Origin of the sequence: Chryseobacterium sp. NRRL B-14798, assembly GCF_050470705.1 — a bacterium.
Classification (GTDB): Bacteria; Bacteroidota; Bacteroidia; order Flavobacteriales; family Weeksellaceae; genus Chryseobacterium; species Chryseobacterium cupriresistens.
Window position 1 is genome coordinate 4,011,713 of record NZ_JBFLUL010000005.1, and the last position, 57,671, is coordinate 4,069,383.

The following is a 57,671-nucleotide window of genomic DNA, read 5'->3' on the forward strand; positions in this document are numbered from 1 at the left end:
CTAAACTGTCGACGCGAAAGTGTCGCAAGGGTTCGAATCCCTTACCCTCCGCTCTTCTATATATTCGGGGCGTAGCGTAGTCCGGTCATCGCGCCTGGTTTGGGACCAGGAGGTCGCAGGTTCGAATCCTGCCGCCCCGACTTTTTAATGTGCTTATTACTAAGCGGGAATCAACTTCTAAGGGTGCGTAGCTCAGCTGGATAGAGCATCTGCCTTCTAAGCAGACGGTCAAAGGTTCGAATCCTTTCGCGCTCACAAAAAACCTCACAATTTTTATTGTGAGGTTTTTTGTTTTTATTACCTTCATACAAATTGATATCCACGATTTATTTTCATCGAAAATCTTGAACTTTTTGTTTATATTAGTTCTATGAGCTATTGTTATATACTTCATTCTAAATCTTTGGATAAATTCTATATTGGACATTCCTCAGAGCCTTTACAGGAAAGGTGAAAAAGATTCAAAGGATTTACCACCACATAAATAACCATAGTATTTTTAGAAGATTGAAAAAATTCAATAAGAACAAGCTTAACCAAAAATTATAAAAGCCGGATAATCTCTGTTTAATCCCTGATAAGCTGTTTAATTTCATCCTGATATTTCCTATTCTGCTTTCTGATTTTCATAACAAAATAGGAAAAGATACTTAGTATAAAAAATCCAATAATCATCATCCCAGCCATAAAATAATCATATCGGGAGGCTAGCTTTTCACTTTTTTTCAGAGTCTCCATATTATGAACATCAATAGCGTGATTGATAGAGCTTAATTCACTCTGCTCTCTTTTGAATTTTGTTTCAAAATATTTCTTGCTGTACACCTGATAAAGGTCCGGGTTTCCCATTGCCAGATAATTATCCGCCATTTCCATATAAATTCCTTCATTAAGAGTCAGGTCTCCCGCTTCCCTACCCAGTTCTTCAGCTTTTATCAGCAGTGTAAGAGCTTCCTGATTCTGATGTTTTTGTTTATTCATCTCCGCAAGGCCCTTTAAAGCAAATGCCTCCAGGCTTTTTGCTTTGATTAACCTTGCCAGATTCATAGATTTCATAAAAGCTGTTCCGGCATTGTCGGGCTGGTTCAGATTGAGATAACAGTTCCCTATATTGTAATAAATGATACTTTGGTTAAAATATGTTTTCTCCTGCTCTTTTACTTTTTCGAAATTTCTGATGGCAATTAAAAATTCCTGAAGAGCTATTTCCGGATTCGACTGACTTTTATAAATCATTCCTCTTAATGCATAACTTCTCGCCGTTTCAAAATGTCTCAGATAAGAATCTTCCGGAAGTTTTGTGAGATATTCATCAGCTTCATCCAGTGTTTCAAGACTTTTGCTGAAGAGTTCCATCTGCTGATACTGCACAGCAGCCGCAATCAAAAAACTGGTGTGAATTTTAGGATCATTCGTTTTCTGAAGCAATTCTCTTGCTTTTAGAATATATTGCAGAGATTCATCAAAGTTTCTTTTGGCAATTCCCGCTGTGGACAAAATCAGATAAATTTTAATGGATTTCTCAAGCCCATTTTCCTTTTGAAGCAGCTTTTTCCCAATATTAATGGCATAATCAGGATTGTTATAAATCTCACGGTTGGCAAGCTTCATCAGGGAATCATCAGAAATTTTCTGTCCTGAAAGAGCTGTCTGGAAAAGCAAAACACTTAGCAAAATGATATGGATAAAGAATTTCATCAGCTTTTATTTTTTATAATTTCCTGAATGTAGGTATTGGGAGACATTCCCGTGATCGATTTAAACACATTTGTAAATGCTCCGTGCGATGAAAACCCTGCGTATTCCGCCAGATAGCTTACTTTATAATTCAGATAGGCAGGATCTGTTTTCAGAAGACGGGCAATGTGATCAATTCTAAGCTCATTAATATAACCGTTAAAATTTTTTCCTTTGTTATTATTGATCACTTCCGACAAATATTTGGTATTTATCCCTGTCTGAGCAGATAAGATCGCCAGCGACATGTTCTTGTTCAGGTAACTGTCAGATTTTTCCCAGTCTTTGAGCTTCTGCAGAATTTCTTCTTCTTTTTCTTTTGAAATTTTAGAGAGATCTTTTTCCTGGGCTTTATTTTCTTTTAAAATTTCGATTGGTCTTTCAGCTACTCCTCCTGTTATTTCTTCTTTGAATTTCAGTTTTTCAAAAAAAACAAGCTGCTTCTTAAGATCTTTGGCTCTTGCGGATTCAATCAGAAAATAAGCAGTCATTATCAGGATAAGAACTAAAATAATACTTCCTGCTATCCGAAGCTGGTTTATCTTATTTTGTTTCTGAAATTCAAGATTTTTATTATGGTACGTTTCAAGCAGCTTTACAACATACTGAATCCCTTCTTTTTTGTTGGAATCCAGCTTTGCTTTCAGATCTGTATATAATTTATTGTAGTAGTAATATTTTTCATCATTATTAAGAGCCAGATAGTTGCGGGCAAACAATTCGTAAAAAATAATTTTCAGATCGTTATAAGGAAGATTTTCGATTTCAGAGAATCCTTTTTCCAACTTTTGGATGGCTGTATTATAGTCTCCTTTCATAAAATAGTATCGGGAAAGACTTTCATAAGCAAACGCACAGATAAAGGCATTATTTCCATGCTTTTCAATATCCGCAATGACACTATCAAACAATTTTTTTGATTCTTCCAGTTTGTTCTGACGTAAGAGAAAAGTAGACCTGAAAATACTATTTTCCCATCTGATAATTCTGTTTTCTCCATTTGTACCAGTGAGATAAGAATCACTCTTATCCATATTCAGTACAGCAGACTCATAGTCTCTTACCATCCCTGCATTGATAGCCTGAAGCTGAAATAACTTGGCGAGAACCATACGTTCTTTTGGATTCTGGCTTTTTAACAGATCCGGATCTTTTAAAATACCTGCAATGATTTTTTTTGACTGCCCATACAATCCTAAATTCTGATACTGATCTGCCAGATTATAATCATCAAACAATTGGATGAATTGTGAAAGATTCCCTCTTTTATCATCTTCTTCCTTCTGATTGGAAATACTTACTGATTGCACATAGTTTCCCTGTAAGGCATAAGCCTGGGAAATAATATTCCGGAGAATGACTTTATGTTCTATATTTTTATCACTGATCAGAAGACTTTGTGAATAGCTGATACACTCTTCAGGATTCTGATATAATTTCTGAAATGCTTTATCGGTTAAAATACTGAAATCCGGAGCCAGCTGCCCATTTATAAAAACCGGGCACCACAAAATGAAAAACAATATTACCATATTACTTTTCAGCATTTTTCTTACCATGAGGATCATTTTCCCACTGTTCTTAACTGATATTTCTATCATTACTCCTTTTAAACCACAAAACCACATTTGCCTGATTTACAATATTTTAATTTTAAAATTCTTGTAAATTCAGTGAATTATGCAAGCACATTCCTTGATGAGGGGCAAATATAACGCTAATATTGTTCAAACCTTTAAGTCGATTCAAAATATTAGACTTATTCTCAAATTTCAATGTAACCATCACACCTATTAGCCATTATTATTAAAAGAAATTAAAGAGAATATCACTATCATCTAATATATGATTTTTAAGACATCAATCAATCATCTGTATTCATTGATATAGAAAAGAAATAAAACGCAGACAATAAAGGCGGTATCTAATCTTAAAAAAAATAAAAATAAAATGAGAAAACACTACTTATTATGGATGATTTTCTTCCTCTCAGTTTATCAACTGAATGCACAGACTTACTGTGTTCCTACTGCCGGAGCTTCAGGCCAGAACAATTACTTAAAAAATGCTGTTTTTTCTGATCAGGGAGGTTTATATTATACAGCCACCGCATATCAGGCTTATGCAGATAATTCTTCCAGTCAGATCGTAACTTCCTATCCTGGAGGAACAGTGAACGTTCATCTGGATTTTGCCGGATCAGGAGTAAAATCCTATATCTGGATCGACTGGAATAATGACGGGGATTTTGATGATTTTTATGAGAATCCACTAGGCCCATCAAGTTATTCGGTTGTTGATGATCAGTTTTTTATTCCGCCTTCTCAGGCATCGGGAATATATAGAATCAGGGTACAGAGCGGAACTTCATTTCCCAATCCGGTAAATCCGTGCGGACCTAACAATTATGGTAATTTTGTAGATTTCAGTTTGAAGATAGATGCTTCTCCGGCCTGTTTTGTTCCAACAACTCTTACTTCTTCCGGTATTACCAACAATTCTGCAATTATTTCCTGGACTGCCCCAACTACAGCACCAGGAAGCTATGAATATTATTATACTTCTTCCACTACTATTCCGGATGCCTCTACTCCGATATCGGGAACCAGTAATACAGTCTCAGCACCAATCAGCGGACTTTTGCCTTTTACGACTTACTATTTTTATGTGAGATCAGTTTGCGGTACATCTAAAAGTGCATGGTCTTTAAGGGGGATATTTAAAACCAAGTGCGATGCTAAAACTTCAATGTTTGAAGATTTCGAAAATGCTGCAAGCGGGCCTAATAACGCTGACTGCTGGGATAGAATTATTTTGGGAACAGGATATCAGACTATTGCTTCCGGTAGTGGTGTGAATAACAGTAAAGCGATGTATCAAAGCGCTAATGGTGCAGCCAACACAACCATCGCCGTACTTCCAATGTTCAGTAATGTAAACGCTGGAACCCATTGGTTGAGATTTAAAGCCAAAGTAAGCAGTACAGCCGGAGTATTAGATATTGGCTATGTTACCAGTGATACTGATGCTTCTTCTTTTGTGAATATTCAATCTGTGAATATCAGCAATACGGTTTATGACGGTTATGAATACAGTGTTGTAGTGCCCAATACCGTTCCTGCCAATGCAAGACTTGCCATAAGACACGGAGGAGTTCCTTCTGTGAGTATTTACTGGGATAATGTATACTGGGAGCCTAAACCAACGTGTTTCACTCCGACAAATATTGTATTATCCAATGCAACCAGTGCAACAGCGAATATTACATGGACAGCACCATCTCCTGCACCAGCAATGGGATATGATATCTACTACAGTACAAACAACATTGCTCCAACCTCATCTACTGCGCCTAGTATAACAGGGGTAACAGCAAATCCTTATACTATCCAGGGATTAAACTCTGCAACAACATATTATGTCTGGGTGAGATCAAGATGCAGCACCTCCGATCAGAGTGCATGGAGTAATATTGCTTCTATCCTGACTCTCTGCGCAACTGTGGCTGGTTTATCCGAGAATTTTGACTCCTATGCTACAGGACTGTTAACCAATGCTCCATGCTGGGGAAGAATTGTAACAGGAATTGCTGGCGTAAACATTAATGGAAACGGAGCTTTTTCCGGAACGAGACATATATTACAGCGCAGTATTTCTGCAGGAGATATATCAATTGCCATATTACCCGTGTTCACCAACATCAATGCCGGAACCCATTCTTTAAAATTCAATGCTTATTGCAGTGTTAATACGGGAAAATTAGAAGTCGGATATATGACCAATCCTGCGGATGCTGCCAGTTTCACTCTGATCCAGCAGCTGGATATCACAAATACATCCTATACTCCAGCTACAGGAAGCAGTGACTACACTGTTACGATTCCCAATACCGTTCCTGCAGGAGCAAGGCTGGCCATCCGCAATACATATGCTCTTTCAGGGAATGCACAATATTACTGGGATAATATTTCATGGGCTCCTACCCAGACTATGAATGTACATGAGAATACAACCCAAACAAAAACCGGCATCTATCCTAATCCTTTTACTGATGTGATTACGTTTACTGAAAGCAAAAATCTAAAATCAGTCAGAATCTACAGTACTTCCGGGCAATTTATCACTGAGATCAGAAATTTTGAAAATATCATTTCATTAAAGGATCTGGCATCAGGAGTATATGTAGCAAGAATGGAAATGAAAGACGGTACTTCTCATACCGTAAAAGTTATAAAGAAATAAATGTTGTCTCTGCCATTAAAAGCGGCTGAAATTGATCTGTCGCTTTTATGGCAGTTTTTTATCCCCCATAAACTTATTCAATGAAAGGCTTTTACTTTGTTTATACTCCGGATTTTACTATAATAAAGCAATGGTTCATACTGATCAGAAGGCTGTTGCTTACGGTATCTCTTTTTCTGTCTGCCACCAATACTCTTTTTTCCCAAAGAGATACTGAACATTGGTTTGCCCCTATGATGTCCAGACTTAATGATTCCAATAAGCAGGCTTTATTTTTATCTACAGATTCCATGACTCCTTTTCCTGTTACAATCTATAACAATAATACCGTCATAGGAACTGTAACTATCAGTAAAGGTAATCCTCAATCTTTTGACATTCCTGTGGATCATATGATTACAGGATTACAATCGGAGGCTTTTAAAGTAACCGGACGAGGTCTTTATCTCAAAGGAGACAAACCTTTTTTCTGTACTTTCAGGTTTTCCACAAAAAATCATGGAGAAATCCTTACGTCCAAAGGAAAAGCTGGTATTGGAAACAAATTTTATGTTGCTTATGGGCCTATTGCTACAGCTTCTTCCAATAACAATTTCACCTGTGGAGTACTTGCTACTGAAGACAATACAATGGTAACAGTATCTAATTATGGAGCTTCCGTTCAATTCTCCAATGGGACTACTGGTACCAACACGCCTTCAATGACTTTTACCTTACAAAAAGGGCAGTCGTATATTATAGAAGGAACAGGAAACCAGGCAGGAAACCAAAGCGGTTTTATTGGAGCTAAAATTGAGTCTAATAAACCCATAAGTGTCACAAACGGAAACTTCAATGGCCAGATTACTAATTCTAACAATGGCGGTGATATTTTAATGGATCAATCAATTCCTGTTGAACGCTTGGGAGATGAGTTTGTTCTCGTTAAAGGAATGGCTCCGATTGCCTCCAATGTAGAAGGAGCTATCGTAACGGCAACAGAAAATAATACACAGGTCTATCTTAATGATGATGTAAATCCTATAGCCACCCTTGATGAGGGGCAATTCTACCACATCAACTCTTCTTCTTATAGTAATCAGAACAGCAGCGGACATTACAATATGCGGATCCGGACAACTAAAAGAGTTTATGTTTACCAGCTTATGGCCGGAACTTCAACTTCATTTGTTGAGATTACTATTGGAGCCAATTATATACCCCCTCTCAGCTGTTTTCTTCCTAAGAAAATTGATGAAATAGGGATGATCAATATATTACCTTACTACACAACTATTACGCCTGCCGTTAAGCTTAATATTATAACCGGGTCCGGGGCAACGGTAACAGTTAACGGAACACCATTAACCTCTGCACAGGGTCCGTTTCCAGTCACCGGAAATGCAAATTGGGTATCTTATTCTGTCTCTAATATTACAGGTAATGTTACCGTTCAGTCTACCCAAGCAGTTACAGCAGGAATTGCTGCCGGTGAAGGAAATGTAGGCTACGGTGGTTATTTTGCCGGATTTTCTTCTATCCCTGTTATTGCAAGGAAAAACGGAACCTGTATTCCTGGTATGACCCTGGAGGTAGATGACAGTTATTCTTCCTATCAGTGGAATTTTAATGGAGCAGCTATTCCGGGAGCAAACAGCAATACTTACACTCCTACCCAGCCGGGAAATTATACAGTGACTGTATCAGTGGGAGGAAGCTGTCCGCCTGCGACAACTCCTGTTTATAAAGCATTTTCCTGTCTGGTACAGACAACAAAAGCGCTGACAGTATGCTCGACAGGCACCCCTTTGACTATAACCCCAGCTTTTACTAATTCTTCCCAAACTCCGGTTCCGGGTACTGTACAGATCATCACTCCGCCAGCCAATGGTACACTCCATGTAAACCCTACAACAGGACTGCTTACTTATACAGCTAATACAGGGGCTGCAGCCGATACATTCACTTATAAATTCTGTGGTAACGTTCCCGAATTTACCGATTGTGAAGAAGTAAAGGTAAACATTACCGTACAATCAGTGAATGTTGTCAATACTACAATCAAGGCCTGCAATAATAACGGAACAGGAATTTTTGATCTCACTTCTGCCAATGTGGGAGGACCATCGGGAAGTAGTAAGAAATATTATCCCACCGCCGCAGATCTGGCTGCCGGTACTAATGAAATTATTCCAGCCAATGCTTATGTATCATCTGTTCCTAAAGACATTTATGTAAAAGTAACAACGCTTGAAGGGTGTTCTGCCCAGGCAAAGATCAGTCTCCTGTTTAGTCCTTCCCCGCAGGTTCGGAATATATCTTTAACGTCATGTTATATTGCTTCCGCTCCGGATAAAGGAAGCTTTGATCTCACCCAGGCATCTGTTACCAGCGAAACAGGTATTACAAAAGAATATTATAAAACACTCCAGGATGCTGGAGCAGGTATCAATGCTATCCTGAATCCCAGTGTTTACATTTCCTCCGGCGGAACGGTATACATTAAAGTAATTAATGCTACAGGTTGTTATACTATTGCAACAGTAACTCTTACCGTTACCCTGCCTCATCCTTCTCCTCTGCTTAAAGATCAGTTTATCTGTTTTAATTCTACAACTACACTGGATGCAGGAACGGGATATCAGTCATATGAATGGAGCACAGGCGCTACTACCTCATCAATCTCCAATGCAGGAGTGGGAAATTACTGGGTGATCCTGGAACATGATCATTGCTTTACCAAACAGAATATTACGATAAAGGCCGCTCCCAAACCTGTTATCAAAAATATTGATATTGAAAACAATAAAGCTACTCTTACCGTAACCGGCGGACAGCCTCCTTATCTATACTCTCTTGATGGTGTCAGCTGGCAAAGCTCTAATATTTTCATTAACCTCCCGAACGGACAGAACAAATTTTATGTAAAAGATTCTTATAACTGTGACCCTTTAAAAGTAGAATTAACAGTTATTAATCTGATCAGCGCTATTACGCCTAATGGTGATAATATTAATGATACAATTTCGTATGCAGATTTTGCTTATAAAAAAGACCTGTCTTTTATGGTGTACGACAGATACGGAAACAATGTTTTTACCGGGACACGCTTTAACAATTACACATGGGACGGTATGTTCAGTAATAAAAAACTGTTTACCGGAACTTACTGGTACGTCATCACCTGGAAAGAACCAGCTCTGCAGGATACCAGCATTAAATACACCGGATGGATCTTGTTGAAAAATAAAGATTAATTCATAGGCTTACAGCCACCGTCAAGTTCAATTTAATTTAATCTTCCCTACAATTTATGAAAAGGATCATATTTATTTTTATACTGCTATTCTTATCTTCAATTGCTTATGCACAGCGGGATACAGACCACTGGTTTGCTCCCATGGTTGTAAGTTCTTCCAACGGGTCGCCGAAACAGACACTTTATCTTTCCACAGATAATATAACTCCTTTTCCCGTTACCATTTACAATAATAACACCGTTATTGGAACGGTTACTATCAGCAAAGGAAATCCACAGACCTTTGATATACCCTGGAATCTGATGACAGGCCAGAATACAACGGATGCCATGAGTGTAAAAACAAGAGGCCTCTATCTTCACGGTGATTTACCTTTCTTTGCTACCTACAGATTTTCGGAAATCAATCACGGGGAAATCTTAACATCAAAGGGAAAAGCTGGAATCGGAACGAAGTTTTATGCAGTGTATTCACCATTGATGAACAATCAGATCAGTCAGAACTTCACTTGTGGTATTCTGGCAACAGAGGACAATACCCAGGTTAAAGTTTCCGGATATGCCATGACTACCTGGTTTTATAATAATTTCAACGGGCTTACCCATCCCAGTATTACAATTACTCTGAATAAAGGACAGTCTTATATTTTTGCAGGCTATGCCAATAAACCCGGAAATAAAGATGGTTTTATCGGAGCTAAAATAGAATCTACGAAACCGATATCAGTAACCAACGGAAATTACCACGGTCAGTTTGGGCTGGCTCCTCCTTATAACGGTGAAGACATTGTGATGGATCAGTCTGTTCCTGTAGAACGCCTTGGTCAGGAGTTTGTTCTTATTAAAGGAATGGGCAACCTTCTTCCAGAAATCGAAGGCGCCATCATTGTTGCTACTGAAAATAATACGGAAATCAGACTGAACAACAACCCTACTCCGGTTGCTACTCTGAACGAAGGACAATATTACCGTGTCAGTGCAATGAATTATATCGTTAACGGGCCATCCCATCTCAATATGTATATCAAAGCATCAAAAAATGTGTATGTTTATCAGCTCCTTTCAGGCATTGCAGATAATGATGCCACAGAAGGTTTTAATTACATTCCTCCTTTGAACTGTTTTCTTCCCACTGTTATTGATGAAATTGGAAAAATTGGAGAAATGCCCTACTATACGACATTCAACCCGCCACTTTCTGTAAAGCTCAATATCCTGACGCAGGCAGGTGCCGGAGTGGCTGTAAACGGGGTAACACCTGCAGCGGCACAGGGACCTTTTCCGGTAACCGGAACTTCAGACTGGGTTTCTTACTCTATTCCAAACATATCCGGAAATATTACGGTAACTTCCACCAAAGCGGTTACAGCCGGCATTATTGGAGGCAGCGGAAATCTGGGGTATGGAGGATATTTTGCAGGATTCAATTCTATTCCGGTGATTAGCAAATCTTCCGGAGAATGTGTTCCGGGAATTGTATTAGAAGTAGAAAGCGGCTTTGATCATTATCAGTGGAACCTCAACGGAACACCTATTCCGGGAGCCAACAGCAATACCTACACTCCTGCACAAGCAGGAAACTATACCGTATCGATTACGAAAAACACCTGTGCACCTCTTACAACCTATCCTTACAAAGTATTTACCTGCCTTGTTCATACAGTAAAACCGATGAATGTCTGCAGTGCCGGTACTCCTGCTACCATCACTCCTGCCTTCTCAAATTCTACACAGATTCCGGTACCGGGTACTGTACAGATCATAACCCCTCCTGCAAACGGAACTTTAACCGTAAATCCTGCAACGGGAGTCCTTACTTACACGGCCAATACAGGCACTACCACTGATACTTTTACTTATAAGTTCTGTGGAAATGATCCCGATTTTACAGATTGTGAACAGGTAAAAGTCAATGTAACCGTTCAGCCTTTGATTTTAACAGATACTACGGTAAAGAGCTGTGAGAGTAACGGAACAGGTATTTTCGATCTCACGACTGCTGCTGTGGGAGGACCGGCTAATGCTGTCAGGAAATATTATCCTACAGTGGCCGATTTAAATGCCGGTACCAATGAAATTATTCCAGCCAATGCTTATTCATCAGCTGTCCCTGCTACGGTTTTTGTAAAAGTGACAACGGTAGAAGGCTGTACAGCTACTGCAAAAATCACACTTCAGTTTTATCCCAAACCAAATGTGCAGAATGCTGCACTCTCGGGTTGTTTTATTCCGGCCAGTCCTAATACAGGAATATTTAACCTGGCAACAGCACTTGTCACTACGACCAATCCTGTGACAAAAAAGTATTATCCGACATTGAATGATGCAATCAACGGGACCAATGAAATAACAACTCCGAATGCTTATACTTCTCCCAATACCATAGTATTTGTAAAAGTAATCAATGCTAACGGCTGTTTTGATTTTGCTCAGGTCACTTTAACAGTAACACCACCTAAACCTTCACCGCTTTTGACAGACCAGTACATATGCCCGGACGCCCGGGTTACATTAGATGCAGGGCCAGGCTATACCTCTTACTTATGGAGCACAGGAGCAACGACTCCCTATATCACAGCTTCCATAGGTAATTATTGGGTGATCCTGACTTCCAACGGATGTGAAACAAAGCAATTTGTAAAGGTGATGTCTGTTCCTGTTCCAAAAATCAAAAAAGTGGAAACTACAGGAAATACGGTTACACTTACTGTAGAAGGCGGTACACCTCCTTACCAATATTCAAGGGATGGAATGATATGGCAGGATTCTAATGTTTTTACAGGCCTTCCAAGAGGTAAAAATATTTTTTATGTGAAAGACTCCAGCAACTGCCACCCTGTAGAAGTACAGATTCTGGTTCCAAATCTTATCAATGCCATTACTCCCAACAGTGATGGTATCAATGACACACTGGATTATACGGAGCTTGCATTTCTGAGAGATTTAAAGTTTGGTATATTCAACCGGTACGGACAGCTTATCCATTCTTCGGATAAAAACAATAATTTCAAATGGGATGGCACTATCGGAGGTACTCCGGTAAACAGCGGCACCTATTGGTATGAAATAAAGTGGACGGATCCGGATACCCAGAAAATGGTTTCCTACACCGGATGGATTCTGGTAAAAAACAGGAATTAGATCAAATACAATTATCCAATCAGGATTGTAATACTTTTTGTTTAAAGAAACTGTCTCATTTTTTTTGAGACAGTTTTTGTTTTTTCTTCTATCCTTTAGAATATTTATGCAACTCCTTTTATTTTTGCTCCGTTCTTAGCCGCTTCGATTTTCTTAGTATTCCTAAGCTCACGTTTCATTTTACGGTAGTCCCAGGGAGCAACCGCATTGATATCCTGCCAAAGGCCTATTTTCTTCTGTTGTGCAGCTTCCTGCAGTTTTCCCAAAGAGGCATCTTTGGAATAGGAAAAATACCACCATCCCATTCCTGCTTTGATAAGCTCTTTGGAAAGGTATTTCCCATCGTCATAATACACTTTCGCAATGGATCTTCCATAACGGTCCTTAGTCGTTTCAACAAAGCTTACCGTTTTCCCAAAAACCTGAGCAGAAGTAAACTGTTTCGCATTTTTACCGAACGCCTGCCCACTTTCCGGACAATCGACTTCAGCCAACCTCAGTTTTTTTTGCTGGTTGCCTTTTAACAGTAAAGTAATGGTATCTCCGTCTGAAATTTTAATCACTTTTCCGGTAGTCTGTGAGAATAGAAATACAGGGAAAAGTAGGTACAGCAGCATTAATCGTTTCATAAGGCAAATATAGGGATTAGTGGAGCTTTTTAATTAAAAAACCTCGCGTTTTGCGAGGTTTTTTACTATTGAATTGAGTTATTTGATTTTTTTGCCTCAAAGTCGGGAGACTTTGCTGAGCGGGAAATTTTAAGTAATCTTAATTTTTAAATGTTATATGTTATATGTTATATGTTATATGTTATATGTTATATGTTATATGTTATATGTTATAATTTATTTTAATTGCCATACAGAACTATACATTTTTTTTTGCTTGAAAAACTGTTCCTTATTAATCTCTTGTATCTTGTATCTCTTTACGTGATAATAATAAACGCCTTTATATGCTGAATATTGATTTTTATAATTATTGTTTATAAATTTATTTCCTTCTAAAGTTGATGTAGCAATAATTTCACCTGACTTTATATATACATTTAAAACACTCGGGATTGTTAAACTATAACCATGTTCCTCTTTATGCATTAAATTATATTCTCCATTAATTTCTAATACATAATATTTATCCATAATATGAACTTCATTTTTGCTTATAAAGAAGTCTGAAAGAAAAACTTTTACGAAAAAAACTCCTACTAATAATATTGATATAACTATAAATATTTTAAATTTCATTTTACAATTATTTAATTTTTGAATTTTTATAGGATTGAATAAAAAAGTCTTTTGTTGGTACGGTCCACATATATAAATGAAACTTGCTGCTACTGCTACTCTTATCCCTTTTTAATAAGCCATCTGTTGCTGATCCTAATGTTTTAGTGTCAAAGACACTCATAATGACATTTTTCCCATCATCACTTACTCTTGCTGTTGACCAAAAGCTTCCTAATACATTCTTTTCTTTAAAGAAAGTATTATCCTCATAAAATTTACCCGAAATAAAGTCTCCTAAAGAATTCATAGCTATTTTCCAAAATTCTTGACCTCCAATCTTTCCAATATCATAAAAGTAACCTTGGGTTTCTCCATTCTCAATTTTTCCATCTTTACCTAATAATTTTGCTAATTCAACTTGGGCTTGTTTTACAGAACTTGTATTTTTTACCAAATCAAGAACAGGTCCTGCCATTACAGTATTTTGTGGATCTGCTTGAATCCCAAATATTCCTCCAATAAATTTAGCCGTCTTATTTCTAGTATTAGCAGTATGATCAAAATACCAAGTTTGTGTATTTGGATTAATCCTAAAACTATTTGTTTCAAAAGATTTAAAATTATGAGCTCTTCCCTCATACTTTTTAACAATATCTACCTGCTTCCCATTAGGATCAACATACTTAATCGGATTCTGATAGGTATAGATATAAGGATTCAGATTACCCCAATAAAATATTCCCCCATTATGCTCTCCATCACCATAAAACTGAATCTCCATTACTGGATTGTAAATCGCTAATGGATCCACGCCATACCAAATACTTGCTCTCGGGTTATAATATCTTGCTCCATAATAATACAGCCCTGTTTCTCTGTCAAGCTCTTTTGCATTGAACTTATATGGGTTATCATATACTCCTGTTTGCTGCTCCAGCATTGTTTCCCCGAATGGTAAATTTAAGAAAAACTGCGTACTCTGAGCACTGGAATTGGTAACAAATGTTGCCGTTCCTAAATGGTCATTATGCAAATAGTACAATCCTAACTGGCTTGTTGGTCCGTTTAAAGTATTCAGCTCTGCCAAGGAAATATCACCTACTCCTGCTTTTTCAAGGTATGTTTTGAAGTCAACAGAAGGGTCAGGTTCTCTCATTGTGGTTCCCTGATCAGATGTTCTGAGATTTAATGGAATAAAAATATTGCCTCCATCCATCACCCTGCTGGCAAATCGGGTTGATCCTTCAAAATAATGTTTGGTATACTGTCCGTTTAAGGATACCGTTACATATGGATTAGGATACAAAGTGTAATCAGTTAAGCTTAAGCTACCCGGATCTACCAACTCACCGTTCTGATACAGCTGAGAGCTTCCATGAAGGTTGTATTTTATCGTTCTTTCTCCTTTGTCGTCGTATGCATAATACTGGTATACTCCGGAGTCGTCACTATAGAATGCTTTCAAACGGTCCTGTTCATCCCAGAACATCTGCTTGGCACCAAATTCATCAACATGTTTAATGGTATTCCCATTATCATCATATTCGAAAAGTTGCTGCGTACCACTGATATTACCGTCAATAATTGTCTTCACTTTATGAGTTTCCGGAATATACTTGTAGTTATTAGAATACGTATTCAATGGGTTCGGCTGCTGGTCGATCTGATGCACCTGCTCCTTCAATACAATTCCTCCACTTTCGTTATATGTTACCTTTCTAAGCTCAAAATGTGAATTACTTTGCGCATATGGAGAAGTATTGGGTGTTGTAGGAGTTCCTCCTTTATCATTAAGCCCCATATCACTTTCCGTACCAATCAATCTGTTTAAGGTATCATATCCGTATTTGAAAGCATACGTTCCTCCCATCTGGTTCGGAGTTACTCCTACGTCATTGGCAAGACGGATAATATTTCCTCTCTTATCATACTCATAGCTGTTGGATAAGAACGCATCGGAATTGCTCCATAATCCAAAGTGATTTAACCTTCTGTTGGTAGCAATATATGAATAATTTGTTCTTGTTCCATTTCCATAGTTGGCTGCTGTTCTCTGCTCATAAAGGTCATATTTGATATTCTGAATATAATTATAACTTCCGTTGCTTACCGTTTTAAGATTTCCTCCCAGGTCATAATTGTAAGTAAGCTGCTCTCCATCCGGATATGTCAGTTTTTTAAGACGGTTCCAGCTGTCGTAGACATAATCCGTTTTGAATTCCATAGTCGGAATATTGTAACCGAATATTCTGCGGGTTTCCGATATTACTTCACCCAGCTTACCATAATTGTAAGTAGTATATCCTGTGCCATCTGTTTTCGTTGTAATCCTTCCGGAATTATTTCCTGAATTGGCAGGCATATAATCATAATGAACGTTATTAGGATTAGTAACTCCGCTCGGAAGATCAGGAAGTATAATATCTGTCAGTCTGTTCTTATCATATTTATAATGAATCTGATGGGTTTGTATAGTGGGATCATTTGCCAAATTTGGGGTTCCAAACCAGGTAAGATGTCCCGCAGCATCATATACATAAGTAGTAAGTCCTTTATCAGGATGTACCATTTCTGTTCTTCTTCCGGCAAGGTTATACTTATAAGTTGTCTTTATACCTTGCGGATCAGTTACGTTAAGCAGTTCACCTATTGTATTGTATTCAAATTTTGTAGACAGCGGGTTGCTACTCAGGTAATTTATTTTCTCTACAACCTGTCCTTCTGAATTGGTGAAAGTTTCTGTCCTGGTCACATCCAATTCTTCAATACTTTTAAACAGATTCCCCTCTATTTCGTAGCCAATTGATTTTTCAACACCGTCTTCATATTTAATATTCGTAATCCTATCAGAGTGGTCGTACGTATTGGACAACATAAACTGACTGAGATTCAGATTCAGATTATTATCCTGAATGTCACCTTCCTGAGGCTGATATTGATATAGCTGTCTTCCGAATACATCAAATATTGGTCTTCCTGAAACGGATCTGCGTTCTATGCCATTAATATCAATATCTTTCTTCACCTGTATTACTCTACCCATGAAATCTGAATAGGAATCCGTATTGATAAGATTATTCGGATGGTCTGCATCATAATGAGAGGTTCTGGCACGGAATATTTTAATATTCTGATCCGAACTTGGCATACCATAATGATCAAAATAATAGGAATGAGTTATCGTAGAAACATTTGCAGGACTATAAGGCTCAATGATGGATATTGGTCTTCCATAGTCATCATATCCATATTGTATTACATTTCCTGTAATATCTGTGCTTTTTGTTAATACATCCAAATAAAGATTATACTGACCAAAGGAAATATATCCAAAAGCATCTGTTGTCCTTATTACATACTTACCAGTTTCAGCATCATATTCGTAGGATATAGAATATCTATTTTGTGATTCATCAGGCGGATAAGTTACGGTTTTAACATTACCGGAAGGTTCATAAGTATAATCTGTTATGATATCCTGAGAACCATCAGATACGATGTATTTTCCGATATCTCCTGTATTAACGTTTACATCCTGGGTTTTTCTCTTTCTCAAAAGAGTAGATCCCGTTCCGTCATATACATTGATCTCTTTTGGTACTGCGATCATATTTTTATTCAGTCCTGTCCAATAAGTGATCACAGATTTATAGGAATTGGTAGGGCTGGTATAAGTATAATTTGAAACCAATCCGGTATTATAATCATACTCCATTTTTTCCGTAGTTTCTATTTGCCCACCATTTTCATATCTCGTATTGATCTTTGTATTCAACAGAACGGTAGCCATTTTTCTACCTTCTGTTCCTCCGGTATCAAAACTTTCCGCTAAGTAATTAGGGTCTATTTTGGTTGTATTATCTTTAAATTTATATAAACGATAATTATAGATTACTTTGGAAATTAACGCATCATTTCCCGAAAGGATTTTACTTTCTTTAATTAATCCATTTAAGAAATAACTTGTGTTGTAATACGTATCCTCTGTTTTACGGTAAGGATTTCCATCGATATTTATTTCTTCACGTATTACTTTTCCGAAACCAAAATTATCTCTTTCTCTTCTGTCATATCTGGAATTTTCAAAATTATATCGGGTCACAATATCTTTCTCTGTATTGGAAAGCGTATAGTCTGTACTAAAGACATCCGGGTTTAATATTTTAACATCTTTAACCACCAGCTTTGCATGCGGATCCCCATAGTTCGGCTGTGTAAACTGGTAGTCTACAGTATACTTTCCTTTGGTAATGTTTTGAGTAACAGATTTCAGTTTATTGGTTTTCCCAATCAGGGAGTAATTAACTATAAATCCATTGTTTTTATCTACGACAAGGTCTACAAATCCATCACCGTTCATATCTCTGAAAGCCTTTTGAGTATCAGAAACATTGATACCCAGATTGGCAGTGGCCCCTGCACCTACTTTTATGAAAAGATTCAGAATCGGAACAGGAGGAATAATCGGTATAGGTCCTATATTTACCATAAAGTGTCCTCCGAAAGAGAAATAGCCATTATATGAGCCACTTTCTTCGGTGAAATCCACATTTCCTACTGTTTTAAGCAACGGAATTGCATCATCAAATTTATGTCCTAAATTATAACGAACACTGGTTGATTTAACACATCCTGCTAAGCCATCACAGTTTTTTACCTCAAGAATATCAATTAACCCATCTCCGTTAATGTCTTCATATACCACATCAGCTGTTCCTTTAGAAGCAGAACCTCCCAGGCTGGCACTGATACCGAAGCCAAAGCTGCTTAATGCTCCCATATTAGCAGAAGATCCCAAACCTCCACCTATAGAAATGTTTTCACTTCCTATTGGGTGAGATCGGTAAGTAAGCATATTTTCAACAGGCTTGCGCGCTAACAGCTTTTTTCCTAGATTGAGCATCACACCCATATTCAGATCGCCTCCATCTACTACTCTGTCAGGAAGTCCATCACCATTGATATCCATCCAAAAATTTCTCCCTGAATCAAATGAGTTAAAATACTTTGTAACTCCTGCACTAGCAGATCCCGATCCTGACCAAGGCATTGAAGAATCTCCTTTTGAAGTAGTTCCTAAAAGACCATTTACACTAATTCTTCCAGTGGCCGAAAAAAGGTTGTAAGAGAATCCCAGAGAATTCATCTTCTGATAAGTATTAGAATCAGTAGGGAATCCTCCCGAGGAAACCAGGCTTATATCCTCTAAACTTCCGACAGAGTTCGTCATTTGAATAGACTCCGGATAAACCATATCGGGATAACCATCACCATTAATATCTGAGAATGTCTGAGTTTCAATACTTCCCTTCCCCCAAGGTACAGTTTCAGATTCAGCTGCAGATCCACTTATATTCCCTGATGATACACTTAATGTATTCGTCGTATTACGGGTGTAGCTGCTCTGTTTTCTACTGATAGCCTTCATTGTGGTATCCAATGAAAGTACTCCTGTTACCAGAGTAGTAGGTGTTACCGATGGTGTATTAGGTATAGGATTATTGAAATAATTGACAGTTTCATCATCCTTGAAAGAACTTGCAGAAGCAAACTGATTCTCTCCGGCTCCCACCCAAATACTTTTAACGGTGTAACTCGTACCTCCTGTATTTACCAGTGAACTATATGGTTTCATTGGAGAAACAAATTGGGAAATTGTATTATTTCCTGTGTTAGGATTCGCATTAGGTAAGTTATCAATACACTTAGCCAACTCCTCTGCAGTTAAAGGAGGCTGCTGAATACATTGTGGATAAGTATTTTGAGCTACATTACCCGGAGTCAGAGTTTCTGCTTCAATTGGTTTTCCATAGGTGTAACCTTCTATGATTCCCGGACTGTATAAAAATTGTCCCCAGTTATTATAGACAGCAGTTTTCGGGTTATACATTGCTGTATTTACCGAAGTTGGCGGTACAGAGGTAATCAGCTCACCACTTCCGTAAATTTTGAATGGTTTCCCTTGGAAGTATTGAGAGTATTTATTAAATAAAGCATAATCACCGTCTGTTTTACAGTATATCTGAATATTTACAAGATGAGGTTGACCAAATTCAGGTATCGTCAAATCTCCCTTATAAAAATTGATAGGACTTATTCCTGGAACATCAAATGCACCAATCATATCCTCTTCTTTAATCACGGAGTTAGCTCCGTTAGCAGCTACAGTTACTTTTCTTTTTCCCATAACTGTAGATCCGGTTTTGATTACGTAATAAAACGATCCGGTTGAAAGAGTAGAAAAGTTTGTAACACCTTTGTCTATCTGAACTCCATAAGCTCTTTTCCCACTAACGATGTTAGGATTGTCCTGTGTATTTCTAATGTCTATTTTTCCTCTTAATTGTGTTACGGCATATGAAGGATACTGGACAACAGGATACAGTTCTACATTGACTGAGGTATTATTATTTGAAACAGCATTATAATTTACTTTAATTTTATCCTTCCAGTTACTATTGAAGAATGATGTATAAGAATCAGATTCAACAATAAACTTCAAGTAAACCGGCTCGCTTGAATTTACATTCAAAGTACCTGTAAAAGTTTCAGTATTGAATGAATCATAGGACTGGACATATTCAGAAGAATGAAGCACTGTAACTGTACCAGTATTCGCATTTTCTGCAATCACTTTAAAGGTAAAGCTATCTGTAGTATTGGTGAAATTAACACTTTCAACTGTAATATTTGCTGTCCCCGTACCATCCAGATACACTGATGATAATAAATTATTGGTAAGGAAGTTACTTCCATAATTTCCGTTATTCAGCTTAAACTGATCCTGAAATACAAACTTACTTGACAAAGGGGATCCGGTTGATGGATCAACATAAATAACTTCCGGATTAGAATTTACCTCTAAATTTTTACTCTGGCTTTTATGCAATCTTATGTATACTTTTTCACCACTTTTTACAAAAATCCTGTTGGAACTATTAGCAGCTCCTACCTGATTGGATACTGTATTATATCCTGGGGAAATAGTATTCATTTCTGTATAATAATCATTATACTTCGAGATCGAGATATTTTTCGCAAGGCCCCCGGGATTCAGTTCCGTAAGATAAACTCTTGTATTAACAGAAGCACCCGAAGACATATAAGGGGCTTCCACCGAATAATACATTTTTATGGGTAAATCATTCGGATCTCCAGTATAAGAAGGTACGGATATATTATCTTTAATCGTGATATAACCATCCTGTGAAGCTATCCATACTTTTACAACATCAGTAATTGGTACTGCCGGAATATCTGGAGTAACAATAGGATCGTCCGGTGGTAAGACCGGAGTTGCAATTGGCTTGTCCTTCACTACCATATTTTCTGTAAATTCAGAATGTTTGGTCATTTCAGGCTGTTGTGATATCTTATTATATTTATTAAACCATACCTGCCCATTATTGACAATATCAACCAATCCGTCAGAGTTAGCATCAATCAGATAGGTAGATGTGGTCCCTCTGGATGTAGATTTAATCTGGGATTTGCTGTATACAACTGCTCCCATATCCCATCCTGAATTGTTGGTCTTGGTCTCAGTATAAGTAAAGTTATTATTATAATTCAATAAGGGCTTAGCTGGTAAAAAAGATAAATTTCCATATTGGTCCAGTTTTCCCTGACTGAATTTCAGTTCAGAAGAAGTTCTGTAGATCATATCCTGAATACCATCACCATTAAAATCAATAAGTTGCTGTGCATTTTTTGCTTCAGCAGTAGAATATCCAAAAGGAAATCCAAACATCAGGTGTCCATATGCGTCATTGGAAGAATAAAAGAAATTCAACCCAGCAGCCGGTCTGAAGTTCAATCCATTTTCAGAGGAAATATTTCCATTGATTTTGGAGGGTTTTAGGATGTTTTCGATCAGTCCATTATAGACATTTTCAGAATTCTGTACCTGTACCTGGGTGTCAGGTCCAAATATCTGATTATTTTCTACCTGGTTATAGTATTCAAAAGAATAGTCATCAATAATAGGAAGCGGATTAACAAGTTTAATGTTGTATACCTGACTGTATAATCTTTTTAACCTTGTTTTATTAAATTGTCCATCTTCGTATTCCACACCATATGTTCGTATTTTTTCTGTCTTATGTTTTATATCAATTGATCTTAAAAGATACGGTTCTACCCTCTTTACCCCCTGTTTAGCATTGATACTGATATCTTTTCTGCTAATCCCGGTTTCAGCAATAAAATTAACACTATAATCCTGATTTTTTCCATAAGTTATTTTTTGAATATGAAAATAAACTCCTCCGGTTATATTGTTATTTGTTCCTAGATCTAATGTATTATTCTGATAAGTAAAAATCATTTTATTGCCATGGGCATCTTCTATCATTCTCAACCCCCAGTGAACAATCTGACCTGCATCATTTTTCACAATAGAATTGCTGCTCCCACCATAATAGCTTTTGGTTCCGTTTGTAGAGGTCACCGTCCATGAATACTCTGCAGGACTGTTCCCCTCTCTTTCTATAAGAGTAAAATCATGATTCTTTCTAAGATAAAACTGTTTTTTTCCTGTTGCATTTCTCGATTGCCTTGTAGTTGTAATATTCGTAGATGTTTCACTTACATTATTATGTCTGTGAGGCAGGTAGCCCCCAGGATAAACAAGCATTTCCCCATCCAAGGTATATAGTTCAGTTTCCTGACTACCAAACATGGGCGTTCCCCATCTGGTATCTACTGTAATCGCAGATAATCCCTGAAGATCCCATCCTTCACCCATCCATCCGTTACCCGCACCACTGTTGTAGCCTATAGCTAAAGAAGGCTGTAATCCTCCCAAACCAGCAGGAACCTTGATAGGATAATTCATATTGGCATCACCTTTCTGATTTGCTGTAGGTGCATTCATAAGTTGCATACCTGCCATTGGATCAGCTGCTTTCAATCCACTGATACTAGTTGGTGAAAAAGCCGTCGTTTGGGGAGATTCCGGAGCGGAAATAATTCCGTTGATATAATCATGATCTCCATCTCCTTCTACCATTACCGTTTTATTTTTCTCATCAACAACTGATTTGTCTGCTACCCATTGTTTCTTGGTATAATCAAAGTGAAAGATTTTAATATCTTTTGGAGAAAACAATCCCAACCTTTTGGTATCGTAAGGAATAGTAATCTTAGCTTTTTTCTGCAGATTCCCGGACACTACTGAAAATCTGTAAGCGGCATTATTCAATGTTACATTTTTAAGCCCCTGAGATACCGCAGGAATATCTTTTTCTCTTAATTTCAGAACTTCAATGTAAGCCGATTCTGATGTTCCTTTTTCTATAGAAACATTCATATTTTCATAGCCTATACTGAATTCTTTATCTTTTGAAATTTCAACACCTTTTGGTTTTGCATAGTAATGATCAACTACTTTAAAGGCTTTTGTTGAAGCCGGAATTTTAAAGGTATTGGATATTCCTTCTGCCGTAACAGAGAATAAACCGTCCGTTTTATCTTTTTCCGAAAGTCTGATTACTTTTTCAAACTCTCCTTTCTTTACAGTAACAGTTTCGTTATTTACTATCACATCTGCCAATGTTCCTGAATTCCCTTTTACATATAGCTGATCATCAGAAAGCATAGAACTAATTATGGGAACGGTATCTGATTTTTCATCTTTCTCAAAGACCAGACGCAAATTTTTAACTTTATATTTTACGCCTGCAGAAGGTGAAGTAAATAATACAGAATTGGAACCTGTTTTAATAAGTCCTGAATTAAGCGCTTCTTTTTGATGGCTCCATTTTGCACTTGGAACAATAATTCCTCCTCCTATAGCAATATTATGATTGATAGACCTGGATACAGACTCATGAGAAGCCAGACCAAATAAGTCATATTCCAGATAAACTACCGTATTCTCCTTCACAGCAGGAATATCTATCGTGAAAAAGTTATCAGAAACTTCATCTTCCTCCTGGTCAGTGAAAGTTCCGATTGTTCCTTCTTTTTCTATTGAGGGATAAAAATTATTGATACTACTTTTAGCATCAGTTGTTAATTCAGAAAATTCCTCTTTTCCATTTTCTGCATCAGCAAATACGGAAGATCTTCCTTTCAGAAGATTCTTCCGGGAAAACTTCTCTGATGGTGATAATAGTTGAGAATTGTCTTTTACATTTTGATCAGGCAAATCTACTGTTTTATGAGTCCATTTACTGAGGAGATCTTTTTTGAATTCCCGTACCTTCTGTCTGTCATCTCTGGTAAAGCTTGCAAAAACAAACATACAGCCAAAGAAACCCACTAACAGAAGTGATTTCCTGGTAACAGGAAATTGATCCACATTTATTTTCATGATATAGTTTTAATCAACGATTAATTTGAACGTTTTTATAATTTTTTTGTCTTGGATAAGATTGATAATATAAGCACTCTGAACGTCCAACTGCCCTGTATAATGAGTTGATTTCCGGTCTATATTATCAAGCTTTACAAGTCTTCCCGCTCCATCATAAATGGAAATTCCAAGTCCTTCCATAGAAGGAAAAGTAACGGTAAATATCTGTCCTTTTTTAACAGGGTTGGGATAGAGATTAATTTTGGTCAGATTCAATGATAAGTCACCGCTGCTTACAGGTAATCGGGAGCCTGAATTTTGATTTTGACCTGAACTTTCTGTTTTAGGATTTTTCAGAGGACTAATTGCAAAAGTAAAGTGAGCAGTATCACCACTATCAAATTCATTCAGAAAATCAACTTTATTAAAAACAATATACTTTTCAGCTTCGGTACCCTGAATTTTTTGAATACTGCCATCAGTTTTTTTCAAAAACATCCAGTAAGCAATAGGTAAAGAGTCCGGATTTACTGTTTCTTTCAAAATCCTTATTGTATAATCTTTTGTGGGAACCTTATTTCCTATAAAGTTTATTTCCCAGTTTTTCTGAAGGATATCAAAATCCCCGTCATTTTTCAACGATAATTCTTTATTATCATCAGACCAGATTACAAACTGGTTATTATCAAAAACTGCATGATTTTCAACATTCGTTCTCTCGATAGCGTTTTTACCAATTGTTAAAAATAAATCTGCCTGGTTGGACGACTGTTTTTGATACAATTCATTACCATCGTCTCTTCCTAATCCGGTAGGTCTATATTTAAATTCTTTATGCTTTTCCGGATCCCAGATAATCTTTCCATTACTGCTGTAATATTTTCCTTTTTCCAGTGAAATTCCATATTTAATAGAAAGATAAGAGTGAATTTTATTAAGATCCGCAGATTTTGCTTTTCTTGACAAAAATATCATCTCATAAAGGTTCTGATCTTCAAATTTAATTTTCAAACTATCAGATTTCTCACGGTTCAAATCAGCAATTGCTACAAACGAAAAAATACTCGGCTTTTTTCTAATTTCAACGTTTTCTTTCCCATCGGTTTTAAAGTTGTTATTTTCTAGAAAAATCTTCTTTTCAGTATTTTCCCATATCAATTCATCTTCCTTCGATCGATGGACAGCTGTAAGAGTATAACTCTTATTTTTACTGTATTTAATATATTTTTTGAAGAGCTTATCCTTGATACCACAATGAAAATTGAGTAAATTTCCATCTTTGTACTTCGTTACTTCGAGAAGTGTTGGATTGGCTTTTTCCCATAGTTGAACATTAGATCCAACCAGTTGAGAATAAGCAGAGACAGTGCACGATAAACAAATTATCGTGAATGCCTTAGAATAAAAAAGGTTATGCATATTAGTTTTTTTTACCAATAGTCAGCAGCAGCCGACTGAAGTTTAGTTTAAAAATTAATCGAAAAAGATAAACTATCTTAAAAATCCAGAATATAATAGTATAAAGAGATAGAAGTGATTAATTTATTCATAAGATTACAATTGTATTAGTTTTTTTTTACAAATTTATAAAAGAAATAGATACCACAAGTTTTTTTAAAAACAATTTTTATTAAGAAGAAAAAACTATAATCCTTTTATTTGGTAGAATGATTAGTGAGAAATTTATTATTAAAACAAAAAACATGAACAATGCTTTCAAATTTAAAGAGGAAAAAAGAAAAATTTTTAAACTTTTTAAAACAAGATAAGTCTATGGTTATTAACCCGGTAAAGGTAATAAAAAAGAATTCAGGAAAATTAATTAAAAAATATTCTTCATTTTATTTTTTTTATTCCAAAAAGTATTGCAAATTTGCAGCCCTAAAAACGATGTAAATTCGTTATTAATAACACTCTCGGGGCGTAGCGTAGTCCGGTCATCGCGCCTGGTTTGGGACCAGGAGGTCGCAGGTTCGAATCCTGCCGCCCCGACTTAAAAAATTAGGGTGCGTAGCTCAGCTGGATAGAGCATCTGCCTTCTAAGCAGACGGTCAAAGGTTCGAATCCTTTCGCGCTCACATAAAGACTTACTGGAAACAGTGAGTCTTTTTTGTTTTTATTCCCTCAAACAATAATTACTAAATAGAGCATCCCGATTTCAATCGGGACGGCAAAAGTTCGAATCCTTTCGCGCTCACATAAAGACTTATTGGAAACAGTGAGTCTTTTTGTTTCTCCTCAGATTTGGGTAAAATAAACCGTTTTAGCATGGGATTATAAAAACAGTATAAGACTATGATTTTTAAATATGTACAATTAATCAAGAAGCACTCATGAAAAATTAATTAAAAATTATTCCTTATTTTATTTTTTTATTCCAAAAAGTATTGTACCTTTGCAACCGCAAAAACGAAGTAAAATTCGTTACTGATGACACCTTCGGGGCGTAGCGTAGTCCGGTCATCGCGCCTGGTTTGGGACCAGGAGGTCGCAGGTTCGAATCCTGCCGCCCCGACTTAAAAAAATTTAGGGTGCGTAGCTCAGCTGGATAGAGCATCTGCCTTCTAAGCAGACGGTCAAAGGTTCGAATCCTTTCGCGCTCACATAAAGACTTACTGGAAACAGTGAGTCTTTTTTGTTTTTATTCCCTCAAACAATAATTACTGAATAGAGCATCCCGATTTGTAATCGGGACGGCAAAACTTCGAATCCTTTCGCGCTCATATAAGACTTTCGGAAACAGTGAGTCTCTTTGTTTTAATACCTACAATTACTCAAACGAAAAAAAAGAAATGGGACATCCGGATTCATCATTATTTATTGAAAATAAAAGTTTATTAACCGGATAACTTATCCTTCCTGTTGAAAAAATCAATGTATAGCTTATATAAGATATCTCATTGTAACCGTATAAGCCCATATGATTCTGATGTATTATTTGATTTATTGTTCATTTTTCATCAGTAAATCTATTTTATATTTATTTTAAAAGTAGGATTTGCAGTATTAATTCTTAGTAAAAAACACAGGTAAAGAATGACTTACTCTTATTAATAAATTATTTTTTATTTCTTGTTAACGTCTTTGCGCAAAAGCAAACACAACAACCACACCATAACAAAGCCTATCTACAGTGCTTACAAACTATTAACATACATCATGCATACAACATAATAAACAACTCTACATATAGCACAAAAACAAAATGATGTATTTATGATGTATTCAATTATTCTTCTTGTTTGTTTTTTTTTTTTGAAATTGCAGACAAATTACTGATTCTAAAGCACAAATAGATCAAAAAACCTTTATGATGCCTACAGGTGGGATTAATAGTCCCACCCGTTTTTTTAAATGGCATTATGCTGAATGACAAGAATCAATACACTGCAGATTATATAGATTATATCTTAATGAATTTATTTTATCATGTATCCATCTCATTCCTGTATTATCTTTAATTCTATAGCCATGAACACATTGAAAAACTTTAACAGGATAATCTATTGCCTGATTTTTACATTTTGTTGTTCTAAACTATTTCCACAACGCTATACTATACACCAAATAGATACTTTACTTATAAAAACCAATGAAGAACTCAGGACAAAATTATCTAACAAAGATCTTATCATCTGGAATCAAAAAATTATAAAATCCGCCATTAAGAATAAATATCCTAAGGGAGAAGCATGGGGTTATGCCAATATTGCGAATCGTCTATGGTTGACGGGAGAATTTAAAAAGGCTCTGGAATATCTGAGCTATGCGGAAAAGAAATCGAAAAAGATTAATGATGGCTTTCTTACCGGTAAAATCAATCAGGAGTATTCACAAGTCTATAACAGAATGAATCTACCCAAAATGGCTTTAGATTATAATTTAAAAGCCATGAAATATGCTTTAAGATTAAAAAAAGATAATCAGGACTGCCGTTTTTTCTTACGGTATGTCTATTCAACCCGGGCGGTTTATTTCAGCGGAACCCAACAGCTGGACTCATCACTTATCTATCTCCATAAAGCTATGAAAATTGATCCCAATCCTTTAGATATAGCCCATATAGCAAGGCATTATACAATATACAAGTGGAATTTAGATTCAGCCAACTCTTATTTTAAAAAAGCCTTTGACCTGTTAGAAACCCAAAGGTTTAAGCATAATAAGTACCAAACAGCAGTAGCCTTATATGATTATGGCATTTTTATGCAGGTACAGAAAAAAAATAACGAGGCTATTAATGCTTTCAGCCAATCTGTTAAACTGGCAAAAGAAGTAGACAGACCTCAGCTGGTTTTAAATGATTACAGATTGCTTGCCTCGGTGTACAAGGCGCTAAAAAAAACTGACAAAGAAGTTGAATATTTAAATAAAGCAGCCTCACTAAATGATAGTATATACAATAACCTAAGCAGTGCTATCACATTATCTTTCAATAAAATAACTAAAGAAGATGAGGAAGAAAAAATGAAAGCTAAAAATCAAGCAGTTTTATGGTATGGAGGGATTTCATTTGTAATCATTACTGTATTGTCTCTTTATTTTTATCAGCAGATTAAAAGAAAGAAAAAAAAGCTTGTAGAAAGCAAACAAATCATTCTTCAGCAGGAAGAAGAAACAAAAATTCTAAAAAGAAAGCTCAGTGAAAATCATGAGCAGATCATCCAGCTGGCAAAGAAAAACAGTGTTGGTTTTTTATCATTATTTCAGAAGACTTATCCTGAAGTCTGCCAGCAGCTTTTAAAAATCAATCCTCGTCTTTCTCATTCCGATTTATCTTTCTGTGCTATGATATGGTTAGGATTCTCTTCAAAAGAAATTGCACAATATTCTTCAATGGAGCATAGATCTGTACAAACAAAAAAATACCGTTTACGCAAAAAATTATACCTTGATGCAGAAAGTGATCTCTATCAATCTATCAAATCAATATCTGAAACCGAATAATTTTAGAGGAACACAAACAGCTGTTTTTACTAATTAATAAATATGATGGTGGTTATCTGCAAACGGGTTTCATCATGACATTATACTAAAAATCCCTCAACCGTAATTGAGGGATTTTAATTACATTCTGATTTTATTTCAGTCTGTATGTATTTCCATTCCAAAGGTAAGTTTTGGAAGAATGTTTTTTCTTCTCTTTCTCTTTCTCATCTACTTCCATATCTTCCACTTTTAAGATAAATGCATTGGGAATTCCTCCTTTATCATTTGGAAAAATATATTCTTCACTGTGATAAAAAACACCGGCATCCCCTACATTCATTAATTGCGGAAGAGTAATAAGTTTTTTATCCTTAAAAAGAACGTACTGATCATAGCCGGCAATTCCACAGGCTTCTCCGGAAACTGAAGCTTTAAGAGTAAATTCTACATTTTGAAGCTTGTGGCTGCTTTCAATATTAAAAGATGCTGAACTCAGTTCTTCTCCTTTTCCTGTATCAAAATACACCTCATCAAGGAGCATACTTCCTTCCAATACTTTTATTCCGGCAATATTCTGCTTTTCAGTCTCATTGAATTCTTTGTTCTTCCTGTCAATTGTTTTGGAAAGCCCAAAAAGGAAATCGTACCCGTTTTTATTGCGGTATCCTACACAAAGATTACCCCCCCAAATATATCCTTCCACTGTATTTTCACCTTTCTGATATGATATTTTATACCAGTTGGCAGCTCTTTCTCCCAATTTCAGAACGCCTTCTTCTTTTTTCAGAATCATTATCTGCTGATTGGTCTGAAGTGAATCTACAATCTGGGCATTTACTGTGGGATCTAATCTCACCCGGGTCCAATCTGTAAAGATCTTCTGCGTTTTATTTTCTTCGAAACCAAAGATACCATCTGCATATACTTCATTTTCCTGAGCTGTAAAAAACTGCAGCATCAGTAAAAGTAAAGCTGTCCATAAAGCTTTCATATTCGTATTTTGTTTTTTTGTGTGTTATTTTTCAAGCAGAAGACTTACCCATTCTTCACGCTGCAACTTCTTTTTAAGCCCTAGTCCGCTCTCTTTACATACTTCCAGAATATCATCTACATCAAAGAAGCAAAGGCCTGAAAGTAATAATTTTCCACCGTCATTCAATACAGAAACATAGGTTGGGATATCTGAAATCAGGATATTCCTGTTGATATTGGCTAAAATGATATCATAATTTTCTTTCCCTAAGTTTTCTGCAGTTCCCTGTTCAATATCCAGTTCTACATTATTTCTTACTGCATTTTCTTTTGAGTTTTCTACTGACCATTCATCAATATCGATAGCTTTGGTATCTCCGGCGCCCTGCTGTTTTGCATAAATGGCTAATACGGAAGTTCCGCATCCCATATCCAATACTTTTTTACCCTTGAAATCAATATCCATCATTTGCTGGATCATCAAATGGGTTGTAGGGTGATGCCCCGTTCCGAAAGACATTTTAGGCTGAATGATAATTTCATGCATTCCCGGTACAGATTCGTGGAACTCTGCTCTGATCAATACTTTATCATCTATATTAATTGGAGAAAAATTCTTTTCCCATTCTTCGTTCCAGTTGATGTTCGGCATTTCTTCGAAAGAATATTCGATTTTTACGTTTTCGTTTTCAAAGATCGGAAGTCCTTTCAACTGATCTTCGTGAAACAAATCTGTCTGGATATATCCTAAAATTCCGTCAATTTCTTCTGTAAAGCTGTCAAAGCCTATTTCTATAAGCTCTGCCATTAATATCTCATTCCAGGGTTGTAATGGAGAAATTTTGAAATTGAATTCTAAATAATTTTGCATGTGAATAATTTCTGCAAAAATACTAATGTTATTACTGTTAAAAAAATGATGGAGTCATTTTTGGCTGAAACCGGGGAGTTTTATGTTTTTTAAATTGTGGATGTGGTAAAAAAGTTTATTTGTGAATTTTTTCTCCCACAAATTATACGGATGACACAGATGATTGCATCGTATTTTCAATAGAGGCGGGTTTTAGCCCGTCTTCAAAATCATGACAAATTTCCATTGGCTTCAGCCAAAACGTATTTTTTCTATCCTAAAGGCTATGTAGATTTTTTGAAATGCGAAAGATTCTAAGTTTTGGCTAAAATTTAAATAGAAACATAAAAAATAAAGCGGGCTAAAGCCCGCTCCTATTGAATTTTATTGTTCATGAGAAGAATTCTTGTTAACAGCTTTAGACTTTAAACATTAAACTCTGAACTTTAAATTTTTAAATCTCTTAAGGATTCGTAGAGAAAATAGAACCGTTAGCGATCAGCGCTCTTCTGTTCATTTTGAGAATATCTCTTACCCATTCTGCGAAATCTTCCGGTTGTAATACTTTGTCAGGATTTCCGTCTGTAAGACCGCCCTGGATGCTCATATCTGAAGCAATTGTACTTGGAGTCAAGGTGATGACACGGATATTTTGTTTTCTCCATTCTGCCATCATGGATTGAGAAAGAGATACTACGGCTGCTTTTGAAGCGGCGTATGCAGACATATTCGGTCCCCCTTTCAGCCCTGCAGTAGAAGCTACGTTCACGATATCACCTTCTCCTTTAGCTTTCATAAATGGATAAGCTGCCTTAGCTGCATAATACACCCCGAAAAGATTGGTTTTAATCACCTGCTCCCATGTTTCGGATGGCATTTCTTCGATCGATCCAAAGTCTCCGATTCCCGCATTATTGATCAGAATATCAATTCCTCCCAACTGCTCTGCTAAAGATTCTATTCCAGCTTTTACCTGAATTTCATTGTCTACAGAAAATACGGCATATGCTGAATGTACTCCTGATTTTTTGATTTCTTCAACCGTCATTTTAAGGTTTTCCTCGTTTCTTCCTGTAATGGCAACGTTTACTCCTTCATTAGCCAAAGCAAGTGCAACAGCTTTTCCTAATCCTCTTCCACCACCTGTTATGATGGCATTTTTTCCGTTTATATTCATAGTAATAATACTTTTCTTGATACAAAGTTACGAAAGAACATTTTTACGAAACAGCGAAAACATGGATTTAATAGTTTTTTAATTGTTTATCGTAAAACTCGATAAAAATTAAAACCGGCTCATAAGAACCGGTTTCAAATCTAAAAAAGGTATAGTAAAAAAAATAAAAAGCTTAAGGAATCTGGATGGCGTTCTGAACTTCAAATTCTTCTGAAGCTGAGAATTCATTTCCATACATGTCTACAGCTTTCACCTCAACTTTGTGTTTTCCTAATGCTAATTTCTTAGGAAAATCCGCTTCCCAGATATGTTTTGACATTTCAGGATTGGAAGGTCTTCTTCCCGGAAGAATTTTCTCTGTAGAATCCCATTTGAAAACAGAAAGAGCAAAATTCGGGTCGATGGTTTCATCATATGTCATTTCTTCCCATTTTCCACCGTCTATTCTGTATTCTACCTTGTCTTTTTTGCTTCCCATGAAGAAATTGGCCAGTACTTTGGCAGAAGTTCTTGAGGAAGGAATTACTTTCGGAACATATAATTTGATCTGATAATCTTCCGGTTTTCCGGCAGTTCTGTATTTCACTTTATACTGATTGTCTGTAAAGCTGATGAAAGAATATCCTTTCGCGGTTCCGTCTCTCATGGTTGAGGTAGGAAGTCCGGCATCATCTGGTGTTCCTGAATACCAGTCGCCGCAGGTAGTTCCAACATTATATTCGTGTAATTCTTTTATTCCGTTCCAGCCTGCTTTTTTGCCATAGAAAATCTGTTGCTGGATATGGGTATGTGCTGACAAAAGCAATACATTCTGGAAAGGATTTAAGAAATCAAATAACTTCTGACGGTCCGCATTTCTGAAGTTGTCTTCATTATTATGTTCCAATGGAATATGGAAAGAAATGACAATCAGTTTATTCTTATCAACCAGTTTCAGATCGTTTTCAATAAACTGAAGCTGATCTTCGCGGAATCCACCCCAATATCCTTTACCGTCTCTCGGGTCCGGATAAAGAATATCATCCAGAATGATGAAGTGTATATTACCATAGTTGAAAGCGTAATTGGCCGGACCAAAGTTCGATTCAAATGTTTCATCGGAAAGCTTGTCTTCTTTTGCATCATAATTCATATCATGATTTCCCATCACATTATACCAAGGCAGTCCAACTTCTTTCATAACGTCTGCATAAGGTTTCTGAAGGCTTAGATTATCACCTACCAAATCTCCCAGACTGATTCCCAGTACTGCATTTTTCTTGGTATTTTTCACTTCGTTTACGATTCCTCTTTTGAAGTAATCCAGTTCTTTTTCTGTGTAAGGCTGAGGATCACCGAAAACAAGGATGTCAAAATTTTTGTTTTCGTTTTGCTTATAAAGCGGGAAGTTCAGTTCTTTGGGAAGGTCTCCTGTGGGAGCAACTCCTTTGTATTTAAAATCTGCAGGGGATCCATTGGGTTTATGATGATAATAAAACTGTGGAAGATTGTTTGTATTTAAAGCTGTCTGATACCCTGAAGGTTTGATGACAAAAATACTCTGATCTTCCTGAACCGGAAGACTGTATCTACCGTTTTTATCCGTAAGAACTACCTGAACACCATTAGAAACGGCTACTCCTTCAATTCCTTTTTCGCGGTTTTCTTTCTTTTGGTTTTTGTTACTGTCTTCATATACATATCCAGACACAGAAGCTTGTGAGAAAGCCATTGCTGAAACCAGCATACAAGGCATGATGTATTTTATATTGATACTCATTTTTTTAATTTTTAAATTATTTTAATCTTTAAATCACAATTATTTATTCCACCACATTTTCACATTGATATTGTCTCCTCCCATTGATTGTACGGCTGCATTATAGTTATCCGCATTCATTACTTTTGTAGCGGTAGGATACATGAATCTCACAGGCATCTGTCCGCCGTTCTGAAGTCCGCCGTTATTTGGAAGTGCCGGAAGTTTCGTACGTCTGTACTCATACCATTGCTGATGATCAACAAAAAACAGGGAAATGTATTTCTGAAGCATAATTTTTTCCAGAGAACCGTCATACGCCACTTTAGGATTACTGAAGTAATTGGCAGGAACTGTTGCTCCCCATTGTTCGATTATAGATTTCACCCCGGTTTCGTAATAGGTCTGCTGATTTCCTGCAATAATTCCTTTATTAACCAATTCTGCCAGAATAAACTGTACTTCAGAATAGGTCATGATTAAAATCTTTAAAGGTGCTTTCGCCAGGTTCTGGTTCAGGTTGGAAGGCTGATAGTTGAAAGATGTTCCCAACGCATATCCTGATGGAGCTCCTTTATAACCAAGATCTTCTCCTGACGTTGCTTTAGCCTTAGTGAAAAACATGCTCAGTCTTGGATCATTATTATCTTTCATGGCATTAACAAAGAATTCACCTGCTGCCCTGTACGCTGTAAAATCCTGTGGACGGGCGATCGGCGGTAAATAAGGAGATATTCCGGAAAGTGGCAGCACTGCGCTGTCTGTGTTATTCTGGAAAATTGGGTATTGTGCCGGATTATTGATAATTTCCTGAATTCTTTCATACACATTCACTTCTCCGTTCCGGCTTAGAATTCTGGTCAGTAATCTTAATGACAGAGAGTTACAGAATTTTTTCCATCCTAAAATTCCGGTCTGACTATTTGTATTGGCGTTATAAAACAGATCTGTTTCCGTTAATGCCTGATTGGTATTGAATAACGAGTTGGCTGTTTTCAGGTCATTTAACAGCTGGATATAAACATCTTTCTGCTTATCATATTTTGGTTTTAAAATATTTTCTTCAACTCTTAATGCTTCAGATAAAGGGATATCCCCAAAAGCATCAGTAAGATTGGAGGCAATCCATGCGTTCAGGACCATTGAAATCGCCAGATAATTATTATTCTGTTCTTTTGTTGCATATTTTCTAAGATCGCTTACCTGCTTAAGCCATCTGTAAGAAGTATTCCAGTATCCGTTACCACTTTTTTCATCCATATAATATCTGCTGTAGGAATTTCCTTCGTTGGGAAAGTCTAAAGCGATCTGCATGATATCAAATGTAAAATCATCTGCCCTGTTATAGCCATAACTTCCCATTTCATACTGTATCGGAGCGAGAAGGCTGCCAACTGAAGGGTCTTTAACTTTACTGGTATCTGTATTCATTTCATCAAAGGTTCTGTCACAGGATTGAAGCATGAAAACAGAAACTGCCAATGTCAGATGTATGATTATTTTTTTCATTTTTAAAATTTTAGAATTTAAGATTTAACTGAAAACCAACTGTTCTTGCTGTCGGAAGCTGTCCCATTTCCACTCCCGGAGTGATGGTTGCATTGTCCAGTGTAGCCACTTCAGGGTCAAACATCGGGAACTTGGTCCACATCCATAAGTTCTTTCCGAAAATGGCAATGGTAAGATCATCCAGACCTATAGATTTTATGGTTTCTTTCGGGAAGGAATAAGCAATTCTTGCATCTCTGAGTTTAATAAAATCTGTACTGAAGCTGTTGGTCTCCACATTGGCTCTCCTGTAATAATCTCCGTAATAAGAAGATACCAGTACTCCTTTTGTGTTGGGACTGAAGGAGCCATCAGGGTTCTGAACTACTCCGTCTCCTACAATCATTCCGCCAGGGTTGTCTCTTCCCGGAAGTGTCGATTTCAGCTTACCCTGTTCAGACATTTTATGATGTGACTGAGAATATGCAATACCACCATACTGACCGTCAAATGAGAAACTGATCGTAAAGTTTTTGATTTTGAAATCATTCTGAAGACCGGCCCTCCATTTAGGGAATGCATTTCCAACTTTTTCAATATCTGCGGGTCTCGCAGGAAGCCCGTTGTCTCCGTAAATTACTTTTCCTTCCGGGTTTCTTAATAATTTAAATCCATACATATCTCCCAGCGAACCTCCTACTTCCATTTTATAGAATACTACATCTCCTACGTTGGAAACAATGCCATCAAAGCCTTCAGGAAGGGTCATTACCCTGTTTTCGTTGGTAGACCAGTTTCCACCTACTTTCCATGAGAAATCTTTGCCTTTTACAGCTAAGATATCGGCAGAAAGTTCCAAACCTCTGTTTCGGATTTTTCCCGCATTAATGATCCTTTTGGAATATCCAGCTTCGGTGGGTAACGATACAGGGATGATCTGGTTTTCACTGAAATTCTGATAGGCAGTAAGATTCAGGTTCAATCTGTTTTTGAAAAGGCTGAAATCCATACCGGCTTCTATATTGGTATTTTTCTCAGGTTTAAGGGTAGGATTATTAAAAGTGGTAGGTGCTACTACACTTCCTGTAATGTTGCTTGCTGTATAATAATTGTCCAAAAGATAAGGATCACTGTCAATCCCTACTTTTGCCCATGAAGCTCTCAGTTTCCATAAGTTCAGATTATTGCTTTTCAGATTAAAAATATCTGATAAAATAAAACTCGTACTCACCGAAGGATAGAAGAAAGATCTGTTTTGCTTCGGAAGCGTAGAGCTCCAGTCGTTTCTTCCGGTAACGTCCACAAATATTTTATTGTCATATCCCAGGGTAAGCAAACCGTAAACACTGTCTACATGTTTATCTCTGGGTGCCGGATATTTAACCGGAATAGAAAGTGCGTTGGTAAGGCTGTATTCTCCTGCTGTTTTCAGTCCGATGGCCTGATAATCATTAAGCAGGTATTCATTATAACGGATGCTTCCCCCTGCTGACGCTGAAATACTGAATTTATTCCAGTCTGCTTTATAAGAAAATAAAAGATCGTTATTATATTCCTGGTTTTTGATAAACTGCTCTCTATAGAAACCTTTCAGGTAATTGGCAGAACTCCATGGTCTTTTGGTCGTTCTTTTTTCATTCAGGATTTCAATCCCTGACCTCAGCATTATACTAAAATTTTTATTAAACTGATAATCTGCCGTAATATTTCCTGTAATCGTCTTCTTTCTGACTCCATTCAGCATTTCGTAAGCAATCATGTAAGGATTGTCTATATAAGAACTGAACGGATGGATCTGATCAACCTGCTCCTGCCCCGGCTTCCAGATCGGTTTATACCACTCCAGATCCACATTGGGATTCTGGAAGATCATGAAATAGGAAATCGACTGATTGTTGTATCCCGTCGCAGGAAGGTTGTCACTGGTAGTAGTGTTATAAGCAAATTTTGTTGATATTTTTAATTTTTGGGTAAGCTGATGGGCAAAAGATAAGGCAAAATTGAACCTGTCAAAACCTGTATTCGGCATCATCCACTCGTTATTAAGGTAAGTAAGTGAAGATCTGAAGCTGGTTTTCTCGTTGGAGCTTTCTACCGAGATACTGTTCGAGTAAGTAGAACCTGTTCTCCAGAAACCTTTAATATTATTTTCATAAGGTCTCCACAATTGTCTTTCCTTGCTCTGCCCCATTACGTTAGGATCGTATTGGAAATAATATTGTCCGGCGAATTTAGGACCAAAAGCACTACTGGTTCCTCCGGTACTTGGTCCATCAGGAGAAAGGCCATAAGAATAGTAAAAGTTTCCTGCTGTATTGGTGGCCAGTGTTCCCTGCCCGTATTCGTATTGCCAGTCCGGCCATTTCAATACGGAATCAAAGCTTGAGGAAGAGTTAAAAGTGACTCTCAGTTTTCCGTTTTTAGTTTTGCCGGATTTTGTAGTGATCATTAAGGCTCCATTGGCAGCGCGTGATCCGTATAATGCGGCTGCAGAAGCTCCTTTCAATACCGTTACGGATTCAATATCATCCGGATTGATGCTGTTCAATCCATTTCCAAGATCGATGGGAACATCGCCGCCGGAACCTGCTCCATAGGCTGCTGTACCGGAACCTGTGGTAGAATTCCCTAATGGCACTCCATCCACTACAATAAGAGCATAGTTGTGATCCATCATAATGGATTTTTCCCCTCTCAAAGTAATTCTGGAAGTTCCCAACGGTCCTGCTCCTGCGGTCTGGATTTTAAGGCCTGCCACCTTCCCTTCCATGGATTGCGCCCAGTTGTTGTTCTGGGTTTCTTCAAATGTTTTGGCATCTACTTTTTCGGCAACATACCCTAAAGCTCTGTCGTGCCTCTTGATTCCCAAAGCAGTTACAACTACTTCATCAATTCCTTTAATGGTGTCCTTTTTAGCTTTCTGCTGAGCTGCCAGATTGACGCTGACCAATCCTAACAGCGACAAAACCAGCAGTTTTTGTGTCTCTTTACGCATTTCCTTTTTGTTTGCGCAAAATTAGAACGACATTACCAGGATGATCTTAACATAACTTTAACGTTTCTTAAAAATTTATTAAACCATATATTAATCAAGTCTTAACAAGACTATTTAAACAACTAATAAACAAACACTTAAGCAATTAAGTATTTTTAATACGGTGGTAAAGATGCATTTATGTATCTTTATTGTCTTGCATTGAGATAATACCAAACAAAACAATCAAACCACTGAATTACAGAATATTAAAATAAAAATTCAATCACCTGTTTCTTCATTCATTATCAAAAAGAAGTTCTCAGCTCCTAAAAAAAACAGCCTGCTTCCTTATAAGGGGCAGACTGTATAAATTTTTGGTTATTTGTGGAGATGGTTAAAAAATTTTGTTTGACCACCCCGTCAAAAATTCTTTGATTTTTGACACTCCTCCGGAGGAGGTCCTTCAGTTGCTATATTTCTGAAGATGTTAAATCTATTTATTCTTCAACTGATCAGGAATATTGGTTGTTACGAATCCGATTCCCTGTTTTTTCAATTCTTCGTAAACAGCAACGTCATTTACGGTCCATGAATTGGTAATTAACCCTAATGCTTTTGCATCAGCAATCCATGTTGGGTTTTTCTGGAAAACACTGTAGTGATAATCCATTCCATCCAATCCTTCTTGTTTGATCTGCTCAGGAGACAGTTCACCGTTCAGATACTGAACTTTAAAAGACGGAGCCAGTTTTTTGATCTCTTTGCAGATATTAAGACTGAAAGAAATAAATTCACTTTGAGATTCCAGCTTCATATCTTTAATCATTTTGATCGTTTTCTCTGTGATTTCATTTTCTATTTCCGGAGTTTTCGCTGGCTTGATCTCAACGATCAGCTTCAGAGATTTGTCTTTTTTTCCCTGCTTCAAATAATCTTTTAAGGTCGGGAATTTTTCTCCGTTGGATAATTTCAAGGCTTCCAGCTCTTTGAAAGGAGTTTCTGAAATTTCCATTTTACCATGGTGTTCATCATGATTAATCACCAATACACCATCTTTTGTCATTCTTACATCAAATTCCGACCCATATATTTTTAATTTCTGGGCATTTTCCAATGATTGAATTGAATTCTCTGTTGTTGGAGGCTGAGCCTGGAAATATCCTCTATGGGCAATAATCTGGGTTTGTGCTTTCATCATAACTGTACTTAAAACTGCTAACCCTAAGATAAAATTTTTCATAATATAATTTTAAATTATTAAAATAAAGTCGTGAAACTTCCTGATAAAGGTAGTTATTACAAAATAAAACCCAAAAGACATAAAAGATTTACTGATTAAAGCTAAGTGAGATTTACCATAGCCGGCTCAATTTCTTTTATGTCTTCAGTGGTTAAGAAAGGTAAAAGTTAGAAACTGTATTTCGCACCGATCTGGATCTGGTAAGGGTTTCCTGTCAGAGGAACCAAACCGCCTCCACTTACGTTTTTGGTGTATTCGTACTGCATCGTATCTTTATTAAACTTCGTCACTTTATACAGAGAAGTATTTCCGTATGATTTGTTTACCCCCCATTCTTTGTTCAGAAGGTTGGCTACGTTGAAAATATCTACGGAAAGTTCGAAAGCTCCCACTTTATCGAATTTAATTTTTTTCGCTACACGAACGTCCCAGACTCCGTAGAAACCATTTTTACCACCATTACGTTCTGCAATTTTTCCGTTGTATTCAGTGATATAATCTTTCAGAGCCTGTCCTACCTGTGGATCATCCAAAATAGACTGGGTAAGATTCGGGAAGATAAATGCAAGGTCGTTGGAATCTACGAAGTCTCCGTTGATATTTCCTCCCGTTGTTGCAGAGAAACGGGTTCCTCCAATTCCTGAATACCTGATTCCCAATGTGAAGCCGGCAATGGTAGGAGAGTTTCCGTAGATCACGACTTTGTTTCTGAACTGGTTGTCAGAATAGGTCATTCTCAAATCTCTAGGATCACTCTGAATCATCGTAGACAATGTTGCAGAGTTGGCTACGTTTCCGTTGTAAGAAGTATTGTCTTTAATATCAGACCATGTATAACTTGCGGTGATTTCTCCATCTTTCCAGTAGCGGTAACTTGTATCGATTACGAATGAGAACTGGTTTACTTTACCATCGCTCACCAATTCCAGTACTCTTCCGAAATTATTATTGATTCTTCCCTGTTTCCACTCGAAACTTACACTGTTATTAGCATTATTGGTAATAGCTCCTGTAGGGATAAATACTCCTCTTCCGCCTTCGTTAGCCAGTGTAAAGAAAGGATTGGCCACCATGTTTCTGTCGTAATAATAGTAATTGTTTCTACCTAAAGCCATATATCCTGCAATTCCTGCTCTGAACCTTTCATTGAAGAAGTGGGTATAAGAAATATTGGCTTTATAAACGATCGGGATCTTTGCATCCTTACCGGTGTAGTTGATCGTTGGAATCTGCTTCTGAGAAAGGGACGGAACCGTATTGTAATCATCTCTATAGCTGTTGAAATCCGGGAACGGAACATCTTTACCCGTTACATCCACAGTAGCCAGATGTTTTCCATCAAATACAAGGTTATTGATGATCATATAATTGTTGATGTCGGAAGAGAAAATTCCGGCACCGAACTTCAGGAAGTCTTTATTTCCTTCATTGATGTTCCAGTCAAACTGGAATCTTGGCTGGATCACAAATGATTTGATCTGATTATCGGTTCTGATTCCCATTTCATCAAACAGTTTCTGGTTGAATTCTGCTTTCGGGTAACCACTGTAATCTAATCTCAAACCAGCCATTAAATCAAGTCCTTTAGCTACTTTGGTCTGGAATTGCCCATAGAGACCAATGTTCCAGATATTTGATCTGACAGACGGATCGGCCACCAAAGGAACTTCTCTATAGAATCGGTAAGGTGTCATGGTCTCAAAATTGCTCATTCCCTGGAAATGGAATCTTCCGTTCACCTCACTTCCGTATACCGATTTTGCTGTTGTATACATAAGGTCAGCCCCAAACGTATATTTTACCTTATCTGTATTATAGTATAGGTTATCTACGATCTGGAACACATTATTTCTGAAGCTTTCCTGAGCAAAGCGGTGTCCGCCGATCTGAATATTCGTAGATCCCGCACTTGAAGAAACTCCTTCAACAATAGCTCTTGGTACAGGTTTTCCTAATTGATTGTTCTGGTAACTGTCCTGGAAAGTATAAAGATACTGCGCCTTTAATTCGTTGGTTAAGTTAGGTCTCAGATTTGATCTTAAGGTCAATAATAAACTGTTATCAAGATTTTTGTCATTTCCGTACGACTCAAAAAAATTGATATTGGTATTATCACCTAATCCGTTTTTGTTAAGATCGTAAGTAAAGTTATTTCTAAGCGTTAATAAATGCTTTTCATTAATCTGCCAGTCTAGACGTAAGAAACCGGCATCAGAGTTTCTCACTTTATCAAAAGTTCCGAATTGTGGGCTGCTTCCTACTCCATATTTAGCTCTTGCAATATCCAGGAACTGATTAAGCGTCTGCGTAGTTGTGTTGAATCTCTTCTCATCATCCGGAGATTTGATATCAGCAATCACTAAAGGTCTTGAATCCAACTGATGATCCCATGCTACGAAGAAGTGCAGTTTATTTTTAATGATCGGACCGCCTAATGAAAATCCGAACTGAGAAGTGGAGAAATCATTATTTCTTTTGTTTCCTCTGATATCATAAGGGCTGGAAAGCCAGTTTGTTCTTAAATATTCCCAGGCACTTCCGGAAAACTTATTGGTTCCTGATTTGGTAACAGCACTTACTGTTCCTCCTCCACTTCTTCCCAATGTAACATCATATTGGTTGGTAGTGATTTTGAATTCACGTACTGCTTCAATGGAGATGGAGAATGGTGCACCGCTTCGGCTCGTTGTTGATCCTGCAGAAGTAGGATTTTTTGCGGTCATCCCATCAATCGTAAAGTTGGTGGAAGATCCAAGCTGACCGGAAAGGTTTCCTCCTTTTCCGCTTAACGGAGACAGTTCCGTAAGATTGGTGAAGTTTCGTCCGTTCACCGGAAGCATGCTGATGTTTTTCGCAGAAATTGCGGTAGCTGCTCCCAGGTTTCCGATCTTGTTTTTAAGGTTTCCTGTAATTTTTACTTCCTCAATAGTCTTTTCGTTCCCCAGATCCATATTCACGGTCACCTGATCTCCAAAGTTGACATTATAGCCTTCTTTTTTATCATCATTCACAATGACCGTATAAGGCCCTCCAAGAGGAATTTCTTTAAAAATATATTCCCCTTTTGAGTTGGTTTCCGTTTCCGTTCTGAATCCTGTAGACTCATTCACGATCGTTACTTTCACTTTTTCCTGAGCCGTACTTCCCGGTCCGGTAACTTTCCCTACAATAGAAGCCTGCGTGGTCTGTGCATAAGCCATTGTCCCAAGCCCTAAAAACAATAATCCCAGTACAATCTTTACTTTTTTCATTTCTTCCGAAGATCTATATTATTAATTTTTTGATGTTAGCCCGGAAACCTCTTTGATTTTCACGATGATAGATCATTATGAGGTTTCTTTCAATCAGATGTGCAAAGGTATTTTGACTTTAAGAGCGGGGTGTTTAAGAAAGTTTTAACATTCTTTTAATTAAATCAGAACTTTATGTTAAATTACTTTAAACACGTGTTTTATTTTCTGTAAAACCAGTAGGTTAAGACATATTAAGCATTTTTAATTTTCCTGTACTATTTTATTCTGTTATTTTTTAAATGCAATTACTTTAGTTATTTTTGCTCAAAAGATAGAAAAGCAATGTCTGAAAACATTCAACAAAAGATAGAACAGCTCCGCAAAGAGCTTCACCAGCATAACGAAAACTACTACCAACTGGATACCCCTACCATTACAGATTATGAATTTGACATGCTTCTGGAGGAGCTACAGGATCTGGAAGCCAGGTACCCAGAGTTTTATGATGAAAATTCTCCCACTGTACGTGTGGGTGGTGGTGTTACCAAAGTTTTCCCCACAATTCAGCATAAATTCAGAATGTATTCCCTGGACAATTCCTATGATTTTGATGATCTGGAAGACTGGGAGAAACGAATCATCAAAACCATTGAAGATCCTGTAGAGTTTGTTGCTGAGCTGAAGTATGACGGTGCATCCATTTCTATCCTTTATGAAAACGGAAAATTGTCACAGGCAGTTACCCGTGGTGACGGTTTCCAGGGTGATGAGATTACCCCGAATGTACGTACCATTTCAGATATTCCTCTGACTTTAAAAGGTGATTTCCCTGCTCATTTTTTTATGCGTGGTGAAATTTATCTGACCAGAAAAAACTTTGACAAAATCAATAGACTGCGTGAGGAAGAAGGCCTTGATCCCTTCATGAATCCAAGAAATACGGCCAGCGGAAGTTTGAAAATGCAGGACAGCGCTGAGGTAAGAAAACGCGGACTTTCTTCTGTATTGTATCAGTTTATTTCTGATGAAGTTCCTGCGGAAACCCATTGGGAACTGCTTCAGAAAGCTCAGAGCTGGGGCTTCAAAACCTCCCAGCAGGCCAAATTATGTAAAACAATGGCTGAGGTACAGGAGTTTATCACGTTCTGGGACACAGAACGTCATAATCTGCCATTTGAAATTGATGGTATTGTTTTAAAAGTCAACTCATTACAACAACAAAGACAGCTTGGCTATACGGCCAAATCTCCGCGTTGGGCTATGGCTTATAAATTTAAAGCAGAAAAAGTAGAGACAGAACTTCAGAGTGTCTCTTATCAGGTGGGAAGAACGGGTGCTATTACTCCTGTTGCCAACCTTAAACCAGTTTTATTGGCCGGAACCATTGTGAAAAGAGCTTCTCTGCACAATGAAGATATCATCAAAAAGCTGGATCTTCATGAACATGATTTCGTGTACGTAGAAAAAGGAGGTGAAATTATTCCTAAAATCGTAGGGGTAAACACAGATAAAAGAACGGAAGAAAGCAGAGAAATTGAATATATCAAACATTGTCCTGAATGTGGTACCGAGCTGGTAAAAATTGAAGATCAGGCCATCCATTTCTGCCCGAACGAGCTTCACTGCCCTCCACAGGTTGTAGGAAGAATGATTCATTATGTTTCCAGAAAAGCTTTGAATATTGATAATCTTGGAAGTGAAACTATTGAACAGCTGTACAGAGAAAGACTGATTGAAAATCCTGCTGACTTCTATACTTTAACAAAAGAACAGCTCCTTCCGTTGGAAAGAATGGCTGAAAAATCTGCCCAGAATATCATCACAGGAATTGAAAAATCCAAAGAGATTCCTTTTGAAAAAGTTTTATACGGAATCGGGATCAAACACGTGGGGGAAACAGTTGCCAAGAAACTGGTAAAAAACTTCCCGACGATTGAAGAACTGAAAAATGCTACGGTAGAAGAGCTTTGCCAGGTAGAAGACATCGGAGCTAAAATTGCAGTAAGCATTGTCGATTTCTTCCAGAATTCTGAAAACGTATTGATGATCGAACGATTGAAATCTTACGGAGTACAGCTTGAAAAAGGAGAAAGTACCAATGAGGTTCTATCCAATGTTCTGGAAGGAAAAACTTTCCTGTTCACCGGAAAATTGTCATTATTCACCAGAGAATCTGCTGAGGAAATGGTAGAAAAGCATGGCGGGAAAAATATTTCTGCGGTTTCAAAAAACCTCAATTATCTTGTAGTAGGTGAAAAAGCAGGAAGCAAGCTGAAAAAAGCTCAGGATATCGGAACAATTACGATTCTGGATGAGCAGCAGTTTCTGGATCTGATTGAAAAGCAGTAAAATTTAAAAATATTTTCAAAAAAACCATTGATTTTTTTTCAATGGTTTTTTTATATTTTTGAAACATACTCGATGCTTTACTTAAAAACAATAATAGTATACGGAGTACTCTCTCCTGCATTAGGCAAGATCAGCCTGATATGTTCCTTATTCCTGTAGTAATCTGTGTAAGGCTCTTTGGTGATAATCTTTCCTTTCTCGGTTTCTTTATACCCGGCAGTCAATATCAGTTTAAGATACTGCTCATAGTCTTTTTTGTCATTAAACTCAAACTCAATCCGATCTTCATATTTTTCTTCTTTGTATTCAAACTTTCCGATTTTCGAGCTATAGTCTGGAGCTTCGTATTCGGTTAAAAGGAAACCTAAGCCTTCTGTTCTGTCATAAAATTTGAACTGAAGCTGTTTCATTTCCTTTTTAAACTCCTCCATTGTCAGTTTATTGAATCCTTTAAGCTGTTCTACTGTAAAGGTCTGAGCAGAGATCTGAATACTCAGTACAACTGAGAATAATAGGAGTCCTAACGTTTTTCTCATTTCTATTTTTATCGCAAATATAAAATAATCCTTATGAAACCGGCAGTCTGAAATAAAACGTACTTCCATTATTCAGAGAACTCTTCACTCCTATTTCTCCATGTTGTTTTTCAATGAAATTCTTGGAGATTGCTAAGCCCAGCCCCGTCCCGTTCTGATGTTCTCCGGGAACCTGGAAATAGCGGTCAAAGATCTGGCGGTGGTATTGTTCATCAATTCCGCTTCCGGTATCAATAATACTGAACTGAATAAATGCATTGAGTTTTTCTACCACGATCTTAATATTTTCATCCTGAAAAGAGTGCTTCACCGCATTGGTCAGGAAATTATTCATTACCCAGACGGTTTTATCAAAATCTGCGGTCACCGCATCACTGTCTTCCAGAAGATATTCTGTGCTGATGTAGATATTTTTCTGCTCCGCCAGTTTTTCAACATTCTTTACAGCAGTCTGTACAATTTCTTTCGGAGAACATTTCCCAATAGTCAGTCTGATATTTCCGGATTCAACCTGCGACAGATTAAGCAATTCTCCAGTGATATCCAATAATCGCTGTCCGTCTTCATTGATGCTTTTCAATAATTCCTGCTGTTGCTCATTCAGTTCTCCGAACTTTTGGTTTCCAAGAAGCTGAACACCCATTTTGATAGCTGAAATCGGAGTTTTCAGTTCATGGGAAATGGTTGCAATGAAATTGGTTTTGGCAAAATCAAGCTCTTTAAAAGGGGTAATATTTCTCAACAATATTACCTTTCCTATATTTTTTTTCTCCTTTTCTCCTGTTTTTACAATATTGATGGGAATAATATCCTGTTCAAAATAGTTTTCCTTGTTATCACGGACAATCTTAATCGGATCTTTTACCGGATGGTTGATATTTTTCAGCAGTTCACGCATCAGATCATTATTGATGGCTACTTCATGAGCTGTTTTTCCAATAATATCTTCTTTATGGAGATTGGTGATCTTTAAAGCTTCATCATTGATCATGTAGATAAAATGATTCTCATCCAGACCAATTACCGCATCATGCATATTATTGACCAACGTTTCGATCCGTTTTTTATCCATCAGCTGCTTGGAAAGCGTGCTGCTTTCGTATTCCTGAAGCTTTTCCGCCATACTGTTGAAGGAGTCTGCCAGACTGTTGAATTCTTCACTTCCTTTAAAATGAACCCTCTCGCTATAGTTTTTATCGGCAATCTGTTTGATACTGAAGGTCAATTGATTGATAGGCTCTGCAATGGTTTGCGGCAAATTGAAAAGCAGGATAAAAGCAATCAGAAAGCATACAGTACCTAAACTTACGATCCAAAAAGTAGCATTTTCTGCTGTTATAATCGCAATGTCACTTTTTCGTTCTATCCCTTTCATATTCAAAGACATGATCTTCGAAAGATCTTCACGGATAAGCTTTTCTTTATTGATATCGGGAGCTTTAAGGTAGCTGTTGAAATGCAGATTCAGATTCTGAGTGGCTTCTTTTTCTCCAAATTCTGTAAGGTTCTTTTCCTGAAGCTTATTATTTTTTCGAAAATCTGCTATGGCAACGGTACTGTCTGTACTAATATTATCCAACGCCAAAAGCATATTTTTGGAAAACTCCAGACTGTTATAATTGGCCGTAAGGATCTTTTCAGTATCAGATTTTAATTTATTGATGTATACAGAACCTATCACTGAAAGCAGAACGATCAGTAGAAATAAAAGGCCCACGCCTAAGGTAAGTTTCGTTTTAAGTTTCATTACTTTTAAGATAAAATAATAATATCTATCTGTCTTTCATTCAGCCTGTTCATAAGGGTATAGATCCAGCTGTATCCCAACATTCGCTGCCAGAAACTGGCGTGAGGTTTTCCAATACAGACCGTCGTGATGTTATGAGCAATCACATATTCCAGAATCCCGTTGTGGACACTGCTTTCTTTGATGCGGACTACTTTGGCACCTAATTCCTGTGCTAAATTAAAATTATTAATTAAATACCGTTGTTTATCCAATGCAATTTTTTCCGGATTTTCAGAGGGCTTCTGAACGTACAAAACAGTCCATGGACTGTTATAGTAGCTGGCTAATCTGGCGGTTTTACGGATAATTGTTTTAGCAATCTTCTCATTACTGCTGATACAGGCCAGGAATTTTATGGGCTTAAAATTTTCGGTTTTGATCTCTGTTTCCACCTTTCTCTCCACGTGGGTGGCCACTTCTTTTAAAGCCAATTCACGAAGCTGCAGAATATGTCCGCTCTGGAAGAAATTACTAAGCGCCGTCTGAATTTTTTCTTTTTTATAGATTTTTCCCTCTTTTAAACGGGTCAGCAGCTCATCAGCCGTAAGGTCAATATTGACTACTTCATCTGCTAGCGCCAGTATTTTATCCGGAACCCGCTCTGTTACTTCTACCCCGGTAATTTTCTTTACCTCTTCATTCAGGCTTTCGATATGCTGGATATTCATAGCACTGATGACGTTGATTCCGTTATCAAGAATTTCCAGTACATCCTGCCATCTTTTTTTATTTTTGGAACCTTCTACGTTGGTATGGGCCAGCTCGTCTACTAACACGACTTCAGGATGTTCATTGATAATGGCCTGAAGATCCATCTCCTCAAGGTTTTTTCCTTTATAAAAAACTGATTTCCTTTCAATTTGAGGAATTCCTTCTACAAGAGCTTCAGTTTCTTCACGGCCATGCGTTTCAATATAGCCAATCTTTACATCAATGCCATTTCGCAAAAGGGAATGCGCTTCCTGGAGCATACGGAAGGTCTTTCCTACACCTGCACTCATCCCTATATAAATTTTGAATTTTCCTTTACGGGATTTTTGAATCAGTTCTAAAAAATCTTTTGCTGATGACATTGATTTTATTCTTTTTAATTTTACTTTAAGCACTATTTTCTGTGGCTAAACCGATTTTAAAACCAGACTGCTAAGCTTGACGTTATAAAGAAATTTCCTTTTTTAAATTCATCATTTTTAGCAAAAATGGCGTCTTTTGAAGTAAAACCTCTCGCTTCTGTGCGGAAAACTACATTTTTGAAAACAGCATAATCTACATTGAGAGAATATCCGAAGGTCTGAAATCCATTGGGAGTTTCTGTACTGATAATCACGCCGTTTTTATCATTATAATATTCCAGTCTTCCCGCTAATGCCCATTTGCTGTCCAATTGATATTTCATCTGAACATTCGGGCTATACCAGATATTATACTGCTCGCTTCCTTTTGATTTCTGCTCAGCGCCAATATCAAATCCCAATATAGCCGAAAACTGATCTGTCAGTTGAAAGCTTCCGTACAAATCATGGAAGTAACGCATTCTTTTATCTTCTTTTGCTTTATCATTTCCTATGAATGAGCTGCTGTTCAAAGTAATTTTATCAGTTGGTTTATAGGTTACCTGGTGACCAAAAGAAATACTCTGGTTTCCCTCAGGTTTGGCAATACGTTGCCATCCGTTCAATACCAGTCCGCTTAAAAACCATTTCCCATTATCTGAGGTATAAGAAATTTTGGCTCCAGTTTCGAAATAAGGTGAGTTTTCAGCAGCCAGACTTCTTGTCAGATTAACATTGTCTTTTCCTATGGCACTTTCCCAACCGATATGGGAAGGCATGATCCCTGCATCAATCCATAAGTTTTTATTTTTTGATATTCTGATTCCTACATTGGCTTCGTTTACATAACGTAGTGCATTTTGTTCGGCAGCCATATTATCCTGAGCATAAGTTCCTGCCATTAAAGCAACGTTGGCACGGATATTTTCACTCTGGTAATTGGCTTTAACCAATCCCAGGTTAAGGTTCATTTCATTGTGCCTATTATAGGAATACAAAAAGTTTTGACGAATATGATTACCAGGCTCATTAAAATCATACGTATAAAAAAGTTCTGCATAAGCGGAAAAGGTCACTTTATTACTTGTTTTTAATGAATCTGATGATTGGGCTTTTGAGAAAAACATTCCCAATACGGCTCCTATAACTAAATATTTTTTCACGTTATTTTTATATTATTTAAGAGTATAAGAAGAATTTAGCTATTAAGAAAAGATAAGGATTTACCAGCGAATTATAAATGAGAAATATTTTAAAATCGTAGATTTTTTTGTGTAGCTCCTTCAATCATCTTAATGGCTTCAATTCTTCTTTTTATCATTGTATGATTTGAATTATTTTAATTGATCTAAAGCAATATTAAGCTTCAGAACATTTACTTTTGACGGTCCGAAAAGTCCTAAGAAAGGCTTTTCAGTCTGATTATTAATTAAGCTTTTGATCTGTTCCTCTGAAATACTTCTCACTTTTGCAATTCTTTTTGCCTGGTATAAAGCCCCTTCTTGAGAAATATCCGGATCCAGTCCGCTTCCGCTGGCGGTTACCATTTCTACAGGAACTTTAGCATTACCCATTTCAGGATTGTCCATTTTTAAAGTATCAATTCTTTTCTGTACAATTTCCAGATATTCTTTATTGCTTGGACCTTTGTTGCTTCCTCCACTTCCCGCTGCGTTATAATCGACAGAGGATGGACGACCGTGGAAATATTTTTCAGACTTAAATTCCTGCCCGATATTGGCATAAAACTTCTGCCCTTTATTGTAAACAATTTCTCCGTTTCCTTTGTTAGGAAGTATTTTAGAACCTCCATAAACCACTGCCAGATAAATACCAGTAACTAGCAACATGACAAGAGTTAATCTGAATGCTGAAACAATATGATTTTTCATTTTTTTAATTTTAATAGAATAAACTGATTACCAGATCAATGATTTTGATTCCGATGAACGGAACGATTACTCCGCCTAACCCATAGATCAAAAGGTTTCTTCTTAATAATGCACTTGCACCGATGGGCTTGTAAGCAACTCCTTTCAACGCCAGCGGAATCAGGAACGGAATAATCACCGCATTGAAAATTACTGCTGATAATATGGCTGTTTCAGGACTGTGAAGATTCATAATGTTCAGCTTCTGAAGAGAAGGAATAAAAGTGATAAAGAGTGCCGGAATAATGGCAAAATACTTTGCTACGTCGTTTGCAATACTGAAAGTGGTCAACGTTCCTCTGGTCATCAATAGCTGTTTACCGATTTCTACAATTTCGATCAGCTTTGTAGGGTCATTATCCAGGTCTACCATGTTGCCGGCTTCTTTAGCAGCCTGCGTTCCGCTGTTCATCGCAACACCTACATCTGCCTGGGCTAGTGCCGGAGCATCATTGGTTCCGTCTCCCATCATCGCTACCAGCTTACCTTCCTGCTGTTCCTTTTTGATGTAATTCATTTTGTCTTCAGGTTTAGCTTCGGCAATAAAGTCGTCTACCCCTGCTTTTTCAGCAATGAATTTTGCAGTCAGAGGATTATCTCCTGTTACCATTACCGTTTTCACTCCCATTTTTCTCAGTCTCTGGAAACGTTCCTGAATTCCGGTTTTGATGATATCCTGAAGTTCGATCACGCCCCAAACTTTTTCATTAACGGCTACTACTAAAGGAGTTCCTCCGTTTTCAGAAATTTTAGTTACCGCATCCTGGGTTTCCTGCGGGAAGATATTCCCGGCTTTTTCAGTCAGTTTTTTTATTGTATCGTAAGCTCCTTTACGGATTCTTGTTTCTTCAAAATCAATTCCTGAAGTTCTTGTTTCTGCGGTAAAATCAATATAAGTGGGATTAGCAACTAATAAATCTTCAGGTTTTAAAGCACTTAGTTCAATAATAGATTTCCCTTCCGGTGTTTCATCCGCTACGGAACTTAATGCAGAAGCTTTAATAAATTCTTCAAGCTGAATTCCATTGGCGGGGTGAAATTGAGTTGCTTTTCTGTTTCCGATGGTAATTGTTCCGGTTTTATCCAAAAGCAATACATCAATATCTCCTGCTGTTTCCACTGCTTTTCCACTTTTAGTAATCACATTCGCTCTCAGCGCTCTGTCCATCCCCGCTATCCCGATTGCAGAAAGCAGACCTCCGATGGTTGTCGGAATAAGACAAACGAAAAGAGATATAAATGCCGCTATGGTAATCGGAGTCTGCGCATAATCTGCAAAAGGTTTTAAAGTGAGGGTAACAATAATAAATGTAAGCGTGAATCCTGCTAAAAGTATGGTTAATGCGATTTCGTTGGGTGTTTTCTGTCTTGACGCTCCTTCTACAAGAGCAATCATTTTATCTAAGAAGGATTCTCCGGGTTTTGTGGTTACTCTTACTTTAATTCTGTCTGACAATACTTTCGTTCCTCCTGTTACAGAACTTTTGTCTCCACCCGCTTCACGGATGACAGGTGCACTTTCTCCGGTAATAGCAGACTCATCAATGGTAGCAAGACCTTCAATAATCTCACCATCCATCGGAATCTGATCTCCGGCTTCACAAAGGAAAATATCACCTAAGGTCATTTCAGCAGACATCTTCAGCCTTGTTTCTACCTGAAATCCCGGCTTGTTATCAAGTACCAGTTTGGCCGGAGTTTCTTCCCTTGTTTTTCTAAGGGTATCAGCCTGCGCTTTTCCCCTTGCCTCCGCAATAGCTTCTGCAAAATTGGCAAACAAAACGGTGAAAAATAAAATTATAAATACTAAAAAGTTGTAGGAAAAGCTTCCCTGGGTTTTATCACCGGTAAGGCTGAACATGCTTACGATAAACATGACGATGGTTCCGATTTCTACCAGGAACATTACCGGATTTTTAAACATAATTTTCGGATTCAGCTTTACGAAGGACTGTTTTATCGCTTCGTTGACCAAATCTCTTTGAAACAATGTTTGTGACTGATTTTTCATTTTTTTGAAAGAATTTATATCATTGTAAATCAATAGTAACCATCAAGGTCTGCCGGATAATAAGGATAGATATGGATAATATTAAGTGAACGTTTCGTAAGTGTCAGACTAGTTTCCTTACACTTTTCAGCTTCCTTAATGGTTGAATATTGATTTTAATTTTTAATGTTCAAATTTATTTTGAGAAATATTGAATCTGCTCTGCAATAGGGCCTAAAGTCAATGCAGGGAAGAAAGACAACGCTGCAATCAGTAAAATCACTGCCAGAGTCATGAATCCGAAAGTTGCCGTATCTGTTTTCAGTGTTCCTGAACTTTCAGGGATATATTTCTTCTGTGCCAACAGACCTGCAATGGCTACCGGTCCTATGATCGGGATAAATCTTGAGAGTAACAGAACAATTCCCGTTGAGATATTCCACCAGGGTGTATTATCTCCAAGCCCTTCAAATCCGGATCCGTTATTCGCTGCGGAAGAAGTAAACTCATACAGCATTTCACTGAAACCATGGAAGCCGGGATTATTCAATGTTTTTGCTCCAAATTCCGGTAGATAAGCCGTTAAAGCGGTTCCTGCAAGAATCAGGAAAGGATGGAATAAAGCGACGATCATAGCAATTTTCATTTCCTTTGCTTCAATCTTTTTACCCATAAATTCCGGAGTTCGTCCAACCATCAGACCACTGATAAACACGGCCAGAATGATAAAGATAAAATAGTTCAGAATTCCGACTCCACAACCTCCGTAGAAGCAGTTGATCATCATCGCAAGCAATTCATTCATTCCCGAAAGCGGCATTGTACTGTCATGCATTGAGTTCACAGATCCTGTTGAAATAACTGTGGTTGCAATACTCCAGTAGCCGGACGCTGCACTTCCGAAACGGATTTCTTTACCTTCCATAGCTCCCAGGCTGTTATCTGTTCCCATTTTTGTGATCAAAGGATTTCCTCCTGTTTCATTCACAATATTCGGAATGGTAAGTGCCAGAAAACCGACCGTCATTACCGTAAAAATCACCCATGAAAGTTTTCTTTTATTCAGATAAAAACCCAGTGCAAATACCAATGCAAACGGAATGATCATCTGAGCGATCATCTCTGTCATATTGGTCATATAATTGGGATTTTCAAGCGGGTGCGCAGAGTTGGCTCCGAAAAATCCACCTCCGTTAGTTCCCAAATGTTTGATCGCAACAAATGCAGATACAGGCCCTCTGGAAACATCAGCTTTCTGACCTTCCAGTGTTATAATGTGATCTTTTCCTTCGAATGTCATCGGACTTCCGTTAATAGAAAGTACTAAAGCCACAATTACACTTATCGGAACCAGGATCCTGACCATTGATTTGGTGAAATAATCGTAGAAGTTCCCAAGTTCGGTACTTGTTTTTTCTTTAAAAGCCTTGAAAAGGACAGCCATTGCCGCCATTCCCGTTGCTGCAGTGACAAACTGTAAAAACATCAGATAAAGCTGGCTCAGATAGCTCACTCCTGTTTCTCCTGAATAATGCTGTAAATTACAGTTCACTAAGAATGAAATGGTAGTATTAAAAGCCAGATCGGGTGACATATTTGGATTCCCATCAGGGTTCAAAGGAAGCCATGCCTGATTCAGCAAAAGAATGAAACCTATGATGAACCAAACCAGATTGATCGCCAGCATGGCATACATATTCTGTTTCCAGTTCATCTGGCGGGTAGGATTAATTCCCGAAACTTTATAAATTAACTTTTCAATGGGTTCAAAAACCGGATCCAGAAAAGTCTTTTTGTATCCGTAGACATTAGCTATATATTTCCCTAAAAATATTCCGATAACTAATGTGATAGCAAACATTGCTATAATGCCTAAAATCTCTGTATTCATGACTAATTAAAATTTTTCAGGTTTCATTAAAACATAACAGATATACACAAAGGCAAGTATTGAGAGGAAAAATAAACTCCACATAATTTATATTCTATCAAAAAATTCAACTGATTTATACAAAAGCCAAAACAATACTGCAAAAAGCAGAATTAAACTTATGAGCATCATATTTTAATCATTAGGGTTAAAAGGGTCAACAATGCGTACGATACAATCAGCAGACTAAAAGTAGAGTGCTCCCGTTTTTTAAACGTTTTTCTTGAAATTGTCATTTTTAAATATTTTATTCGAAGACTATATGCCAAAAGAAAGTCCATTCTGAAAAACAAACACCCAAACAATTGAATAACAATATATTAAAACTAAATACTAAACTATATAAAAACAGAAAAGCCTATCAAAATGATAGGCTCTTTATTAAAATGATAAAAGGTTTATTTTAATCCGTATTCTTCAAGTTTACGGTACAATGTGGCAATACCGATTTCCAGTAAACGGGCAGCTTCTGCCTTGTTACCTTTTGTATACTGTAGAACCTTCTGTATGTGAATTTTTTCCAGTGATCTGATACTTAAAGAATCACTTTCAGGAACAGCTTTTTCCGAATAATGGGGAAGACTTTCTGCGTCAAGGATATTGTTATCCATCAAAATCAAGCTGCGTTCCACGGCATTTCTCAGTTCACGGATATTTCCTTTCCAGTCGTTTCGTTCCAGTACTTTATAGTAATCAGGATTTACCTGAACTCCTGTCAGATGAAGTTTATGAGAAAAAATATCTATAAAATGCTTGGCAATAGCTTTCAGGTCTTCTTTTCGTTCTCTTAATGGCGGAAGCATGATCTCAAAGACATTCAGCCTGAAATAAAGGTCTTCTCTGAAATTTCCCTGCTTTATTTCATCTATCAGGTCTCTGTTGGTAGCAGCAATTAACCTGAAGTCAGATTTAGAAACTTTGGTTTCACCCATTTTGATAAATTCCCTGGTTTCTAAAACTCTGAGCAGTTTTGCCTGAAGTTCTATTGGCATCTCACCGATTTCATCCAAAAACAGAGTTCCTCCGTTAGCTTCTTCAATCAATCCTTTCTTATCTTTCAAAGCTCCAGTAAAAGCACCTTGTTTATGACCAAAAAGCTCGCTTTCCAGAATTTCTTTACTGAATGCTGAACAATTAATCGCTACAAAACTGTTTTTCTTCCTGTCACTTCCTTCGTGAATGGCACTCGCAAAAACTTCCTTACCCGTTCCGGTTTCCCCTGTAAGAAGAACAGCAGCATCCGTTAAAGCTACTTTTTCAGCCAGTTTCTTAGCCTGCAAAATAAGTGGTGATTTACCTATTATCTGATTAAACCCTTTCGTCACAGCCTGTTGAACAACCCTCGATTTATTGTCTTTTACCTTATCAAGAGCCTTATACACCAATGGGATTATTTTCTCATTATCATCTCCTTTCACCAGATAATCATAAGCACCATTCTTCATAGCCTGTACAGCATCCGTAATATTACCGAATGCCGTCATCAGGATAATTTCAAGCTGTGGATATTTAGTTTTGATAGCCTTTACCAGCTCTACCCCAAAAGCATCAGGCAGACGAACATCGCTCAGAACAACATCAAATTCATATTGCTCCAGCATCGTCATTGCCGAACGCGCCGTAGAAGCTTCTTTTACATTAAAATTCTCTTGGGAAAGGATCATTCCTAGTAATTTAAGGAGTTTGATCTCATCATCGATGATCAGAATATTTCCTGACATTGTAATTATTTTTGGAAAACTGGTACAAACTTATTGAATTTATTCGAGGAAAACGGGGTAATAGAAGGAAATAGTTTACTGAACACCACTTGAGATTTCAGGAGCTGTTTCCCGCTATCCATTCATACTCCTCGCGCCTGCGCTCCCGCCCTGAGCAAAGCCGCAGGGTCCCACACTCCAACCCATTCACCCTCCAACCCAGCTGCGGGGTAACCATTCCTATCGGGGCTAGGATGATGAATGAATCATCAATGATAAATTATAAAATGATGTAACGAAGTTCGGGATACCGATTCCGTGGTTATCTTTTCCAATGGAGTTATTGGTTGCAATGGCGTCTTTCTTTTTATTTGGCCTGCTTCTTTCCTACTGTGTCATTCCGCAGGAATCCAGCCTCCTTTATTAGAGTCTTAAAAGGATTTAAAAGGTAAAAGTAATACTTGAGTTATGTGCTAATACTTTGTTGAGACTCCTACGGAGTGACAATTGGAGTGTATGCTGTCAGCATAAGTAATAAATGATAGGTGATAGTTGATCAATCATAGTTGATTGATGTATCGTTTATCAATTATTATTCATTGCTTATTGCTTATAAGCTTAGCTTGGGTATAAAACAAAAAAATCCTTTATCACAATGATAAAGGATTTTTTAAAAATAAAATAAAAACTGGCGGCGGCCTACTCTCCCGCGTTAGCAGTACCATCGGCGCTGGTGGGCTTAACTTCTGTGTTCGGAATGGGAACAGGTGAGCCCCACCGCTAAAACCACCCTAAAGAAGGTATATAGCTTTAAGCATTAGGCCTGAAGCCTTAAGCTTATTGCGTTTTAAGCGATAAAAACTTTCACAAAGACAAAACCTTCGCTGCGCATAAAGAACTTGTCATTTATTATATTATAATTTCATATAGCAACCATAGGCTATAAATCTACGGGTAATTAGTACTACTTGGCTATGACATTACTGTCTTTACACCTATAGCCTATCAACGTCGTCATCTACAACGACCCTTAAAAGATGTCTCATCTTGAGGCGAGTTTCGCACTTATATGCTTTCAGTGCTTATCTCTTCCAAACGTAGCTACTCAGCGGTGCACCTGGCGGTACAACTGATACACCAGAGGTTTGTTCAATTCGGTCCTCTCGTACTAGAATCAAGCCCTCTCAAACATCTAACGCCCGCAATAGATAGAGACCGAACTGTCTCACGACGTTCTGAACCCAGCTCGCGTGCCACTTTAATGGGCGAACAGCCCAACCCTTGGGACCTTCTCCAGCCCCAGGATGTGACGAGCCGACATCGAGGTGCCGAACCTCCCCGTCGATGTGAGCTCTTGGGGGAGACTAGCCTGTTATCCCCGGAGTACCTTTTATCCTATGAGCGATGGCCCTTCCATACGGAACCACCGGATCACTATGTCCTGCTTTCGCACCTGATCGACTTGTTGGTCTCACAGTCAAGCACCCTTATGCCATTACACTCTACGCACGGTTACCAAGCGTGCTGAGGGTACCTTTGAAAGCCTCCGTTACTCTTTTGGAGGCGACCACCCCAGTCAAACTACCCACCACGCAATGTCCTTCTGAAAGAAGTTAGGCTCCAAGTAAGTAAAGGGTGGTATTTCAACGTCGGCTCCACAAACACTAGCGTGCCTGCTTCAAAGCCTCCCACCTATCCTACACATTACTTACTCAAAGTCAATACGAAGTTATAGTAAAGGTTCACAGGGTCTTTTCGTCCCATTGCGGGTAATCGGCATCTTCACCGATACTACAATTTCACCGAGCTCGTGGCTGAGACAGTGCCCAGATCGTTACACCATTCGTGCAGGTCGGAACTTACCCGACAAGGAATTTCGCTACCTTAGGACCGTTATAGTTACGGC

Annotated in this window: 27 protein-coding genes, 7 tRNA genes and 2 rRNA genes (2 of these 36 running past the window's edge); 12 read left to right on the top strand and 24 right to left on the bottom strand. The window is 37.5% G+C overall.

Features of this window, described 5'->3' with window-relative positions; genetic code table 11:
- From AB1278_RS18430 to AB1278_RS18440, 3 genes are all read left to right on the top strand, one after another.
- Positions 1-51: transfer RNA gene (locus tag AB1278_RS18430), tRNA-Ser, on the top strand; it begins 34 nt to the left of the window's first position.
- Between the two features lie 14 nt (positions 52-65).
- Positions 66-140: transfer RNA gene (locus AB1278_RS18435), tRNA-Pro, on the top strand.
- 41 nt (positions 141-181) lie between these two features.
- Positions 182-255, top strand: a tRNA-Arg gene (locus tag AB1278_RS18440).
- A gap of 312 nt (positions 256-567) precedes the next feature.
- On the opposite strand, the gene AB1278_RS18445 is transcribed toward AB1278_RS18440, so the two are convergent.
- Together AB1278_RS18445 and AB1278_RS18450 are read right to left on the bottom strand one after the other, a co-directional pair.
- Entirely contained in the window at positions 568-1,698 is a 1,131-nt protein-coding gene (locus tag AB1278_RS18445) for a tetratricopeptide repeat protein (RefSeq protein WP_343643616.1), read from the bottom strand.
- Positions 1,698-3,338: a helix-turn-helix domain-containing protein gene (locus AB1278_RS18450; RefSeq protein ID WP_343643614.1), complete on the bottom strand. Its 1,641-nt coding sequence runs from the start codon at positions 3,336-3,338 to the stop codon at positions 1,698-1,700. Before AB1278_RS18450 ends, AB1278_RS18445 begins: the two co-directional genes overlap by 1 nt.
- A 349-nt stretch (positions 3,339-3,687) precedes the next feature.
- Between AB1278_RS18450 and AB1278_RS18455 the strand changes: the two genes are divergently transcribed.
- The 3 genes from AB1278_RS18455 (at position 3,688) to AB1278_RS18465 (ending at position 12,358) form a co-directional block, all read left to right on the top strand.
- Positions 3,688-5,979 carry a fibronectin type III domain-containing protein gene (locus AB1278_RS18455; RefSeq protein ID WP_429816243.1) on the top strand — a complete coding sequence of 764 codons (2,292 nt, stop codon included), beginning with the start codon at positions 3,688-3,690 and terminating at the stop codon, positions 5,977-5,979.
- An 80-nt stretch (positions 5,980-6,059) separates the two neighbouring features.
- Positions 6,060-9,215 carry a T9SS type B sorting domain-containing protein gene (locus AB1278_RS18460; protein WP_429816246.1) on the top strand — a complete coding sequence of 1,052 codons (3,156 nt, stop codon included), beginning with the start codon at positions 6,060-6,062 and terminating at the stop codon, positions 9,213-9,215.
- 56 nt (positions 9,216-9,271) lie between these two features.
- Entirely contained in the window at positions 9,272-12,358 is a 3,087-nt protein-coding gene (locus AB1278_RS18465) for a T9SS type B sorting domain-containing protein (RefSeq protein ID WP_429816249.1), read from the top strand.
- Positions 12,359-12,462: 104 nt separating this feature from the next.
- Here AB1278_RS18465 and AB1278_RS18470 read toward each other — a convergent pair whose 3' ends face one another.
- From AB1278_RS18470 to AB1278_RS18485, 4 genes are all read right to left on the bottom strand, one after another.
- Positions 12,463-12,987 carry a thermonuclease family protein gene (locus tag AB1278_RS18470; RefSeq protein WP_395972690.1) on the bottom strand — a complete coding sequence of 175 codons (525 nt, stop codon included), beginning with the start codon at positions 12,985-12,987 and terminating at the stop codon, positions 12,463-12,465.
- Positions 12,988-13,203: 216 nt separating this feature from the next.
- Positions 13,204-13,605 (bottom strand): hypothetical protein, encoded by a 402-nt coding sequence (locus AB1278_RS18475; protein ID WP_202839832.1) that lies wholly within the window; start codon positions 13,603-13,605, stop codon positions 13,204-13,206.
- A 7-nt stretch (positions 13,606-13,612) separates the two neighbouring features.
- Positions 13,613-23,902: a SpvB/TcaC N-terminal domain-containing protein gene (locus AB1278_RS18480; protein ID WP_429816253.1), complete on the bottom strand. Its 10,290-nt coding sequence runs from the start codon at positions 23,900-23,902 to the stop codon at positions 13,613-13,615.
- A gap of 9 nt (positions 23,903-23,911) precedes the next feature.
- Entirely contained in the window at positions 23,912-25,303 is a 1,392-nt protein-coding gene (locus AB1278_RS18485; RefSeq protein WP_343643599.1) for a T9SS type A sorting domain-containing protein, read from the bottom strand.
- A gap of 498 nt (positions 25,304-25,801) precedes the next feature.
- Between AB1278_RS18485 and AB1278_RS18490 the strand changes: the two genes are divergently transcribed.
- The 5 genes from AB1278_RS18490 to AB1278_RS18510 all read left to right on the top strand — a co-directional run bounded on the left by AB1278_RS18490 (position 25,802) and on the right by AB1278_RS18510 (position 28,831).
- Positions 25,802-25,876, top strand: a tRNA-Pro gene (locus AB1278_RS18490).
- Between the two features lie 12 nt (positions 25,877-25,888).
- Positions 25,889-25,962: transfer RNA gene (locus AB1278_RS18495), tRNA-Arg, on the top strand.
- 362 nt (positions 25,963-26,324) lie between these two features.
- Positions 26,325-26,399: transfer RNA gene (locus tag AB1278_RS18500), tRNA-Pro, on the top strand.
- A gap of 14 nt (positions 26,400-26,413) precedes the next feature.
- Positions 26,414-26,487 (top strand) — tRNA-Arg (locus AB1278_RS18505).
- An 868-nt stretch (positions 26,488-27,355) separates the two neighbouring features.
- Positions 27,356-28,831, top strand: a complete 1,476-nt coding sequence (locus tag AB1278_RS18510; protein ID WP_343643491.1) for a tetratricopeptide repeat protein — start codon at positions 27,356-27,358, stop codon at positions 28,829-28,831.
- Between the two features lie 133 nt (positions 28,832-28,964).
- On the opposite strand, the gene AB1278_RS18515 is transcribed toward AB1278_RS18510, so the two are convergent.
- The 8 genes from AB1278_RS18515 to AB1278_RS18550 form a co-directional block, all read right to left on the bottom strand.
- Positions 28,965-29,804 carry an SH3 domain-containing protein gene (locus AB1278_RS18515; RefSeq protein ID WP_429816256.1) on the bottom strand — a complete coding sequence of 280 codons (840 nt, stop codon included), beginning with the start codon at positions 29,802-29,804 and terminating at the stop codon, positions 28,965-28,967.
- Between the two features lie 24 nt (positions 29,805-29,828).
- On the bottom strand, positions 29,829-30,656 hold the full coding sequence (gene prmA / locus AB1278_RS18520) for a 50S ribosomal protein L11 methyltransferase (RefSeq protein ID WP_202840916.1): 828 nt from the start codon (positions 30,654-30,656) through the stop codon (positions 29,829-29,831).
- A 442-nt stretch (positions 30,657-31,098) separates the two neighbouring features.
- Positions 31,099-31,812 (bottom strand): 3-ketoacyl-ACP reductase, encoded by a 714-nt coding sequence (locus AB1278_RS18525; protein ID WP_343643489.1) that lies wholly within the window; start codon positions 31,810-31,812, stop codon positions 31,099-31,101.
- Between the two features lie 172 nt (positions 31,813-31,984).
- Entirely contained in the window at positions 31,985-33,547 is a 1,563-nt protein-coding gene (locus tag AB1278_RS18530; RefSeq protein WP_411414384.1) for a calcineurin-like phosphoesterase C-terminal domain-containing protein, read from the bottom strand.
- Between the two features lie 63 nt (positions 33,548-33,610).
- The gene (locus AB1278_RS18535; RefSeq protein ID WP_202840917.1) at positions 33,611-35,059 is read right to left on the bottom strand and encodes a SusD/RagB family nutrient-binding outer membrane lipoprotein; all 1,449 of its coding nucleotides are present in this window, start codon (positions 35,057-35,059) and stop codon (positions 33,611-33,613) included.
- 10 nt (positions 35,060-35,069) lie between these two features.
- Positions 35,070-38,033, bottom strand: a complete 2,964-nt coding sequence (locus AB1278_RS18540) for a SusC/RagA family TonB-linked outer membrane protein (protein ID WP_429816261.1) — start codon at positions 38,031-38,033, stop codon at positions 35,070-35,072.
- A gap of 475 nt (positions 38,034-38,508) precedes the next feature.
- Complete coding sequence (locus AB1278_RS18545; protein ID WP_343643486.1) at positions 38,509-39,255, bottom strand: glycerophosphodiester phosphodiesterase family protein; 747 nt, start codon at positions 39,253-39,255, stop codon at positions 38,509-38,511.
- Between the two features lie 167 nt (positions 39,256-39,422).
- Entirely contained in the window at positions 39,423-42,506 is a 3,084-nt protein-coding gene (locus tag AB1278_RS18550) for a carboxypeptidase regulatory-like domain-containing protein (RefSeq protein ID WP_429816265.1), read from the bottom strand.
- 324 nt (positions 42,507-42,830) lie between these two features.
- Here AB1278_RS18550 and ligA point away from each other — a divergent pair, with 324 nt between their 5' ends.
- The gene (ligA, locus tag AB1278_RS18555; RefSeq protein WP_429816268.1) at positions 42,831-44,837 is read left to right on the top strand and encodes an NAD-dependent DNA ligase LigA; all 2,007 of its coding nucleotides are present in this window, start codon (positions 42,831-42,833) and stop codon (positions 44,835-44,837) included.
- A 77-nt stretch (positions 44,838-44,914) separates the two neighbouring features.
- Here ligA and AB1278_RS18560 read toward each other — a convergent pair whose 3' ends face one another.
- The 10 genes from AB1278_RS18560 to AB1278_RS18605 form a co-directional block, all read right to left on the bottom strand.
- Positions 44,915-45,373: a hypothetical protein gene (locus AB1278_RS18560; protein ID WP_202840927.1), complete on the bottom strand. Its 459-nt coding sequence runs from the start codon at positions 45,371-45,373 to the stop codon at positions 44,915-44,917.
- A gap of 31 nt (positions 45,374-45,404) precedes the next feature.
- A complete protein-coding gene (locus AB1278_RS18565) occupies positions 45,405-47,120 on the bottom strand; it encodes an ATP-binding protein (protein ID WP_395972673.1) in 1,716 nt (571 codons plus the stop codon).
- A 5-nt stretch (positions 47,121-47,125) separates the two neighbouring features.
- The gene (locus AB1278_RS18570) at positions 47,126-48,235 is read right to left on the bottom strand and encodes a sensor protein KdpD (protein WP_202840931.1); all 1,110 of its coding nucleotides are present in this window, start codon (positions 48,233-48,235) and stop codon (positions 47,126-47,128) included.
- A gap of 56 nt (positions 48,236-48,291) precedes the next feature.
- The gene (locus tag AB1278_RS18575; protein WP_429817398.1) at positions 48,292-49,341 is read right to left on the bottom strand and encodes a porin; all 1,050 of its coding nucleotides are present in this window, start codon (positions 49,339-49,341) and stop codon (positions 48,292-48,294) included.
- A gap of 207 nt (positions 49,342-49,548) precedes the next feature.
- Positions 49,549-50,106 carry a potassium-transporting ATPase subunit KdpC gene (gene kdpC / locus AB1278_RS18580; RefSeq protein ID WP_429816273.1) on the bottom strand — a complete coding sequence of 186 codons (558 nt, stop codon included), beginning with the start codon at positions 50,104-50,106 and terminating at the stop codon, positions 49,549-49,551.
- A gap of 10 nt (positions 50,107-50,116) precedes the next feature.
- The gene (gene kdpB, locus AB1278_RS18585) at positions 50,117-52,156 is read right to left on the bottom strand and encodes a potassium-transporting ATPase subunit KdpB (RefSeq protein ID WP_062676468.1); all 2,040 of its coding nucleotides are present in this window, start codon (positions 52,154-52,156) and stop codon (positions 50,117-50,119) included.
- A 175-nt stretch (positions 52,157-52,331) separates the two neighbouring features.
- On the bottom strand, positions 52,332-54,026 hold the full coding sequence (gene kdpA, locus AB1278_RS18590; RefSeq protein WP_429816277.1) for a potassium-transporting ATPase subunit KdpA: 1,695 nt from the start codon (positions 54,024-54,026) through the stop codon (positions 52,332-52,334).
- A 437-nt stretch (positions 54,027-54,463) separates the two neighbouring features.
- On the bottom strand, positions 54,464-55,786 hold the full coding sequence (locus AB1278_RS18595) for a sigma-54-dependent transcriptional regulator (protein ID WP_202840938.1): 1,323 nt from the start codon (positions 55,784-55,786) through the stop codon (positions 54,464-54,466).
- 665 nt (positions 55,787-56,451) lie between these two features.
- Positions 56,452-56,559 (bottom strand): 5S ribosomal RNA (gene rrf, locus AB1278_RS18600).
- Positions 56,560-56,703: 144 nt separating this feature from the next.
- Positions 56,704-57,671: ribosomal RNA gene (locus AB1278_RS18605) — 23S ribosomal RNA — on the bottom strand (it continues 1,787 nt past the right edge of the window).

What these genes read in the sequence shown, in the direction of transcription:
- AB1278_RS18565 (WP_395972673.1), bottom strand. Translation starts at nt 47,120, where the DNA reads ATGAAACTTAAAACGAAACTTACCTTAGGCGTGGGCCTTTTATTTCTA.
- kdpB (WP_062676468.1), bottom strand. Translation starts at nt 52,156, where the DNA reads ATGAAAAATCAGTCACAAACATTGTTTCAAAGAGATTTGGTCAACGAA.
- AB1278_RS18460 (WP_429816246.1), top strand. Translation starts at nt 6,060, where the DNA reads ATGAAAGGCTTTTACTTTGTTTATACTCCGGATTTTACTATAATAAAG.
- AB1278_RS18530 (WP_411414384.1), bottom strand. Translation starts at nt 33,547, where the DNA reads ATGCCTTGTATGCTGGTTTCAGCAATGGCTTTCTCACAAGCTTCTGTG.
- AB1278_RS18595 (WP_202840938.1), bottom strand. Translation starts at nt 55,786, where the DNA reads ATGTCAGGAAATATTCTGATCATCGATGATGAGATCAAACTCCTTAAA.
- AB1278_RS18535 (WP_202840917.1), bottom strand. Translation starts at nt 35,059, where the DNA reads ATGAAAAAAATAATCATACATCTGACATTGGCAGTTTCTGTTTTCATG.
- AB1278_RS18560 (WP_202840927.1), bottom strand. Translation starts at nt 45,373, where the DNA reads ATGAGAAAAACGTTAGGACTCCTATTATTCTCAGTTGTACTGAGTATT.
- kdpA (WP_429816277.1), bottom strand. Translation starts at nt 54,026, where the DNA reads ATGAATACAGAGATTTTAGGCATTATAGCAATGTTTGCTATCACATTA.
- ligA (WP_429816268.1), top strand. Translation starts at nt 42,831, where the DNA reads ATGTCTGAAAACATTCAACAAAAGATAGAACAGCTCCGCAAAGAGCTT.
- AB1278_RS18525 (WP_343643489.1), bottom strand. Translation starts at nt 31,812, where the DNA reads ATGAATATAAACGGAAAAAATGCCATCATAACAGGTGGTGGAAGAGGA.
- AB1278_RS18485 (WP_343643599.1), bottom strand. Translation starts at nt 25,303, where the DNA reads ATGCATAACCTTTTTTATTCTAAGGCATTCACGATAATTTGTTTATCG.
- AB1278_RS18545 (WP_343643486.1), bottom strand. Translation starts at nt 39,255, where the DNA reads ATGAAAAATTTTATCTTAGGGTTAGCAGTTTTAAGTACAGTTATGATG.
- kdpC (WP_429816273.1), bottom strand. Translation starts at nt 50,106, where the DNA reads ATGAAAAATCATATTGTTTCAGCATTCAGATTAACTCTTGTCATGTTG.
- AB1278_RS18445 (WP_343643616.1), bottom strand. Translation starts at nt 1,698, where the DNA reads ATGAAATTCTTTATCCATATCATTTTGCTAAGTGTTTTGCTTTTCCAG.
- AB1278_RS18515 (WP_429816256.1), bottom strand. Translation starts at nt 29,804, where the DNA reads ATGAAAGCTTTATGGACAGCTTTACTTTTACTGATGCTGCAGTTTTTT.
- AB1278_RS18510 (WP_343643491.1), top strand. Translation starts at nt 27,356, where the DNA reads ATGAACACATTGAAAAACTTTAACAGGATAATCTATTGCCTGATTTTT.
- AB1278_RS18550 (WP_429816265.1), bottom strand. Translation starts at nt 42,506, where the DNA reads ATGAAAAAAGTAAAGATTGTACTGGGATTATTGTTTTTAGGGCTTGGG.
- AB1278_RS18470 (WP_395972690.1), bottom strand. Translation starts at nt 12,987, where the DNA reads ATGAAACGATTAATGCTGCTGTACCTACTTTTCCCTGTATTTCTATTC.
- AB1278_RS18480 (WP_429816253.1), bottom strand. Translation starts at nt 23,902, where the DNA reads ATGAAAATAAATGTGGATCAATTTCCTGTTACCAGGAAATCACTTCTG.
- AB1278_RS18475 (WP_202839832.1), bottom strand. Translation starts at nt 13,605, where the DNA reads ATGAAATTTAAAATATTTATAGTTATATCAATATTATTAGTAGGAGTT.
- AB1278_RS18450 (WP_343643614.1), bottom strand. Translation starts at nt 3,338, where the DNA reads ATGATAGAAATATCAGTTAAGAACAGTGGGAAAATGATCCTCATGGTA.
- AB1278_RS18540 (WP_429816261.1), bottom strand. Translation starts at nt 38,033, where the DNA reads ATGCGTAAAGAGACACAAAAACTGCTGGTTTTGTCGCTGTTAGGATTG.
- AB1278_RS18465 (WP_429816249.1), top strand. Translation starts at nt 9,272, where the DNA reads ATGAAAAGGATCATATTTATTTTTATACTGCTATTCTTATCTTCAATT.
- prmA (WP_202840916.1), bottom strand. Translation starts at nt 30,656, where the DNA reads ATGCAAAATTATTTAGAATTCAATTTCAAAATTTCTCCATTACAACCC.
- AB1278_RS18570 (WP_202840931.1), bottom strand. Translation starts at nt 48,235, where the DNA reads ATGTCATCAGCAAAAGATTTTTTAGAACTGATTCAAAAATCCCGTAAA.
- AB1278_RS18575 (WP_429817398.1), bottom strand. Translation starts at nt 49,341, where the DNA reads ATGTTTTTCTCAAAAGCCCAATCATCAGATTCATTAAAAACAAGTAAT.
- AB1278_RS18455 (WP_429816243.1), top strand. Translation starts at nt 3,688, where the DNA reads ATGAGAAAACACTACTTATTATGGATGATTTTCTTCCTCTCAGTTTAT.